The organism is Streptomyces sp. NPDC044106 (assembly GCF_056433985.1).
Genome location: NZ_JBWKFZ010000025.1, coordinates 57,173 through 108,565, shown reverse-complemented (window position 1 = coordinate 108,565; position 51,393 = coordinate 57,173). Strand labels below are relative to the sequence as shown.

General features: G+C 71.2%; 43 protein-coding genes and 1 pseudogene (1 of these 44 running past the window's edge). 29 read left to right on the top strand and 15 right to left on the bottom strand.

Annotated elements, in window-relative coordinates:
- Positions 1-210 precede the first annotated feature (210 nt).
- The 5 genes from AC07DI_RS33685 (at position 211) to AC07DI_RS33665 (ending at position 8,176) form a co-directional block, all read left to right on the top strand.
- On the top strand, positions 211-1,071 hold the full coding sequence (locus tag AC07DI_RS33685; RefSeq protein ID WP_478908388.1) for a bifunctional DNA primase/polymerase: 861 nt from the start codon (positions 211-213) through the stop codon (positions 1,069-1,071).
- A 1-nt stretch (position 1,072) separates the two neighbouring features.
- Positions 1,073-2,545 carry an ATP-binding protein gene (locus AC07DI_RS33680; protein WP_478908386.1) on the top strand — a complete coding sequence of 491 codons (1,473 nt, stop codon included), beginning with the start codon at positions 1,073-1,075 and terminating at the stop codon, positions 2,543-2,545.
- A 451-nt stretch (positions 2,546-2,996) separates the two neighbouring features.
- A complete protein-coding gene (locus AC07DI_RS33675; RefSeq protein ID WP_478908384.1) occupies positions 2,997-3,242 on the top strand; it encodes a helix-turn-helix transcriptional regulator in 246 nt (81 codons plus the stop codon).
- Between the two features lie 84 nt (positions 3,243-3,326).
- Positions 3,327-4,592 carry a tyrosine-type recombinase/integrase gene (locus AC07DI_RS33670; protein ID WP_478908383.1) on the top strand — a complete coding sequence of 422 codons (1,266 nt, stop codon included), beginning with the start codon at positions 3,327-3,329 and terminating at the stop codon, positions 4,590-4,592.
- 218 nt (positions 4,593-4,810) lie between these two features.
- Positions 4,811-8,176, top strand: coding sequence for an AfsR/SARP family transcriptional regulator (locus tag AC07DI_RS33665; RefSeq protein ID WP_478908381.1), 3,366 nt, complete (start codon positions 4,811-4,813; stop codon positions 8,174-8,176).
- A gap of 65 nt (positions 8,177-8,241) precedes the next feature.
- Here AC07DI_RS33665 and AC07DI_RS33660 read toward each other — a convergent pair whose 3' ends face one another.
- The gene (locus AC07DI_RS33660; protein WP_478908379.1) at positions 8,242-9,939 is read right to left on the bottom strand and encodes a bifunctional 3'-5' exonuclease/DNA polymerase; all 1,698 of its coding nucleotides are present in this window, start codon (positions 9,937-9,939) and stop codon (positions 8,242-8,244) included.
- Between the two features lie 396 nt (positions 9,940-10,335).
- On the opposite strand from AC07DI_RS33660, the gene AC07DI_RS33655 reads away from it, so the two are divergent.
- The 3 genes from AC07DI_RS33655 (at position 10,336) to AC07DI_RS33645 (ending at position 15,903) form a co-directional block, all read left to right on the top strand.
- A complete protein-coding gene (locus AC07DI_RS33655) occupies positions 10,336-11,178 on the top strand; it encodes a nitrilase-related carbon-nitrogen hydrolase (protein WP_384258311.1) in 843 nt (280 codons plus the stop codon).
- Between the two features lie 835 nt (positions 11,179-12,013).
- Positions 12,014-13,183: a DUF2786 domain-containing protein gene (locus AC07DI_RS33650; RefSeq protein WP_478908378.1), complete on the top strand. Its 1,170-nt coding sequence runs from the start codon at positions 12,014-12,016 to the stop codon at positions 13,181-13,183.
- A gap of 308 nt (positions 13,184-13,491) precedes the next feature.
- Positions 13,492-15,903, top strand: a complete 2,412-nt coding sequence (locus AC07DI_RS33645; protein WP_478908376.1) for an FUSC family protein — start codon at positions 13,492-13,494, stop codon at positions 15,901-15,903.
- Between the two features lie 188 nt (positions 15,904-16,091).
- Here the strand turns inward: AC07DI_RS33645 and AC07DI_RS33640 are convergent, their stop codons facing one another.
- A complete protein-coding gene (locus AC07DI_RS33640; RefSeq protein WP_478908374.1) occupies positions 16,092-16,613 on the bottom strand; it encodes a hypothetical protein in 522 nt (173 codons plus the stop codon).
- A gap of 377 nt (positions 16,614-16,990) precedes the next feature.
- Between AC07DI_RS33640 and AC07DI_RS33635 the strand changes: the two genes are divergently transcribed.
- On the top strand, positions 16,991-17,230 hold the full coding sequence (locus AC07DI_RS33635) for a DUF397 domain-containing protein (protein WP_198503329.1): 240 nt from the start codon (positions 16,991-16,993) through the stop codon (positions 17,228-17,230).
- A gap of 30 nt (positions 17,231-17,260) precedes the next feature.
- Here AC07DI_RS33635 and AC07DI_RS33630 read toward each other — a convergent pair whose 3' ends face one another.
- Entirely contained in the window at positions 17,261-17,749 is a 489-nt protein-coding gene (locus AC07DI_RS33630; RefSeq protein ID WP_478908372.1) for an ATP-binding protein, read from the bottom strand.
- Positions 17,750-18,051: 302 nt separating this feature from the next.
- Here AC07DI_RS33630 and AC07DI_RS33625 point away from each other — a divergent pair, with 302 nt between their 5' ends.
- The 8 genes and pseudogenes from AC07DI_RS33625 to AC07DI_RS33590 all read left to right on the top strand — a co-directional run.
- On the top strand, positions 18,052-18,915 hold the full coding sequence (locus AC07DI_RS33625; RefSeq protein ID WP_384258296.1) for a helix-turn-helix domain-containing protein: 864 nt from the start codon (positions 18,052-18,054) through the stop codon (positions 18,913-18,915).
- Positions 18,916-18,995: 80 nt separating this feature from the next.
- Positions 18,996-20,453 (top strand): aldehyde dehydrogenase family protein, encoded by a 1,458-nt coding sequence (locus AC07DI_RS33620; protein ID WP_478908370.1) that lies wholly within the window; start codon positions 18,996-18,998, stop codon positions 20,451-20,453.
- A gap of 154 nt (positions 20,454-20,607) precedes the next feature.
- Complete coding sequence (locus AC07DI_RS33615; RefSeq protein WP_384258292.1) at positions 20,608-21,150, top strand: DinB family protein; 543 nt, start codon at positions 20,608-20,610, stop codon at positions 21,148-21,150.
- Between the two features lie 97 nt (positions 21,151-21,247).
- Positions 21,248-21,889: a PadR family transcriptional regulator gene (locus tag AC07DI_RS33610; RefSeq protein ID WP_478908368.1), complete on the top strand. Its 642-nt coding sequence runs from the start codon at positions 21,248-21,250 to the stop codon at positions 21,887-21,889.
- An 87-nt stretch (positions 21,890-21,976) separates the two neighbouring features.
- Complete coding sequence (locus tag AC07DI_RS33605) at positions 21,977-22,957, top strand: ATP-binding cassette domain-containing protein (RefSeq protein ID WP_478908366.1); 981 nt, start codon at positions 21,977-21,979, stop codon at positions 22,955-22,957.
- 11 nt (positions 22,958-22,968) lie between these two features.
- Positions 22,969-23,787, top strand: coding sequence for an ABC transporter permease (locus tag AC07DI_RS33600; protein ID WP_478908396.1), 819 nt, complete (start codon positions 22,969-22,971; stop codon positions 23,785-23,787).
- A 101-nt stretch (positions 23,788-23,888) separates the two neighbouring features.
- Positions 23,889-24,647 (top strand): MerR family transcriptional regulator, encoded by a 759-nt coding sequence (locus tag AC07DI_RS33595; RefSeq protein ID WP_478908364.1) that lies wholly within the window; start codon positions 23,889-23,891, stop codon positions 24,645-24,647.
- Between the two features lie 226 nt (positions 24,648-24,873).
- Positions 24,874-25,497: pseudogene (locus AC07DI_RS33590) on the top strand (DedA family protein); the annotation flags it as partial.
- 106 nt (positions 25,498-25,603) lie between these two features.
- Here AC07DI_RS33590 and AC07DI_RS33585 read toward each other — a convergent pair.
- Both AC07DI_RS33585 and AC07DI_RS33580 read right to left on the bottom strand, forming a co-directional pair.
- The gene (locus tag AC07DI_RS33585; protein WP_478908362.1) at positions 25,604-27,277 is read right to left on the bottom strand and encodes a threonine/serine exporter family protein; all 1,674 of its coding nucleotides are present in this window, start codon (positions 27,275-27,277) and stop codon (positions 25,604-25,606) included.
- A gap of 117 nt (positions 27,278-27,394) precedes the next feature.
- Positions 27,395-27,886 (bottom strand): inorganic diphosphatase, encoded by a 492-nt coding sequence (locus AC07DI_RS33580; protein ID WP_055568469.1) that lies wholly within the window; start codon positions 27,884-27,886, stop codon positions 27,395-27,397.
- 124 nt (positions 27,887-28,010) lie between these two features.
- Between AC07DI_RS33580 and dacB the strand changes: the two genes are divergently transcribed.
- From dacB to folE, 6 genes are all read left to right on the top strand, one after another.
- Positions 28,011-29,516 (top strand): D-alanyl-D-alanine carboxypeptidase/D-alanyl-D-alanine endopeptidase, encoded by a 1,506-nt coding sequence (gene dacB / locus AC07DI_RS33575; protein ID WP_478908360.1) that lies wholly within the window; start codon positions 28,011-28,013, stop codon positions 29,514-29,516.
- Positions 29,517-30,153: 637 nt separating this feature from the next.
- Positions 30,154-31,284 carry a zinc-dependent metalloprotease gene (locus AC07DI_RS33570; RefSeq protein ID WP_384259214.1) on the top strand — a complete coding sequence of 377 codons (1,131 nt, stop codon included), beginning with the start codon at positions 30,154-30,156 and terminating at the stop codon, positions 31,282-31,284.
- A gap of 232 nt (positions 31,285-31,516) precedes the next feature.
- Positions 31,517-32,554: a tRNA lysidine(34) synthetase TilS gene (tilS, locus tag AC07DI_RS33565; protein WP_384259211.1), complete on the top strand. Its 1,038-nt coding sequence runs from the start codon at positions 31,517-31,519 to the stop codon at positions 32,552-32,554.
- Positions 32,555-32,608: 54 nt separating this feature from the next.
- Positions 32,609-33,169 carry a hypoxanthine phosphoribosyltransferase gene (gene hpt, locus AC07DI_RS33560; RefSeq protein WP_055565725.1) on the top strand — a complete coding sequence of 187 codons (561 nt, stop codon included), beginning with the start codon at positions 32,609-32,611 and terminating at the stop codon, positions 33,167-33,169.
- A 184-nt stretch (positions 33,170-33,353) separates the two neighbouring features.
- Complete coding sequence (gene ftsH, locus AC07DI_RS33555) at positions 33,354-35,366, top strand: ATP-dependent zinc metalloprotease FtsH (protein WP_384259209.1); 2,013 nt, start codon at positions 33,354-33,356, stop codon at positions 35,364-35,366.
- 141 nt (positions 35,367-35,507) lie between these two features.
- Positions 35,508-36,113 carry a GTP cyclohydrolase I FolE gene (gene folE / locus AC07DI_RS33550; RefSeq protein ID WP_478908357.1) on the top strand — a complete coding sequence of 202 codons (606 nt, stop codon included), beginning with the start codon at positions 35,508-35,510 and terminating at the stop codon, positions 36,111-36,113.
- Positions 36,114-36,183: 70 nt separating this feature from the next.
- Here the strand turns inward: folE and AC07DI_RS33545 are convergent, their stop codons facing one another.
- From AC07DI_RS33545 to AC07DI_RS33520, 6 genes are all read right to left on the bottom strand, one after another.
- Positions 36,184-36,672, bottom strand: coding sequence for a DUF3180 domain-containing protein (locus AC07DI_RS33545; RefSeq protein WP_478908355.1), 489 nt, complete (start codon positions 36,670-36,672; stop codon positions 36,184-36,186).
- A gap of 47 nt (positions 36,673-36,719) precedes the next feature.
- Positions 36,720-37,331, bottom strand: a complete 612-nt coding sequence (gene folK, locus AC07DI_RS33540; RefSeq protein ID WP_384259201.1) for a 2-amino-4-hydroxy-6-hydroxymethyldihydropteridine diphosphokinase — start codon at positions 37,329-37,331, stop codon at positions 36,720-36,722.
- A complete protein-coding gene (gene folB, locus AC07DI_RS33535) occupies positions 37,328-37,687 on the bottom strand; it encodes a dihydroneopterin aldolase (protein WP_384259199.1) in 360 nt (119 codons plus the stop codon). The genes folK and folB overlap by 4 nt, the downstream gene beginning before the upstream one ends.
- Positions 37,688-37,853: 166 nt before the next feature.
- Positions 37,854-38,360, bottom strand: coding sequence for a nuclear transport factor 2 family protein (locus AC07DI_RS33530; protein ID WP_478908353.1), 507 nt, complete (start codon positions 38,358-38,360; stop codon positions 37,854-37,856).
- Positions 38,357-39,232 (bottom strand): dihydropteroate synthase, encoded by an 876-nt coding sequence (folP, locus tag AC07DI_RS33525; RefSeq protein ID WP_478908351.1) that lies wholly within the window; start codon positions 39,230-39,232, stop codon positions 38,357-38,359. Before folP ends, AC07DI_RS33530 begins: the two co-directional genes overlap by 4 nt.
- 20 nt (positions 39,233-39,252) lie before the next feature.
- Positions 39,253-41,070 carry a phosphatidylglycerol lysyltransferase domain-containing protein gene (locus AC07DI_RS33520; protein WP_478908349.1) on the bottom strand — a complete coding sequence of 606 codons (1,818 nt, stop codon included), beginning with the start codon at positions 41,068-41,070 and terminating at the stop codon, positions 39,253-39,255.
- A 251-nt stretch (positions 41,071-41,321) separates the two neighbouring features.
- Here AC07DI_RS33520 and AC07DI_RS33515 point away from each other — a divergent pair, with 251 nt between their 5' ends.
- Positions 41,322-42,440, top strand: a complete 1,119-nt coding sequence (locus AC07DI_RS33515) for an alpha/beta hydrolase (RefSeq protein WP_478908347.1) — start codon at positions 41,322-41,324, stop codon at positions 42,438-42,440.
- Positions 42,441-42,509: 69 nt separating this feature from the next.
- Here the strand turns inward: AC07DI_RS33515 and AC07DI_RS33510 are convergent, their stop codons facing one another.
- Positions 42,510-43,667: an ABC transporter ATP-binding protein gene (locus AC07DI_RS33510; protein WP_478908345.1), complete on the bottom strand. Its 1,158-nt coding sequence runs from the start codon at positions 43,665-43,667 to the stop codon at positions 42,510-42,512.
- 158 nt (positions 43,668-43,825) lie between these two features.
- Between AC07DI_RS33510 and AC07DI_RS33505 the strand changes: the two genes are divergently transcribed.
- The 4 genes from AC07DI_RS33505 (at position 43,826) to AC07DI_RS33490 (ending at position 47,578) form a co-directional block, all read left to right on the top strand.
- On the top strand, positions 43,826-44,560 hold the full coding sequence (locus tag AC07DI_RS33505; protein ID WP_384259186.1) for an ABC transporter permease: 735 nt from the start codon (positions 43,826-43,828) through the stop codon (positions 44,558-44,560).
- Positions 44,557-45,219, top strand: a complete 663-nt coding sequence (locus tag AC07DI_RS33500; protein WP_384259184.1) for an ABC transporter permease — start codon at positions 44,557-44,559, stop codon at positions 45,217-45,219. Before AC07DI_RS33505 ends, AC07DI_RS33500 begins: the two co-directional genes overlap by 4 nt.
- Before the next feature lie 40 nt (positions 45,220-45,259).
- Positions 45,260-46,231, top strand: a complete 972-nt coding sequence (locus AC07DI_RS33495) for an ABC transporter substrate-binding protein (protein WP_478908342.1) — start codon at positions 45,260-45,262, stop codon at positions 46,229-46,231.
- Between the two features lie 243 nt (positions 46,232-46,474).
- A complete protein-coding gene (locus tag AC07DI_RS33490; RefSeq protein ID WP_478908341.1) occupies positions 46,475-47,578 on the top strand; it encodes a coiled-coil domain-containing protein in 1,104 nt (367 codons plus the stop codon).
- A gap of 251 nt (positions 47,579-47,829) precedes the next feature.
- On the opposite strand, the gene AC07DI_RS33485 is transcribed toward AC07DI_RS33490, so the two are convergent.
- Both AC07DI_RS33485 and AC07DI_RS33480 read right to left on the bottom strand, forming a co-directional pair.
- Entirely contained in the window at positions 47,830-49,185 is a 1,356-nt protein-coding gene (locus tag AC07DI_RS33485; protein WP_478908340.1) for a PH domain-containing protein, read from the bottom strand.
- Positions 49,182-49,730, bottom strand: a complete 549-nt coding sequence (locus AC07DI_RS33480; RefSeq protein WP_478908338.1) for a PH domain-containing protein — start codon at positions 49,728-49,730, stop codon at positions 49,182-49,184. The genes AC07DI_RS33485 and AC07DI_RS33480 overlap by 4 nt, the downstream gene beginning before the upstream one ends.
- Positions 49,731-49,793: 63 nt before the next feature.
- On the opposite strand from AC07DI_RS33480, the gene AC07DI_RS33475 reads away from it, so the two are divergent.
- Positions 49,794-50,957: an NADH-quinone oxidoreductase subunit D gene (locus tag AC07DI_RS33475; protein ID WP_384259174.1), complete on the top strand. Its 1,164-nt coding sequence runs from the start codon at positions 49,794-49,796 to the stop codon at positions 50,955-50,957.
- Here AC07DI_RS33475 and AC07DI_RS33470 read toward each other — a convergent pair.
- A protein-coding gene (locus tag AC07DI_RS33470) for an SAM-dependent methyltransferase (protein ID WP_478908336.1) crosses the window boundary here: on the bottom strand, positions 50,922-51,393 show its end. Its footprint extends 581 nt past the window's final position; 472 of the gene's 1,053 nt are visible here — the last part of the coding sequence; its start codon lies beyond the right edge, outside the window; the stop codon is at positions 50,922-50,924. The genes AC07DI_RS33475 and AC07DI_RS33470 overlap by 36 nt on opposite strands.

The window sequence follows — 51,393 nt, the reverse complement described above, 5'->3', positions numbered from 1 at the left end:
CCGACACCATCGCGCAGGCAGGAGACGACGCGGCCGCCGTGCGCTGGACCCCGCTCGACAACGCCCGCGGCCTCGCGTTCGACCACAGCGACATCATCACCAACGCCCGCCACCGCCACCTCTAGCTACGCCAAGGGCGGCCCCCTCGTCTCGCCAAAGTCGCGGGGCCGCCCTTGTCACCAGCACTCATCAGAACTGGAGACACCCAGCATGACGCAACCGACCGACAACCGGCGAGAGCACCTGTCGACCGCTCTCGTCCTGGCCACCTCCGGCATGCCCGCACTCCCCTTGCGGGGTGGGAAGGTCCCGTTCGGCAACTGCCGCCGCTGCACGGACAACGCGTGCGGTGGTCGGCCGAACATGAAGGCCCCCGGCCCCTGCGCCTGCCCCGGCCCCTGCCACGGGTGGGCCGCCGCGACCACCGACACGAACGTGATCAGCTCCGGCGTCTGGCGTAAGGCCTGGGTGTCCGCGAGCGCGGTCGCCTACCACCCGGGCGGGGCGGGACTGACCGTCGTGGACCTGGACGACGCCGACGCCATCACCTGGGCCCGCACGAATCTGCCCGCCACACAGACCGTGCCCACCACACGCGGCGAGCACTGGATCTACCTCGGTGCGATGCAGTCCGCCAACGCGGTCCGCCCCGGCGTGGACATCAAATCCACCATGGCCTACGCCCGTTGGCTCGGGCCCGGCACCGGCACCATGACCGCACTGCCGGACACGGTGCGCGCGCTGGCCGTGAAGGAGCCCGCCCCGGCCCGTACCGTGCCGCAGACTCCCACCGTGCCCGCGCCTGCCGGGGGCGGGGCGTGCCCGCACCGCACGCCCACCTACCTGGAACGCGGTATCGCGATGGCCGAGCAGCGCATCACCCAGGCCACCAGCGGCGTGCACGCCACCGTCTACCGCACGTTCCTGGCCGTGCTATCCACGCACGGCCGCTGCGGCTGCCTCACCGACTCCCACGTCGGACGGCTGTTCACCGCCGCGCAGACCAAGGGGGAAACGGCCCGGCACTGCACGGATGCGTGGGCCAACGCCCGTACCGCATTGGGGCTGTGACATGGCCGAGGACGACAAGAACCCCGCCCGCGAGGTCATCACCGACTACGCGCAATCCCACTTCCGCTACTTCCGCACCGCCGACGGCACCGTCTACGCGCAGAAGAACGGCCACCCCGTGGCCCGCCCGATCCGCTCCCAGGGCACCACCGGCAGCCACCGCCAGGAACTCATGGTCGGCCTCTACCGGGACGGATGCGGCGTGTTCAACGGGACCGCGCTGAAGGAGGCGTTGGACTTGATCGAAGCACTCGCGCTCACCGAGGACGTACAGCCCGTCCACATCCGCGTCGCCCCCGGATATGACGGGGCAACCTGGCTGGACCTGGGCCGCGATGACGGGCAGTCCGTGCGCATCCACCCCACCGGCTGGGACATCACCGTCCCCGACCCGCGGGAAGTGTGCTGGCGGCGCACCCAGCTCACCGGGGAACTGCCCCTGCCGGCCAAAGACACCAACGGCAAGGGCATCGACCTGTTGATGCGGCTGTGCAACTTCGCCACCGCCGAAACCGAATGCCTGGCCATCGCCTGGTTGATCGGCTGCCTTGGACCGTCTGTGCCCGTGCCCGCGCCGTTCCTCACCGGCCCGCAGGGCGCGGGCAAATCCACCGCGGGCCGCATGCTCCTGCGGATCGTGGAGGGCATGAGCGGCGACCTGCGCCGTGCCCCGAAGGATGAAGAGAACCTGCTTGCGGCCGTGGCTGCCGGATGGGTCACCGCCCTGGACAACCTCTCCTACATGACCCCGGACCTGTCGGACGCCATGTGCTGCATCGTCACCGGGGCCGAGAACGTCAAGCGCGCTCTGTTCACCGACGGGGACGTCTTCCGCGTCGGCTACCGCCGCCCCCTGCTCATGACGGGCATCGACGTCGGCGTCATCCGCCCCGACCTCGCCGAACGCCTCCTGCCGCTGCGCCTGGTACGGCCCCGCGTCCGGCGCACCGAAGCGGAGCTCTGGACGGAGTACGCGGAAGTCCTGCCCGTCGTCCTCGGCTCGCTCCTCGACCTCACCGTCAAGGTCCGCGCGGCCGAAGCCGAGACGCCCACCGATCTGCGGATGGCGGACTTCGCGCACCTGTGCGCGCAACTCGACGCCGCAACCGGCCTGGCAGCACTGCCCGCCTATCGGGCAGCACTGGACGACCTCAATGACGACGTGATCGAAGGCGATCTCCTCGCGCAAACCGTCCTCAAGCACGCCGAGGGAATCGAGCCCGGCACAGGCCAGCGGATGACATCCACGGAGTGGCTGCACTGCCTCAGCGGCCTCTACAGCGGCGAGGACTTCCGCCCCCTGCCTAAAGGGTGGCCGACCACCGGCAAGGTCCTTTCCGACCGCCTCAAGCGCCTCCAACCCACCCTGGCCGCCCGGGGCGTCGTCATCGACTCCGGGCGCACCCGAGAAGGCCGCTACCTCGAAATGACCCGTTCGCCCACCACGACCGCTCACGAGCAGCAGGCGTTCTAACCGCGCACACGCACACAAGCAAGAGGAGCACCCCGCCAAGGCGTGCTCCTCTTGCTGTTCGGCGGCAGCGCCGCCCTGCGGTGGACGTGACGCGAAGCGGCTCCTTCTTCACGCTCTGAGCCGCGCACACCACCACAGACACGCCCCCTCTTTTCCTAAGTAGGAAACGCTGCGTCACCTGCGTCACGGGCCCCCTGAAAGTGCCCGCTGACCTGCGGGGACGGGCGTGACGCAGACAGCTGTTCTCTGCGTCACGCCGCGTCACCCGCGTCACGCGTGACGGACCGCCTGCGTCACGCGTGACGCACCCCTGCGCCTTGCGTCACGTGAAAGCCGCAGGTCAGACGCACGGGTGACGCAAGTGACGCTGTGACGCAGAAATCCGCACCTCGGACACACACGGGCACCCTGACGCCGCGAACGCCAACACGACTCACTGCCGAGGACCCCCATGAGCCGAACCCGCTCCGCTCAATCCGACCCCCGCGCCACCCTCCGGGGCGGCCTCCCGGACCGGTACCTCACCCCCGACGACATCGCCGAAATCTTCGAGGTGCCCAAAGAGACCGTCTACCAGTGGCGCAAGAAGCACACCGGCCCACCCGGCTTCCGCATCGGCAAGTACGTCCGCTACGACCCCGCCGACGTACGGGCCTACGTCGCCGAGTGCCGCCGCGCCGACGCCGACGCCGCCTGACATCGACCACTGAGCACACCTCACCTACAGGGAGGGCCACGGCCGTGGCCCTCCCTGTTCGTTCCCGAGAAGGGGCTACGCCTCATGGCAGGCCACATCCAAGACCGCTGGTTCAAGACCGAGACCAATGCCACCGGCAAGGCCGTCCGCGTCAAGACGGACCGTCACGGCACGGGCATGCGTTACCGAGCCCGCTACGTCGGACCCGACGGAAGTGAGAAGTCCAAGAGCTTCCCCGACGGAAAGAAGCGCCTCGCCGAGACGTGGCTGTCGAAGACCGAGACGGACATGAACAGCGGCGACTACGTCGACCCGCGCAAGGTCAGGACGACCTTCCGGCAGTTCGCCGAGAGGTGGGTCAAGAGCCTGACATCGGACGAGAACAGCGGCGCTGCGGTAGAGACGCGTCTCCGGTTGTACGCCTACCCGTACATCGGGTCACGCCCGCTCGGCTCGTTCAAGCCCGAGCACATCAGGGACTGGCTGGGGGAGCTAAAGCAGGCCGTTCCGAATCTGACCCACCGTCGCCTCATCTTCGAGAGCGTGTCGTCGGTGATGAACGCGGCCCGTGATGACGGCATTCTGCGGCTCAACCCGTGCCGGGCGGCATCGGTGAAAGCTCCTCAACCCGTGCCGATTCGTGTGAAGCCCTGGACCGCTGAGCGGGTCTTCGCTGTGCGGGGCGCGCTCGACGAGCAGTACCGCGCGATGGTCGACGTGGGAGCCGGGTGTGGACTGCGACAAGGCGAGATCTTCGGGCTGCCACTCGACGAGATCGACTTCCTGAAGGGTTGGTTGCACGTTCAGTTTCAGGTCAAGCAGGTGCGCGGGAAGATGGTGTTCGCGCCCCCGAAGCGTGGCAAGGTCCGTGACGTTCCTCTGCCCGCAGAGGTCGGAAAGGAGCTGGCCGCACACATCCGGCAGTTCCCGCCGGCCGATGTCACCTTGCCCTGGTTGACGCCGGACGGCGACCCGGTCACAAAGAAGCTCGTGTTCCTGGCGCCGGGGGGAAACGCCCTGTGGCGCGACGTGTTCAACACCTATGCCTGGAAGCCTGCTCTGGCCGTTGCTGGCGTCATCCCCGAGCCCGAGCCGGGTAAGCGGCACGCGGCAGCGAGAGAGCACGGGATGCATGCTCTCAGGCACTTCTACGCGTCCGTCCTCCTGGACGCCGGAGAGAGCGTCAAGGCGTTGAGCGCCTACCTGGGGCACAGTGACCCCGGTTTCACGCTGAGGGTCTACACGCACCTCATGCCGAGTAGCGAGGGGCGTACCCGGAGAGCCGTGGACAGCATCTTCCGGGCGGCCGGTTCCCATGATCACGGCCCAGGGACGGCCCATGCCGCATGAGAGCACCCCTTGCCTGCGGTTCCGCCGCAGGTCAGGGGTACTTCGCTGTCATGTGTGCGACAGATCGCTAACATGTGGCCAACGGTCCTCCGGCCCGGTGCGATTGGCCGGAACTCACCGGTGAGGGGCAGCGGGGCGACACGGCGATACGACACAGCGGCGCGACACAGCGACACGACACAGCGACACGAGACAGCGGGACGGCACGGGGGACAGGCGTGAGTGAGCGACGCGGGCTGCGCTTCGGCCTGCTCGGTGCTCCCGCGGTGTACGACGCCGGGGGCGAGCCGCAGCCTGTGCGCAGCGCCAAGGGGCGCGCCCTGTTGGCCGCGCTTCTCCTGGAACCCGACAGGGCCGTCTCCCTCGGTGCCCTCAAGGACGCGCTGTGGGACGGCTTTCCGCCCCCTTCCGCACACGCCTCCCTCCAGAACCATGTGACGCGATTGCGCCGCCTCCTCGACGATCCGGGGCGGCTGCGTGCGGTGCCGCCGGGGTACCGGTTGCGGGTGGACGACGGTGAGTTGGACGTCCGCGTCTTCGAACGCCTGGTGGCGGGCGCGCGGGCCGCGCACGCCGAGCGGGACTGGGCGCGGGCCGCGGCCGACGCGACGGAGGCGCTCGCGCTGTGGCGCGGCACGCCGTTGAGCGGCCTGCCGGACCCGCTGGCCGGCCACCCCCTCGTATCGCGCCTGGAAGAGGCACGCCTCTCTGCCCTCCAGTGGCGGTACGACGCCGAACTGGAACTCGGCACGGGGCTCGCCGCGCTCGCGCCCGAGCTCACCGCTCTCGTCGCGGAGCATCCCCTCCGTGAGGCCTTCCACCGTCAGCTGATGCTCGTACTCCACCGCACGGGTCGGCAGGCGGAGGCCCTCGCCGTCCACCGTGAACTGCGGCGCGGGCTCGTGGAGGAGCTCGGCGTGGAGCCGGGGGAGGGGGTTCAAAGGGCGCATCAGGAGGTGTTGCGGGGGGATGGGCAGGGGCGGGAGTGGGAGCGGGGGGAGGGGCAAGGGGCGGGTTCGGGTAGTCCGGATCCCGGAGATTCGGCTGGCCCCGAGGGAGGAGCGGTCGCCGGGGGCGTGACGGAAGCGGGTGGTGCCGGTCGTGGCGGTTCCGGTGAGGGCACCGGCCCTGTTGACGGCGCCGATCCCGGTGAGGGCACCGGCCCTGTTGACGGCGCCGATCCCGGTGAGGGCACCGATCCTGTTGGCGGCACCGACCCTGTTGTTGGCACCGGCCCTGCTGACGGCACCCATCCTGCTGACGGCACCCACCCTGCCGACGGCACCGGCCCTGGTGACGACGCCGACCCTGCTGACGACGCCGGTCGAGTCGGTCGTGTCGGGCGCACCGGTTCCGGCGCCCGCACCGAAGAGGTCCGCCCCGCCCAACTCCCGCCCGCCCCCGCCCACTTCACCGGCCGCGACGACACAGTCCGAGCCCTCCGACTCGCACTCGCCGAAGGCAGTCAACCTGCCGAAGGCACCCAACCTGCCGACGGCCCCCGTCCTGCCGAAGGCCTCCCCCCTGCCCACGGCTCCCGTCCCGCCGACAGCCCCCGCCTCGCCGTCGTCTCCGGTATGGCCGGGGTCGGCAAGAGCGCCCTCGCCGTACACGTGGCGCACGCGCTGCGGGAGGAGTTTCCTGACGGGCAGCTCTACGTCAATCTGCGCGGCGCGACCCCGGGCATGGCCCCCCTCACCCCCGGGCAGGCCCTCGCCGCGCTCCTGCGCGACCTCGGTGCCGAGCCGCCCCACACGCCGGAACGCCCCGAGAACTTCGACGTGGCGAGCGCGTTGCTCCGCTCGCTGCTCGCGCCCACCCGCACGCTCATGGTCCTGGACGACGCCGCGACCGCCGCGCAGGTGCGGCCGCTGCTGCCCGCGGGGCCCGGCTGCGCGGTCGTCGTCACCAGCCGTTCGCCGCTGACCGCTCTCGACGGCGCCGCCCGTTTCCCGCTCGATCCGCTCTCCGACGGGGACAGCGCCGCACTCCTGCGCGCCGTGTCCGGCCGCGCCGGGCTCGACGCCGGGCATCCCCTCGTCGAACTCGCGGGCCGCCTTCCGCTCGCCCTGCGCATCGTCGCGGCCCGGCTCGCTGCCCGCCGCGCGCTGACCCCGGACGCCCTCGCCGAGCTCCTCACCGTCAGTGGCGGGCGGCTGCACCACCTGGAGTACGACGACCTCAGCGTGCGCCGTTCGCTCGCCGTCGCCCTGGACGCCCTGCGCACCTCCGACCGCGAGGCCGACCGCGACGCCGCTCTCGCCCTCGGCCGGATCGGCGCGCTGGACCTGCCGGAGTACGGAGTGCCGCTCATCGCCCGCCTGTTGGGCACCGACGAGCTGCGGGCGGGCGCGGCGCTCGACCGGCTCGTCGACGTCGCCCTCCTCGACGAGAGGTGCTTCGGCCGCTACACCCCGCACGATCTCGTACGCGACTTCGCGAGGGAGACGGCCTGTTCCGATCCGACGGACTGCGCCGACGCCGTGGAAGAGGCCTTCCGCTGGTACACCGAGTCCGCCCGCCGCACCCTCCTCGCGATCCTGCCGCAGGGGCTGGACCGGAGCGACCGCCTGCGCGGCGTGGGACCCGGTGACCCCACGGGGCCCGACTTCCCGTCCGCCGAGGCCGCCTTCGCCTGGGGCGACACCGAGCTAGCCAACATCATCGCCCTGACCGAGCGGCACCGGGACCCCGTCGGCCTGCTCCCCGTCCTGGTCCGCTGCTTCTTCCCGTACCTGCAACGCCGCGGCCGCCTCCCCGAACTGGGCACGCTCAGCGCACTCGCCCTGTCCGCCGCCCGCCGCCAGGGCGACCTGGGCGCCGAGGCCCAGGCCCTCACCGACCTCGCGGGGCTGCACTTCATGTCCGGGCGGGCCGGGGAGGCCCTGGCGCTCAACGACGAGGCCCTCGCCATCTGGAGGGCGCTCGGCATCGTGTCCTGTGTGCGTCGCGGCCTCAACAACCGCGGCCTGCTCCTCGAAGGCCTCGGACGCCACGCCGAGTCCGCCGACGCCCTCCACCAGAGCCTCGACCTCGCCAAGGAACTCGCCGACCCGCTCAGCGAGGCGATCACCTACAGCCACCTCGGCAACCTCTACGAGCACACGGACGCCCGCGCCGCCATCGCCCACCACGAACGCAGCCTCGCCATCGGCGAGAGCATCGGGCACGCCGTCGTACGCCAGTCCGCCCACTGCAACATCGGCTACGCCCACCTCACCCTCGGCGAACCCTCCGACGCCCTCGCGCACTTCGAGGAGAGCCTGCGCCTGCACGGCGAGTACCAGGACTGGCACGGGGCGTCCCAGGCGCGCCTCGGGCTGGTCCGCGCCCTGCGCGAGCTCTTCCGCCTGGGGGACGCGACGCGCGAGTGCGTCGCCCTCCTCGACCACGCCGAACGGCGAGGCGACGCGCACATGACGGGTCTCGCCCGTCATCAGCGCGGCCTCCTGCTCCGGGCGGCGGGGCGCGCCGACGAGGCGTACGAGCAGTGGACGGCCGCGCTCAGTGCGCTGGACGGCACGGACAGCAGAGTGGTCGGGGAGCTCCGGGCGCTGATCGCGGAGCTGGATGCCACGGCTTAGCGGTACGGCTCAGCGATATGGGTCAGCGATGCGGCTTGGCCTTGTGTGTCGTGGGCTTACGACGCTCACTTCGCGTCGGCGTAGCACTCCACGACCGCCGTCGTGAACGGGAAGCGGACCGGTGTCTCCCCGAAGGCGATCCGTCCCGCGAGCTCGCCCGCCTCCCGTACGGCGAGCGCCACCGTCTCCGCCTCCTCGGCGGGGCAGTGCACGATGACCTCGTCGTGCTGGAAGAAGACGAGCTCGGCCCGCAGTCCGTCCTCCGCGATCGACCGGCGCAGCGCGGCCAGCATCAGCAGCGCCCAGTCGGCCGCGCTGCCCTGCACCACGAAGTTGCGCGTGAAACGGCCTCGCGCGCGGGCGTCGGTGGAGGCGTAACCCGGGGTGAACTCGGCGCCCACCGGGGTCAGTTCGGCCTCTTGGGGGATGCCCGCCTCGTCGTCGTCCCCGGCGCCCGCCGCCGGTGGGCTGGTCCGGCCCAGCCAGGTCCGTACGAGCCGGCCCTCCTCGCCGGCCTTCGCCGCGTCGTCGACGTAGGCGACGGCCAGCGGGAAGCGGCGGCGCAGCGCGGCCAGGTTCTTCAGGCCGTCGCCCGACGTCTGCCCGTACACGGCGCCGAGCAGCGCGATCTTCGCGTGCTCGCGGTCGCCGGAGAACGCGCGGTCGGACAGCCGGGTGTAGAGGTCCTCCTCGCTCCCCGCCACCTCCATCAGGCCCCGGTCGCGCGAGATCGCGGCGAGGACCCTCGGCTCCATCTGGTCGGCGTCGGCGACGACGAGCCGCCAGCCCGGGTCGGCGACGACGGCCCTGCGGATCACCTTCGGGATCTGGAGCGCCCCGCCGCCGTTGGTCGTCCAGCGGCCGCTGACCGAGCCGCCCGGTGTGTACTCGGGGCGGAAACGGCCGTCGTGCACCCAGTCCTGGAGCCAGCTCCAGCCGTGTGCCGTCCAGATCCGGTACAGCTTCTTGTACTCGATGAGGGGCTTCACCGCGGGATGGTCGATCCCCTCGATCTCCCACCGTCGCGTCGACCTCACCCTGATGCCGGCCTGCGCGAACGCCTTGACGACATCCGCGGCCAGATCCGGGCGGACCCGGCGCCCGAACGCGGCGGACACCTCGTCGGCCAGCTCCCCGAGGCGACGGGGCTCGCCGCCGCCCGCGTACCGCTCGCCGAGGAGTTCGTGCAGGAGTTCGCGGTGGACGTCGGCGCGCCAGGGCAGGCCCGCGGCGTTCATCTCGGCGGCCACCAGCATGCCCGCGGACTCGGACGCGGTGAGCAGGCGCATGCGGCCGGGGCGGTCGGTGGCGTCGTGTCTTCGCTGCTGCTCCGCGTGGACCTCGGCGAGATCCGCGAGGGATACGTCGACGCCGCCGGGCCGGGGCTCGAACAGGGAGTCCTGCGTTCCGGGCTCAGCGGCGCGGGGCCTGGGGTCGGGGGGTACGGGGGCGTTGCGGAGGCGGGCGAGCGCGGCGGCGGCGGAGCGGGGCTCGCCGAGGCGGCCCTCGTGGCCGAGGAGGAGCAGTTCGGCGGCCTCGATGTCGTAGCAGCGCTCCACGCGGACGCCTGCGGCGAGCAGGCGCGGGTAGAGGCCGGCGGTGTTCCGCCAGATCCAGCGGGTGACGCCTTGCCGCTTCCGGACGGCTTCGACCAGGTCGGGCTCGTGGACGGGGGCGGCGGTGGGGCGGCCGTCGGCGCCCACGGGGACGAGGTCCGCACCGCGCCCCTCACCTGCGGCGATGAGCCACCGTTCGCTGTCCATACGGGGAGTCTCGCACTCGGCACTGACATTTCCTGGCGGGGCGCCTTGGGCGGGGTTCGCCTGTTGTTCGTCTGTGGGGCGGGGCCGCGGGGGTATGTGCGTACTCGCTATCCCTGCGTCACGCTGCACGGACAATGGCGCTACAGGATGCTCGGTGCTCCGTTCGCACATACCCCCACGTCCCCTCCGGCCGGTTTCGCGGCTGCGGCCCGGTGGGGCGTGTCCCTAGTCCGGCCGTACGTCGCGGGGTGAACGGGTGGGTGGGATACATCCGCCGCGAAGCGGCGGGCCTGTCCGCACGCGCGGACGGAAGAGGGGGGGCACCGCCCACCCATCCATCCGCCGGTCGGCCGCCCCCGGCGTGCGGCTCCCGGCGAGAGCCGACAGGCTCGGCCCATGCGAGTGGCGCTGGCGCAGACCGACTGCGCCCTGGGCGAGGTCGGGCAGAACCTGGAGACCGCACGGGACCAGGTCGCCCAGGCGGCGACCCAGGGCGCCGACCTCGTCGTGTTCCCGGAGCTGAGCCTGCACGGGTACCACCTGGGCGGTCTGCGGGAGGACACCTCGGTCACCACCGACGACCCGCGCCTGCTCGCCCTGGCCGAGCCCGGAGGACCGGACGTCCTGGTCGGCCTTCACGAGCACACCAGTCTGCGCGCGTACAACACGGCGGCGTACTTCACGGGCGGCCGCCTGCTGCACGCGCACCGGAAGCTGTACCTGCCCAACTACCTGGCATGGGAGGAGCGCAAGCACGTCAGCCCCGGCCAGCACCTGCGCGCGTACGACCTGCCCGGTGGGCACGGCCGTGCCGCCACCCTCGTCTGCAATGACGCGTGGCAGCCCGTGCTGCCCTGGCTCGCCGTGCAGGACGGGGCCGAGGTCATCCTCGTACCGACCAACAGCGCGGCGAGCCTGGACCCCGAGGCCATGGACACCGGCCTGTACTGGGACACGCTGCTCTCGTACACCGCCCGCATGCTGCAGTGCTGGGTCGTCTTCGTGAACCGGGTCGGCAATGAGAACGGCGCGTCGTTCTGGGGCGGTTCACGCGTCGTCGACCCGCGCGGCACGGTCGTCGCGCAGGCGCCGAAGTGGGAGCCGGGCCTGGTGACGGTCGACATCGACGTGCACGAGGCGCGCCGGCAGCGCCGCGCCGTCCCGCTGGTCGCCGAGGCCCGCCTCGGCCTGGTCGACCGTGAGGTGCGGCGCCTCATCGACGAGGGCGGCGACAGCTGAGAGGGCGGCGACGCGCACCGGTCTCCCCCCCTGGGGCCTCACCCCCCGCCCCTCCGGCGTCGCCCCCGCCATCCGCGGCAGCCCGAACTCCCGCAGCCGCAGCGCCACGACGAAGCCGAACGTCGACGCGGTGACGAACACCGACACGAAGGCGGCCACCCCGCCCGCCGTGCCGAGGAAGGCGTGGACGGCCGCGAGCGCCTCGGCGTCCCGTGCGGTGCCGGGATCGGCGCGGCGGCGGTCGTCGCCGGTGAGGACGAGGGCCCGTTCGCCGACGACCTCGCGTACGGCCCGCACGGGGGCGTCGACCCCAACGGCATCGACCCCGACGGCGCCCCGCTCGTCACCGTCGGTCCGTACGGTTCCGAGCCGCCGGAGCTCGCGCAGAAGTTCGATATCCACAGGCTGTGCATGAAGGAGCGGCTTCGATACGTACGCGGTGCCGGGCCCTCTTTCGACCGGCAACGTCAGCCGGTCCTGGCCCATGACCACGACGGGCGATCCGGCGAACCGCACGGGCGCCCGGTCCGGCGCCGTGCGGCTCGCGTCGAGCCCGAGCTCCATGGTGGTGGTGAGCCCGACGCCGAGGGCGACGGCCAGGAAGGCGCCGAGAAGGCTGCTCCACCGGCGGCCAAGGGAGGCGATGAGAACACGTTTCACCGTCCCGCCACCTCCCGCTGCGGGCGACGGACACGGTCGCTGCGTACGACGCTTTCGCTCATGCCCCGAGCCAACCGCCGGGCGCCGCGCGGAACACGACCACTGGTGGGCGTACGAGGGTATGGCCTGCCCCACCCCTCCGGGGCCACCGCCCGTACCCCCCTACCCTTGTCCCATGGATTCGGTGATCGACAGGGCGTTCGCGGCGGCGCTGTACAGCGACGGCGACGACGGCCTGGACACCGGCGCGTCCCTGCTCGCCGCGGCCCCCGAGGTGGACGCCGAACTGCGCCGCCGCGGCGAGGAGTACCTGGGCCGCGCCTGGCGGCACGGGTGGCAGCCCGCCGATGTGATGCGCCTGGTCCGACGTGATCTGGACGACCCGCACGTGCGCCTGGCCGCAGGCTTGATCCGCGCCGAGACCGGCCGCTACGCCCATCTGCCGCCCCGCTGGGCGGCCCAGCTGACGGACATCGACCCCGCCGTCGACGCCGCCCGGGACCGGGGCCGGGACCGTTTCACCCGGGCCACCACCCACCTCCAGCTCTACCGTCTTCTCCTGCGCCTTCCCCCGATCGAACCGGCGGGTCCGCTCCCGGGCGAGTCCGTCCCCGGCCCGGTCGAGGGCGAGCCGCGCCATCTCACCCGTATCCGCGCGCTCCTCGCCAAGGCGGAGGCGACCGGCTACCCCGAGGAGGCCGAGGCGCTCACCGCCAAGGCCCAGGAGCTGATGGCCAGGCACTCCCTCGACGAGGCGCTGCTCGCCGCCCGCACGCACGTGAAGGACACCCCGGCGGCCTGCCGCATCGGCGTGGACGCCCCCTACGAGACGGCGAAGGCGATCCTCCTCGACGCCGTCGCCGCCGCGAACCACTGCCGCGCGGTGTGGAACGAGGCGTTCGGCTTCTCGACCGTCGTCGGTTACGCGTCCGACCTGGAGTCGGTCGAACTGCTCCACACCTCCCTCCTGGTGCAGGGCACGGCCGCGATGACGAGGGCGGAGGCCGGGCAGCGCGCCGCGGGCCGCAAGCGGACGAAGACCTTCCGGCAGGCCTTCCTGATGGCGTACGCGCACCGCGTCGGCGGACGCCTGGCCGCGGCGGGCGAGCACGCCGTGGCGGAGGCGGAGCAGGAGGCGCCGGGCACGACCGCCCTGCTCCCCGTCCTTGCCGCACGTGACGTCGCCGTCGACGACCACACCGAGCGGATGTTCCCCGAGACGACCACGACCCGGGTCAGGGGCGTGACGGACGGCGAGGGCTGGGCACACGGCACGGCGGCGGCGGACCGGGCAGAGGTGGGGCATGGGGGACGAGGCCGGGGCCGCGGGCCTGCGCTGCCTTGAGGGCGGGCGGGCCGAAGGCGCGTCGGACGGCGGCCTGGGCGGCTCGCCCTCGGCGCCACGAGGAACGCGGTCGGTTCCAGTTCCAGTTCCAGTTCCAGTTCCAGTTCCTGAGGGTCCCTGGTCCGGTACGCCCCTGACCCCTGACGAGCGGGGTTCGCCGCGACCCTCGGGATCGGGTGGCGGCGGGTCTCTGCCCCCGCTGTGCGTGCGTCCCGGCTCCGCCCGACAGTGGCGCTGAGCGCGATGTGACGGCCCCGTCGGCCTCCCCCCGCCCCTGCTCCGCCCGATATGCCCCGTATCATCACAGAGTGACCTGGCTCCGCGCGCTGAAAGAGACAGCTCGCTCGGGTCTGACCGTCGAGCGCAAACGTCTGGAACCTCTGGTCGCCCTGCGCGGCGCCGCCGGTCTGGCCGTCGTCATCGGCGTCAGCCTCACGCTCTTCGGCCCCGCGGTGGCCGCCAGCTCCGCCTTCGGCGCGTTCCAGGCGGCCATCGCCACGTTCCAGCGCAGCTGGCGCCCCCGCCCCGAGCTCGCCCTGGCCTCCGGCACCAGCCTCGCCGTCTCGACCTTCCTCGGCTACCTCACCGGCTCCCACCTGCTCCTCTTCCTCGCGCTCCTCTGCCTCTGGACGTTCCTGGCGGGGCTGAGCTGGGCGGTGGGCCCGACGGTCGGCATCATCGCGTCGTCCAACGTCGCGATCATGCTGGTGACGGTCACGATTCCGAGCTCGGTCGCCGCGGCCGCGGGCCACGCGGGGATGATGGTCGTCGGCGGCTGCGTGCAGGCGGCGCTGGTGATCCTCTTTCCGGTACGCCGATGGGGCGCCCACCGGGACGCGCTGGCCGACGCGTTGGCGGCCGAGGCGGACTACGCCCGAAGGCTCCGCCACGATCCGGTGGCCCCCTTCGACCCCGAGCCCCTGATGGCGGCGCGCGATGCGGCGAGGATCACGCCCCGTCAGGCGCGCTCCCGCCCCGCGGAACTGCACGGCGCGCGCGGCCTCGCCGAACGCATCCGCCCGGTCCTCGCCTCCCTGGCCGACCCGGCCGTCGGCGTTCCGCCGGAGGGCGAGGAGAGGGACCGGGTACGCGAACTCCTCGGCGCGGCGGGCGCGGTCCTGGACGCCGCGGCCCGCGCGATCCGCCACGGCGACGAGGTCAGGATCCCTCCGGCGGCCGTGGCCGCGCTCCGCACACCCGACACGGGGGCGATCCTCACGGGTCCGGCGTACCGGGCGGCGACGCGGCTCGGGGCGCTCCTGAGGGACGTACTGGAAACGGCGGGCAATACGCATACGCAGAACGCCCCCGCACATGACGCGGCGACATCCCCGGAACGTGGACCGGACGGCTCCCCGGAACGTGGACCGGACGGCTCCCCGGAACGTGGACCGGACGGCTCACCGGAACGTGGACCGGACGGCTCACCGGAACGTGGACCGGACGACTCACCGGAGCGCGAACCGGAAGCCTCCACCGCACCGTCCCGGCCCACCCCCGAGCCCGAGCCCGAAGCCACACCCGGGCCCGAGCCCGCACCCCGGCCCGCACCGCGTACGCAGTCCGACACCCAGCCCGTCCCCCTCCTCCGGCCCACCCTCTTCGCCCTGCTCCCGGCCGCCCTGCGCACCATCCGCGCCGAGTTCCGGCACGACTCCCCGGTGACCCGGCACGCGATCCGGGTCACCGCCGTGGCCGCCGCGGGGTATCTGCTCGGCACCTGGATCCCGTTCGGGCACGGGTACTGGGCCCCCATGGCGTCGGTCATGGTGATGCGGCCGGACTTCTCGCAGACGTACTCCCGGGCCGTGGCCCGCTTCGGCGGCACGCTCGTCGGGGTCGCGCTGGCCACCGGCCTGGTCCAGCTGGCCCACCCCGGCACGGGCCTGTCCGCCGCGCTCGCCGTGCTCTGCGCCGGGATGATGTACCTGCTGATGCGCACCGGCCAAGTGGCCGCGCAGGCCTGCGTGGCCGCGTACGTCGTGTTCCTGCTCGGGATGGGCGGCCAGCAGTGGACGCAGACCGTGCCCGAGCGGGTGATCCTCACCCTGCTCGGCGGCGTCCTCGCGATGATCGCGTACGCGGTCTACCCCGCCTGGGAGACCCCGCGCCTGCGCACCCGCCTCGCCGACTGGCTGATCGCCGACGGCCGTTACGCCGCCGCGGTCGTCGACCACTACGCCCACCCGGCGGGCAAGGCCTGCCCCGACGTACGGGAGGCCCTGCTAGCCGCCCGCGATGCCCGGATCGCCTGGCAGGAGGCGGGGAACCGCGCCAAGAACGAGCCGGTGCGCCACCGCGGCCTGTCCCGCGCGGCCGCCGCCGACGCGGAGGAGGCGCTCGCCCAGCTCGGCCGCGTGGCGATGCTGATGGAGGCGCACCTGCCGGAGCGCGGCGACACCCCCGTACCCGCCGCCGCCCGCCTGGCCGAAGCGCTGCGCAAGGCGACGGAGCAGGGCGCGAAGGCGGTGCGCGAACGCCGCGTACCCAGGTGGGACGCGGTCCGCACGGCGCTGGCGGAGTGGGACGGCGAGGGAGTCCCCGACCGCGTCGTCCGCAGGGGAGCGGGACTGCTCCTTGAGACCCTCGACGAGCTGTCCGATGCCCTGGACACGGCGGCCCCGCCGATGCTGGTGGACGGCTCGGCCACGAAGCGGCCGACGGCCCCTGGCGCGGACGCCGAAGGGTCGCGGAGGCCGGAAGGTCCGGCGCCCCGCTGAGCGGCGCGGGGTCAGAGCCTGTCTTTGAACCCCCGCCTGCGCCCCGGCGCCCGGTCCGTACGCTCGGCGCACGGAGCCCCAGGACAGGTGGCCCGCCACATGACTTGGGACTCCGCACACCGATCGAACGCACCGAACACCGCTGCGCCCGCGCTTCGCGCGGGCGACGGGGGTTCAAAGACAGGCTCTCAGGACTGCGGCATGCCCGCCGTCGGAAGCCCCCCGGGCAGCTTGCCGCCCTTAGTCTTCAGGAACTCGTCCGTGCCCGCCCCCTCCCAGGCGACCTTCATCGACTTGCCGTCGACGGACTCGACCCGCCCCTTCGTACGGCCCGTGTCCCCCTTCGGGCATGTCAGCTCGATCACCCGCGCGCCCGTTCCGCCGCCCACCGACCCGCTGCACAGCACGTTCTCGCCGAGCAGCGTCGCCGTCCCGCCGGCGAAGGCGAGGGCGAGCGGCTTCCCGTCGGCCGTGGCGATCCACGTGCCTTCCAGGCTGCCGCCCTTGCTGCCGGAGCCATCGGACCCGCCGGACCCGCCGGACCCGCCGGTCGAGTCTCCGCTCTCGGAACCGGAGCCCTCGGAGGGGCTGGACGCGGCCGAACCGCCGTCCTTCCCGCCGCCGTCACCGCCATCCCCGCCCCCGTCCCCGTCACTGCTGCAACCGGTCAGGACGAGCGCGGCGGCCAGACCGGCCACGGCGGCACCCATACGGACACTACGGACGTACCTACGCACTTCAAGTCCCCCTTGTGAAGACGGCGTTGCCGGGGGCGGGTCGGTCCCCGGCCAAATCGCGCGCCAAGCTACCAGGCGGACCTGCGAGAACCGCGAGGACTTGCGCGGCCTTGTGCGGACTTGTGCTCGGACCCGCGCTGTCCGTACGCGGAACTTCAGGGGTGGGCATCCGCGTTTGCATGGCAGACGGAAGGGGTGCGGGTGCAGTACTGAGATGCCTGTAACCAAGGGAACACCGCGCGTGCACGTGCATTTGCCCATGCATCGGCATGTGAACACAGCTATGATCCGGGACAGTTGACCATTGCATCTAGAGCCACTCATGGCACTGCACGACCGGGGAGCGACCTGTGCACCACGCGTTTAACGGCATGGCGGCCACGGAGCTTCACGGTGTGGTCTGGCAGAAGAGCAGGCACAGCAATTCGCAGGGTTCCTGCGTGGAGTTCGCGAAACTGCCGGGCGGCGATGTCGCCGTGCGCAACTCGCGGTTCCCGGACGGCCCGGCGCTCGTCTATACGCGAGCGGAGATCGAGGCGATGCTGCTCGGCATGAAGGACGGGGAGTTCGACCACTTGGTCGGCGGCTAACCGAGCCCGGTCAGGCCGGGCCGAGCACCCTCAACCCAGCCGGAACAGCGCCCAGACCACCTTGCCGCGCAGTGCGCCGGCGAGCGGGTGCCAGCCCCAGCTGTCGCTGAAGGAGTCGACGAGGAACAGGCCGCGGCCCGACTCCGCGGAGAAGTCGTCGTCGGCGTCGCGCGTGACCGGACTGTCGTCGCTGGGATCGCGTACCGCGCACACCAGCCGGGACGCCCAGCGCATCAGGTGCAGCCGCACCGGCGGCTCCTGGGGGTCGCGCGGCGTGTCCGAGGGCAGCGCGTGGCGCAGCGCGTTGGTGACGAGTTCGGAGACGACCAGCGCTATGTCGTCGAACCGCTCCTCGAGGTCCCAGGTGCCGAGCGTCTTGCGGGTGAACTGCCGTGCGCTGCCCACCGCTTCGTAACGGGCGGGGAGTGCGACGGACGCCGCGTCGGAGACGGCCGATGGGTCGATCGGAGGTAGCCCCTGCCTCAACGGCTCGAGCATGGTCGATCCATTCGTCCCCATGCGAGGCACTCCCCGGTTTCGCGGTCATAGCGATGGAGCAATGGCGCGGTCGGTCGCCGATGGTGCGGTCGGTACAGCGGTGGCGCGCGGACCATGGTTCCGAATGCGTACAGCAGATGCAAGGGCAGATGCACGTGCACGCGCCGGACTTGGTCGATACCGTGCTGGTTCTTGCCCATTTCTTCCTCCGAATTCTTGTGGAGGCCTTTCGTAGGCTTTCCGTTTCTGTAACCGGACGTGTACGGCCCGAAGCGTTTAATGGCAGACTGCTGGCTTCCAGTCGATGGGGAGGATTGAGCGAAGTGACCGCAGGGGAGTCGAGCGGCTCAGTGGTACGGCGCATCCTGCTGGGCTCACAGCTGAGGCGGCTCAGGGAGTCGCGCGGCATCACCCGAGAAGCGGCCGGATACTCGATCCGCGCCTCCGAGTCGAAGATCAGCCGCATGGAGTTGGGACGGGTGAGCTTCAAGTCCAGGGACGTAGAGGACCTTCTGACGCTCTACGGCGTCACGGACGAGGCCGAGCGCGGCGCGCTCCTCTCGCTCGCCAAGGAGGCCAACCTCACGGGCTGGTGGCACAGTTACTCGGACGTCCTGCCCGGCTGGTTCCAGACGTACATCGGCCTGGAGGGCGCCGCCTCGCTCATCCGCGTCTACGAAGTCCAGTTCGTCAACGGCCTGTTGCAGACCGAGGCGTACGCGCACGCGGTCGTCGCACGCGGCATGAAGGGTGCGAGCCGGGGCGAGATCGACCGGCGCGTGGCGCTGCGCCTGGAGCGGCAGAAGCTCCTCGCCTCCGAGCACGCCCCCCGCTTCCACTGCGTCCTCGACGAGGCGGCGCTCCGACGCCCCTACGGCGACCGGGAGGTGATGCGCGGTCAGATACAGCACCTCATCGAGATCTCCGAGCGCCCGAACGTCACGCTCCAGGTGATGCCCTTCAGCTTCGGCGGGCACGCGGGCGAGAGCGGCGCCTTCACCATGCTGAGCTTCCCCGAGTCCGACCTCTCCGACGTCGTGTACGTGGAGCAGCTCACCGGCGCCCTCTACCTCGACAAGGCGGAGGAAGTCGCCCAGTACGAACGGGTGGTGGCGCAACTGCAGAAGGACAGCCCCGATCCGGTCGGCAGCCGGGATCTCTTGCGTGGTCTACTCCAACTCACCTGAAACGTAAGTACTATGACGCCAGATCAGGTGTCTGCTTCCGTTTGCGTCCGTCTGCTGCCGCGGCAAGGGGTGTCCCTCTCATGTCCTTCTTCACCGACCTGGCTCATCAGTACATCGACGGGGAGTGGAAGGCCGGGTCGGGGTCCTGGGACATCATCGACTTCAATCCGTACGACGGGGAGAAGCTGGCGTCCATCACGGTGGCCACCGCCGACGAGGTCGACCAGGCCTACCGCGCGGCGGAGCGCGCGCAGCGGGAATGGGCCGCGACCAATCCGTACACGCGACGGGCGGTGTTCGAGCGCGCGCTGCGGATCGTCGAGGACCGCGAGGAAGAGATCACCGAGGCGATCATCGCCGAGCTGGGCGGCACCCGGCTCAAGGCGGCCTTCGAGATCCACCTCACCAAGGAGTTCCTGCGCGAGTCGGTGCACTTCGCGCTGCGCCCCGAGGGCCGGGTCCTGCCCTCGCCCGAGGACGGCAAGGAGAACCGCCTCTACCGCGAGCCGGTCGGCGTCGTGGGCGTCATCAGCCCCTTCAACTTCCCGCTGTTCCTGTCGCTCAAGACCGTCGCCCCCGCTCTCGCCCTCGGCAACGCGGTGGTGCTCAAGCCGCACCAGAACGCCCCGGTGATCGGCGGCAGCCTGCTCGCGAAGATCTTCGAGGACGCGGGCCTGCCCGCCGGCCTGCTCAACGTCGTGATCACGGACATAGCCGAGATAGGCGACGCCCTCATCGAGCACCCCGTGCCGAGCGTCATCTCCTTTACCGGCTCGGACCGCGTCGGCCGCCACGTGGCCACCGTCTGCGCCTCGCACTTCAAGCGCTCGGTCCTGGAGATGGGCGGCAACAGCGCGCTGATCGTCCTGGACGACGCCGACATCGACTACGCCGTGGACGCGGCGGTCTTCAGCCGCTTCGTGCACCAGGGCCAGGTCTGCATGGCCGCCAACCGCATCCTCGTGGACCGCTCCGTGGAGGCGGAGTTCACCGGGAAGTTCGTCGAGAAGGTCGCGAGCCTGAAGGTCGGCGACCCGGCGGACCCCGCGACCCACATCGGTCCGCTCATCAACTCCTCGCAGGCGGACGCCGTTTCGGCCGTCGTCGACCAGGCCGTCGCGGCGGGCGCGAAGGCCCTTCTGCACGGGCGCACGGACGGCAATCTGGTCGCCCCCTCGATCCTCACGGACCTGCCGGACGACTCGCCGGTCCGGCACCAGGAGATCTTCGGCCCGGTCGCCCTGCTCATGCCCTTCGACGGCGAGGACGAGGCGGTACGCATCGCCAACGACACCCCGTACGGCCTGAGCGGCGCGGTGCACACCGCCGACACCGAGCGTGGCGTACGCGTCGCCCGGCGGATCAGGACCGGCATGGTCCACGTGAACGACGGCACCGTGCACGACGAGGCGATCGTGCCGTTCGGCGGCGAGAAGAACTCCGGCGTCGGACGGCTGAACGGCGAGGCGACGGTGGACGCCTTCACCACCCAGAAGTGGATCTCGGTGCAGCACGGCAGGTCGCGCTTCCCGTTCTGAGCACTCATCTGAGCACTCGAAGACGGGCCCTCACGTACGGAGTCACCCGGAGCCTTGCGGACAGAACCTGACCGCAAGGCTCCGTAGCGTCTGCGGTGTCGGAAAAGCCCCGGCGGAACAGCCCGTGCAAGCGGGCCGGAGAGAGGCGGACACCATGGTCACCCACGTCAGCGCGGAAGCTCACGGCGACGAGCGCGGCGCCCTGCTCGCCTTCGTGGAGGCCCAGCGCGGCGGCCTGCGCCGCTCGGTCATCGGCCTGACCGCCGAGCAGGCGAACGCCCGCCCCAGCGCGAGCGAGCTGTCCCTCGGCGGACTCGTGAAGCACGTCGCAGAGACCGAGCTGAACTGGCTGCGCATGGCCCAGCAGAAGCCGAACGACCGCGCCCGCACGCAGGAGACCTGGGGCGAGAGCTTCCGCCTCGTGGAGGGCGAGACGGTCGCGGAGGCCCTGGGCTTCTGGGACGAGGTCGCCCGCCAGACCGAGGAGTTCATCCGCGGGGTGCCGAGCCTCGACGACACCTTCCCGCTGCCCGAGGCGCCGTGGTTCCCGAAGGACGGCGTGGTGTCCATGCGCTGGATGATGCTGCACCTCGTCGAGGAGATCGCCCGGCACGCGGGCCACGCCGACATCGTCCGCGAGTCCCTGGACGGCAGGACGGCCTTCGAGCTGGTCGCCCTGGAGCGGGACGGCTCCTGACCCCGCAGGGTCCAGCCCCCGTGCCCCTTACCTCGTATCCCGCACCCCGTACCCTAGTCAAAGTTGATGACTGAGGTGTTCAGGGAAGGCGCGGTGCATGTCAGCGATCCGGCTGCTGGTTCTCGGGGCCGTGCGCCAGCACGGCCGCGCCCACGGCTACCAGGTCCGCAACGACCTGGAGTACTGGGGCGCCCATGAGTGGTCCAACGCCAAGCCGGGCTCGATCTACCACGCGCTGAAGCAGCTGGCGAAGCAGGGCTTCCTGTACGCGCACGAGATCGCGCCGTCCACCGTGGGCGGCCCGCCGCGCACCGAGTACGAGGTCACGGAGAAGGGCACCGAGGAGTACTTCAGGCTGCTCCGCGGTGCCCTGTCCACGTACGACCAGCGGCCGGACGTGCTCACGGCGGCCCTGGGCGTCATCGTGGACCTGCCGCGGGACGAGGCGGTCGCGCTGCTCCGCGAACGGGTGCGTGCCATGGAGGAGTGGCGCAAGACCGTCACCGAGTACTACACGCCCGAGGAGGGGCCCGGCCAGCTCGGCCACATCGGCGAGATCATGAACTACTGGGTGCACACGGCCGACGGTGGCATGGAGTGGGCGCGGGGCCTGATCGAGCGGATCGAGGGCGGCGCCTACACCTTCGCCGGCGAGGGCGAGCCGTTCGTCGGCGTGCTCGCCGATGGCGAGGAGAACCCTTACGGGAAGGGCGAGCCGCATCCGGGGGATCGCGACTAATCAAGTTTGACGAATCGCTTGGGTGGGGATACCTTTCTTCATCTAGTCAAGTTTGACTAGGTGGCGTGTGGGCGTGAAGGGAGTCGGATGGCGGACGCGATCGTCGTCGAAGGGGTACGGAAGCGGTTCGGGGAGAAGGTCGCACTCGACGGCCTCGACCTGGTGGCGGGGCGCGGCACGGTCCACGGCGTCCTCGGGCCGAACGGCGCGGGCAAGACCACGGCGGTGCGGGTGCTCGCCACCCTGCTCCGGGCGGACGAGGGGCGCGTGGAGGTCGCGGGGTGTGACGTGCGGCGCAGGCCCGACGAGGTGCGCAGGCGCATCGGCCTGCTCGGGCAGCACGCCGCGGTGGACGAGGAGCTGAGCGGCCGGCAGAACCTGGACATGTTCGGGCGGCTGCACCACCTGGGCGCCCGCCACGCGCGCGTGCGGGCCGATGAGCTCCTGGAGCGGTTCGGCCTCGCGGACACCGGCCGGAAGGCCGTCAAGCAGTACAGCGGCGGCATGCGGCGCCGCCTGGACCTCGCGGCCTCCCTGGTCACGGACCCCGAGGTGCTCTTCCTGGACGAGCCCACCACGGGCCTGGACCCGCGTGGCCGCGCGGAGGTGTGGGACTCGGTGCGCTCGCTGGTCGGCGGCGGCACCACCGTGCTCCTGACGACGCAGTACCTGGAGGAGGCGGATCAGCTGGCCGACCGGATGTCGGTGATCGACGGGGGCCGGGTCGTCGCGGAGGGCACGGCGGACGACCTCAAGGGGAAGCTGGGCGGCGACCGGATCGACGTGGTGGTGCGGGACGCGGCGCACCTGCCGCGCACGGCCGAGCTGCTGCCGCACGGCGCCACGGTGGACGCGGACCGCCGCATGGTGTCCGCGCCCGTCACGGACCGCATGGAGGCCCTCACGGGCGTCGTACGGGCGCTGCTGGACGCGGGCATCGACGCCGAGGACGTGGCGCTGCGCAGGCCCACGCTGGACGAGGTGTTCCTGAGCCTTACAGGGCCCACGGGGTCTGCGGGGCGCGAGGGACGTACGCAAGACGGGGAACGCATGAAGGGGGCTGTGTGAGCAGTACGTATATGGCGCGCGGTACATCGGCCGTGGCGAGGGGTACGTCGGCGGGGTGGGCCCTGGCCGACTCCTGGACCATGACGCGGCGCGAACTCGCCCACTGGGCGCGGCAGCCCGTGCAGGTCCTGGTGGGCCTGGTCTTCCCGGTGATGCTACTGCTGATGTTCACCTATCTGATCGGCGGCGGAAAGGGCATCGCGGGGGAGTACGCCGAGTTCCTGGTGCCCGGCATGTTCGCGCTGACGATGGTCTTCGGGCTCGACGCGACGATGCTCGCGGTCACCCAGGACCTGAACAAGGGCGTGATCGACCGGTTCCGCTCCATGCCGATGGCCAACGGCGCGGTGCTCGTGGGGCGTTCGGTCGCCGACATGCTCCAGTCGTTCGTCTCGCTGATGGTGCTCATGGGCGTCGGGCTCGCGATCGGCTGGCGCTGGCACGGCTCGTTCTGGGCGGTGCTCGCGGGCGTCGGGCTGCTCCTGATGCTGCGCTTCGCGATGCTGTGGCTCGGTATCCACCTGGCGATGATCGCGGGAAAGCCGGAGCTGGTGACGGCCGTGCAGATCCTGGTCTGGCCGGTCGGCTTCCTCTCCAACGCCTTCACGGTGCCGGAGAACATGCCGGGCTGGCTGGGGACCGTGGTCGAGTGGAACCCGCTGTCCGCGACGGCCACCGCGGTCCGTGACCTCTTCGGCAACGACCCGGGGGTGGCGGAGACCTCCTGGGCGGCAGAACACGCGGGGCTCCTGGCGGTGTTGTGGCCGGTGGTGCTCGTGGGGGTATTCCTGCCGTTGGCGGTCCGCAGGTTCGCGGCGCTGGGCCGGTAGCGGGTGACCGGTGGCCGGGCGGGCCGGCGGCGCGGACTTGCACCTCACGTGGCGTGAGGACGCAGGCTGATCGGCGTACCGAAAGAAGAAGGGCGGAAGCCATGGGCTACTCCGTGGGACAGGTCGCCGGTTTCGCCGGAGTGACGGTGCGCACGCTGCACCACTACGACGAGATCGGCCTGCTCGTGCCCGGCGGGCGCAGCCACGCGGGTCACCGGCGCTACGACGACGCGGACCTCGACCGGCTGCAGCAGATCCTGTTCTACCGGGAGCTCGGCTTCCCCCTCGACGAGGTGGCGTCCCTCCTGGACGACCCGGACGTGAACCCCCGGGAGCACCTGCGCCGCCAGCACCAGCTGCTGACCGCGCGCATCCACCGGCTCCAGGAGATGGCCGCCGCCGTCGAGACCGCCATGGAGGCGAAGAAGATGGGCATCAACCTCACGCCCGAGGAGAAGTTCGAGGTCTTCGGGGACCACGACCCCGACCAGTACGCGCAGGAGGTGGAGGAGCGCTGGGGCGACACGGAGGCCTACCGGGAGTCGCAGCGCAAGTCCGCCTCGTACACCAAGGAGGACTGGAAGCGCATCAACGACGAGTTCAACGCGGTGCACGCGCGCGTGGGCGACCTGCTGGCCCGGGGCGTCCCCGCCGACTCCACCGAGGCCATGGACGTCGCGGAGGAGCACCGCCTCTTCATCTCGGCGAACCACTACACGTGCTCGCGGGAGATGCACACCTGCCTCGGTGAGATGTACGTGTCGGACGAGCGCTTCACGGCCTTCTACGAGGCCATCAGGCCCGGGCTCGCGGTCTACCTGAGGGATGCGATCCTGGCGAACGCGGCGCGCGGCGAGTGACACGCACGGGCACTCCGTAAGGGTACGTACGCGGTAAGGGGCACCCGACCATGGCGGGTGGTCCTTACCGCGGCGGGCGGTCCCCGCACCACGCGGGTTTGTCCCAGTTGTCGCCCAGTGCATCCTGAGAAGGACGGTGGAACGCGGCCGGGCCGCCCCACGTTGATAACTTTGGGCGGCTGCACCCGCCGCCGCACCGCCCCCTCACCCTCAGGAGCCCGGAACCGTGACGACGCTTGCGCTCGGACCAAGCTGGCTGGATCCGGATCATCTGCTGAACCAGTTCGGCATCTGGGGTCTGCTCCTGATCGTCTTCGCGGAGTCGGGGCTGCTCATCGGCTTCTTCCTGCCGGGCGACTCGCTGCTGTTCACCACGGGCCTGCTGATCACCACGCACAAGCTCGACTTCCCGCTCTGGCTCGCGGTGCTGCTGATCTGCGTCGCGGCGATCCTCGGCGACCAGGCGGGCTACCTCTTCGGCAAGAAGGTCGGCCCCTCGCTCTTCAACCGCCCGGACTCCAAGCTCTTCAAGCAGGAGAATGTGGTCAAGGCCCACGACTTCTTCGAGAAGTACGGCCCGAAGTCCCTGGTCCTGGCCCGCTTCGTGCCGATCGTGCGGACGTTCACGCCGATCATCGCCGGCGTCTCCGGGATGCGGTACCGCTCGTTCATCACCTTCAACATCATCGGCGGTGTCCTGTGGGGCGCCGGCGTCACGCTGCTCGGCTCCTGGCTCGGCAACATCGAGTTCGTCCACAAGAACATCGAGGCGATCCTGATCCTGATCGTCCTCGTCTCGGTGGTGCCGATCGCCATCGAGTTCCTGCGGGCGCGCAGCAAGTCCAAGAAGGCGGCGACGGCCGAGGGCGGCCCGGCCCTGCGCGGCCGTCACGCGAAGCGTTAGACCACAGGGCACAGGCCACGGGCGCCTGGCCCGCAGGCGCCCGGCCCGCAGGTCAGAAGCCCCTGGTCCGCTTCGCCGCACGGCGATTGGCCGCGGAGGCGGCCCCCGGCACCTTCAGGATGAGCCGGGAGACCTCGCTCCCCAGGTTCACGCCGATCGCGATGGCCAGGGCCGTCGCGACGGCCCTGGTGAGCGAGTTCATCCCGGTGTTCAGGTCGTTCTGCGCCAGGGCGAGCAGCCCGAAGTACGTCGCGCTACCGGGCAGCAGCGGGCCGATCGCGGCCGTCACATAGGGGAGTGACGATGCGAACCGGTAGCGCGAGAAGAGCTGCCCGAACAGCCCCACGAGCCCGGCCGCCACGGCCGTCGCGGCGACGGGCGAGAGCTCCAGCGGGGTCTGCGCGAGGGCGCCGAACATCACCCAGGCGATGCCGCCGTTGAGGGTCACGATCAGCACGGTGTTACGTTCCTGCTGAAGCAGGATGGCGAAGGCGAGACTCAGCGCCATCGACGCCAGGATCTGGATGATCGGCCGCGACGACGTCACGCCGAACTTCGTCTCCGGAGTCAGATTCGTCGCGTCGAACATCACGCCGAGCGACAGCACGAGCAGCACACCGCAGACGATGCCCACGATGAGGTACATGACCTCGAGCAGGCGGGCGGCCGCGGTGATGTAGTAGCCGGTCAGACCGTCCTGCACACCCGCCACCAGGGCCCGCCCGGGGATCAGCGCGAAGAGTCCACCGGTGATGACCGCCGACGCCATCGACGCCTCGGTGTGCACGAAGCTGAGCGCCACGCCCATGCCGGCCGGCGGCATCGCGGCGCCCACGAACTGGTAGAACTCCGGCAGCCCGCGCCCCGCGCACAGCCACGCGAGCCGGTCGCCGAGCATCGCGCCCACAGCGGCCACGAGGAACACGAGCGCGCCACCGCCCACAAGCACCGACGCGGAGCCCGCCAGCAGCCCACTGGCGGCCGTGAGCGCCCAGCCGGGGTAGGGGTGGCGGTTGCGCCGGATGCCCGCGAGACGGCGGTAGGCCTCCTCCAGGGAGACCTCGATGTCCGGGTCGCTGATGTCGTCCACCAGGTGGAAGACGGCCGCGAGCCGGGTGTAGTCGGTGCCCCGGCGGCGCACCGTCCTCGATGCCGTGACGGGGTCGTCCACGAGGGAGGGCTGGTGCGAGATCGACAGGAGCGTGAACGTCACGTTCGGCTCGCAGCGGTCCAGACCGTACGAGCGGCAGACGGCGAACATCGCCGCCTCCACGTCCTCCGCGCCCTCGCCGCCCGCGAGCAGCAGCTCGCCGATACGCAGCGTCAGGTCGAGCACGCGCGGCACGGCCGGGCCGGTCTCGTCCTCCTGCTTCTGCGCGGCCTCCGGAGCGGGCCGCTCGGTGACCGGCATGCGCAGCATCGTGCGCATCTGGTCCTGCCAGGGCACCTCCTTGGTGAGCTTCACCAGGGGGATGCCCTGCGCGGGCGTGAAGGCCTGCGGGGCGTTGCGCGCGCTGTAGGTGTGCGGCGGGGTGAACGCCGACTTCTCGGTCTCCTGAGTCGTGGTGGACGGGGTGGCGAGACCGGTCGGCAGAGCGAACTCGGACGTGGTCTGGGACTCGTCCTCAGCGGCCGGCGCCTGCGCCGCCACACCACTGGGCTGCACGAAGGCACTGCGGGCTTCGTCCGACTGAGGCTTGCGGTCCTCGGCCTCCTGCTCGGCCACTGATGCCCTCACTTCTCATAAGACTCGTACGCACCCTCCGTATGGCCAGTATGGGCACAGATACACGAACGGGCCGCGTGACCCCCCAGGTCGCGCGGCCCGTCAGGAGCAAGTGGCTCAGTGGCCGCCCTCGTCCTTGAAGCGCTTGTAGGAACGCTCGATCTCGGCCTCGGCGTCCGTGCGGCCGACCCAGTCGGCGCCCTCGACGGACTTGCCGGGCTCCAGGTCCTTGTAGACCTCGAAGAAGTGCTGGATCTCCAGGCGGTCGAACTCGGAGACGTGGTGGATGTCCCGCAGGTGCTCCACACGGGGGTCGGAGGCCGGGACGCAGAGCAGCTTGTCGTCGCCGCCCGCCTCGTCGGTCATCCGGAACATGCCGATCGCGCGGCACTTGATGAGGCAGCCCGGGAAGGTCGGCTCGTCCAGGATGACGAGTGCGTCCAGCGGGTCACCGTCCTCGCCGAGGGTGTTCTCGACGAAGCCGTAGTCCGCGGGGTAGCTGGTCGACGTGAAGAGGCGACGGTCCAGACGGATCCGGCCGGTCTCGTGGTCCACCTCGTACTTGTTCCGCGAACCCTTCGGAATCTCGATGGTGACGTCGAACTCCACGGGTGGCTCCTCCATGATCAGCACATACTTCGGGTGATTAAGTGTCCCTCACGCAGATGTGTGATCGCGAAAGGGGCTGGTCGTCGTGCCGGAGCTCAAGCCTTGGCAACGGCCTCGACAGCTTTTGAGACAGCTGCCAAAGCCCTTCGCCACCCAGCTCGCCGGGTTCTCCGGAAAGCTCACGACATGGCGGCTCACGGCGGTTTCCGCCGCGTTCGGCCTGGTCATCGCGGTCGGGGCGGTAGCCGCTTCCGGCCCTTGGGACTCCTCCGGTCAGCGTACGGCGGAGCGGGACCGGGCCGCTTCCCAGGAGGCCCTGGGTGGCGCAGATCACGCGGGTCGCGGGCCCGAAGGGTCGCCCGAAGCCGCCCCGAGCGCCCCTTCCGTGCTCGCCGGTCTCGGCGCGCCCGCCGGGGCGGCGCCCGCGCCGACACACAGCTCGCTCGCCGACGTACTCGATCCGCTCCTGAAGGACCCGGCGCTCGGACCCGAGCGGTCCGCCGTCGTGCTGGACGCGGCCTCGGGGAAACGGGTCTACGGCAAGGGCGCGGGCGACGGCCTCACCCCCGCCTCGACGATCAAGATCGCCACGGCGGTCGCGGCGCTCTCCGCGGCCGGTCCCGACCACCGCATCACCACGAAGACGGTGCTCGGACCCGACACCTCCGGCGCGCCCGACGTGGTCCTCGTCGGCGGCGGCGACCCCACGCTGACCGCCCGCAAGGACGGCCGCTACACCGACACCGCGGCGAGCCTGCGGACCCTCGCCGAGGACACGGCGCGCTCCCTGAAGAGCCGCCGTATCGACAAGGCGAAGCTCTCGTACGACACGTCGCTGTACTCCGGACCCGCGCTGCACCCCATCGGCCCCAACGAGAACATCACGCCGGTCAGCGCCCTGATGACCGACGAGGGACGGCTCGACGACTCCTCCAGCGGGCCTGCCCCGCGCGCGGAGGACCCGGCGGGTGACGCGGCGAAGAAGTTCGCGGGCTTCCTCAAGGACCACGGTGTCACCGTCACGTCGGACCCCGGCCCCGCCAAGGCCCCGCCCCGCGCCACCGCCCTCGCCAAGGTCGAGTCGCCTCCCCTGTCGGCCCTGGTCGAGCGGATGCTGACGCACAGCGACAACGACATCGCCGAGGCGCTGGCCCGCCAGGCGGCCGTCGCCGCGAAGGAGCCGGCGAGCTTCGAGGGGGCGGGCCGGGCGGTCCGCGCCCGGCTGTCCGAGCTGAGGCTCCCCCTCTCGGGGGCCAAGTTCACCGACGGCAGCGGCCTGGACCGCGCGGACCGCGTCTCCGCCGAACTCCTGGCGACCCTCCTGGACCGCGCCGCCGACCCGTCCCGCCCCGGCCTGCGCTCCGTGGTGACGGGCCTGCCGGTGGCGGGCTTCACCGGCACGCTCGTCGACCGCTACCCCAAGGACTCCCCGGGCACGGGCGTCGTCCGCGCCAAGACCGGCACGCTCACGGGGGTGAACAGTCTCGCGGGCACGGTGGTGGACGCGGACGGCCGTCTCCTGGTCTTCGCCTTCATGACCACGGGCACGACCGATCCCCAGGCGGCGCAGTCCACGCTGGACCACATGGCGTCCACCGTCGCCAACTGCGGCTGCCGCGCGGACCGCTGACCTCGTCTGCGCGTCCCGCACGGTGGCCCTGCGCCTGCGCGCCCACTTGCTGTTTGTCGCGCGGCTGACCGCGGTGTGTGGTTGCTCGCGCAGTTCCCCGCGCCCCTGAGGACCCGGAGCCCGGCCACACCAGCGGGTTCCGCCCCGGCGCGGCCAGGGGCGCGGGGAACGGCGCGCTCAGCCACGCACGGCGGGCAGCTGAGGAACAGAGGCGAGCCCCCCCCAGGGGCGCGGGGAACGGCGCGCTCGGCCACGCACGGCGGGCAGCTGAGGAACAGAGGCGAGCCCTCCAGGGGCGCGGGGAACGGCGCGCTCAGCCACGCACGGCGGGCAGCCGAGGAACAGAGGCGAGCCCTTCAGGGGCGCGGGGAACGGCGCGCTCAGCCACGCACGGCGGGCAGCCGAGGAACAGAGGCGAGCCCTCCAGGGGCGCGGGGAACGGCGCGCCCAGCCACGCACGGCGGACAGTCGAAGAAGCGACCCCCACACCCCACCAGCCACTCCGCCCCACCCCACCCCTCCCCATCCCATCTCCTCCCATCCCACCCGAACTCCGGTCCCCTAGGGGCCACGCTCCCGGGCAACGTCAGGGGTGCAAGCCCCTCCACCAGAGGGAGCGAACACGTACCGTTGACGCATGACGAGCATCGGTGGTGCGGAGATGGTCGACTGGAATCTCGCGGTGGCGACCGCGACCCGGCTCGTGCGGCCGGGCCCAGAAGTGAGCCGGGACGAGGCACGCGCCGTCGTCGCCGAGCTCCGTCGGCACGCCAAGGCCTCGGAGGAGCACGTCCGTGCCTTCACGAGGATGGGCTCACAGGACACTCACGACACCCCGGTCCTCGTGGTGGACAGGGCCGGCTGGATCAAGGCGAACGTCGCCGGTTTCCGGGAGCTCCTCAAGCCCCTCCTCGACAAGATGCAGGACAAGCGCGGCAGCGGCCCGGGCGGCGCCGTCCTCGGCGCGGTCGGCGGCAAGGTGACCGGCGTGGAGCTGGGCATGCTCCTGTCCTTCCTCGCCTCGCGCGTCCTCGGCCAGTACGAGACCTTCGCCCCGGCCACCCGCGACCTGCCCGCGAGCGCGAGCGGCGGCGGCAGACTGCTCCTCGTCGCGCCGAACATCGTGCACGTCGAGCGGGAGCTGGACGTGGACCCGCACGACTTCCGGCTCTGGGTCTGCCTCCACGAGGAGACGCACCGCACCCAGTTCACCGCCGTGCCCTGGCTGCGGGACCACCTCGAAGGCGAGATCCAGTCGTTCCTCGGCGAGACCGAGGTCGACCCGATGACGTTCCTCGAGCGGATGAGGGAGGCCGCCCAGTCGCTCGCGGGCGGCCGGGGCGAGACGGAGGGCGAGGAGTCCACCGAAGGGGGCCGCTCCCTCGTCGAGCTGGTGCAGACCCCCGCCCAGCGCGAGATCTTGGCCCGCCTGACCGCCGTGATGTCCCTCCTGGAGGGCCACGCGGACTTCGTGATGGACGGCGTGGGACCGGACGTGGTGCCCTCCGTCGGCGAGATCCGCGAGAAGTTCAAGGAGCGGCGGGCGCGCGGCGCGAGCCGCCTCGACCAGGCCCTGCGCAAACTCCTCGGCCTCGACGCGAAGCTGCGGCAGTACAGGGACGGCGAGCGCTTCGTGCGCGCGGTCGTCGACGAGGTCGGTATGGACGGCTTCAACCGCGTATGGACCTCGCCGAACACACTTCCCACCAAGGCCGAGATCGCCAAACCGGCGGACTGGGTCGCGAGGGTGCACCGTAAGGGAGACTGAGAAGCCGGATGCGGCCGACGGCAGGAGAACGCCCCCGTAATCACCCGTCCGAGGGACCGTAGGCGATGGGTAGGCGTGCAATGCTCGGGGAACGGCTCGGCTCTGTCACCATCGACGCACTCTGAGTGACCGGACTTGAGGGAAGAAGGACCCCGAGGGGTCCGGGTGCCCCGGGTGGTCCTCAGGTGACTGATCCGAGGCTCACCCCCGAACTTCACGAAGGGAACCGGACATGGGTCCCCATCCTGCGGTCGCGGCGATACGCCTGGCGGTCCGCCGCGTACTCCACGACGTACTGACCGACGTACAGCGCAGCTCCGAAACCGATACCCCACGCCCCCCGCACGAGCCGGCCCCCACACCGCTCGTGCTCGTCGCCTGCTCAGGCGGCGCCGACTCCATGGCGCTCGCCTCCGCGCTCGCCTTCGAAGCCCCCAAGCTGGGCATCCGCGCCGGCGGCATCACCGTCGACCACGGCCTGCAGCCCGGCTCCGACCTGCGCGCCGCCGAGGTCGTGGTGCGCCTCACCGCGCTCGGCCTGGCCCCGGTGGAGTCCCGCACGGTGCACGTCGGCCGGGACGGAGGCCCCGAGGCCGCCGCCCGCGACGCCCGGTACGCGGCCCTTGACGCCGCCGCCGAACACCATGCGGCGGCCGCCGTGCTGCTCGGCCACACCCGCGACGACCAGGCCGAGACCGTGCTGCTCGGCCTCGCCCGCGGCTCCGGGATCCGCTCCCTGTCCGGAATGGCCGAGACCTCGGGGGTCGCCGGCCGTTACCGCCGCCCCTTCCTCGGGATCGACCGGCAGACGGCCCGCAAGGCCTGCATGGTCCAGTCGCTGCCCGTCTGGGACGACCCGCACAACGCCGACCCGGCGTACACCCGCTCCCGGCTGCGCCACGAGGGGCTGCCCGCGCTTGAGAAGGCCCTCGGCAAGGGCGTCGTCGAGGCGCTCGCCCGCACGGCCCAGCTGTCCCGGGACGACGCCGACGCCCTCGACGCGTGGGCGGCCCAGGCCGAGGCGACCGTGCGCGACCCCGCGGGCCTCCTGGAGTGCGCCAAGCTCTACGCGCTGCCGCCCGCCGTGCGCCGCCGCGTCGTGCGCCGGGCCGCCATCGAGGCGGGCGCTCCCGCCGGCTCGCTGTTCGCCCGGCACATCGAAGAGGTGGACCGTCTGATCACCGGCTGGCGCGGCCAGGGAGCCATCAATCTCCCGGGCAAAGTCATGGCTCAGCGCCAGGGTGGCAGACTGGTGATCCGGCAAGGCTGACGAGTGCCCCGTGTTCGTTGCGGGCCCTGTCGGCTGGTGGGACGACCGAAAGTGATGCGGGTGGACGCGAAAGACATGGGCACCGACCTCAAGTCGGTGCTCATCACCAAGGAAGAGATCGACGCGAAGCTGGCCGAGCTGGCCGCGAAGGTCGACGCGGAATACGCGGGCAAGGACCTGCTGATCGTCGGCGTCCTCAAGGGCGCGGTGATGGTCATGGCGGACCTGGCGCGCGCGCTGTCCACCCCCGTCACGATGGACTGGATGGCCGTGTCGTCGTACGGCGCGGGCACCCAGTCGTCCGGCGTCGTGCGGATCCTCAAGGACCTGGACACGGACATCAAGGGCAAGCACGTCCTGATCGTCGAGGACATCATCGACTCCGGTCTGACGCTGTCCTGGCTGCTGTCCAACCTCGGCTCGCGCGAGCCCGCCTCCCTTGAGGTGTGCACGCTGCTGCGCAAGCCCGAGGCGGCGAAGGTCGCGATCGACGTGAAGTGGATCGGCTTCGACATCCCGAACGAGTTCGTCGTGGGCTACGGCCTCGACTTCGCCGAGAAGTACCGCAACCTCCCGTTCGTCGGAACGCTCGCCCCGCACGTCTACGGCGGCTGACGTCCCGTAGCGCCGCGTACGGCGTCGGGGAACCCTCACCCGTTTCCCGACGTTGAAGTAGGCGAAGGCGGGTTTGCCAGCAGTCCCAGGCGACTTCGGGTCACAATGCTGGGGTACCGTCCGAAGAACAGTCTTTATCAAACTCACTATGGCAGGAGGGACGGGGCGTCATCGCTCCGTATGGATGGACGTGAAGCGATACTTCCGTGGGCCAGTCATGTGGATCGTGCTGGCCGTCCTTGCCGTGGTCGTGTTGATGCAGGTCGTCGGCTCGTCCGGCGGCTACAAGACGGTGGACACCGGCCAGGTCGTCCAGGCGATCAACGACAACAAGGTCGAGTCGGCCAAGATCACCACCGGTGATGACCAGATCATCAAGGCCGAGCTCAAGGACGGCAAGAAGGTCGAGGGCAGCAGCAAGATCCAGGCGAGCTACATCGGCGACCAGGGCGTCGACCTCGCCAAGAATCTGCAGTCCAAGTACCAGACCAAGGACATCCCGGACGGTTATACCGTCTCGCCGTCGAAGCAGAACCCCTTCGTCGGCATCCTGCTCTCCCTGCTCCCCTTCGTCCTCATCGTCGTCGTCTTCCTGTTCCTGATGAACCAGATGCAGGGCGGCGGCTCCCGGGTCATGAACTTCGGGAAGTCCAAGGCGAAGCTCATCACCAAGGACACCCCGAAGACGACCTTCTCCGACGTGGCGGGGTCCGACGAGGCCGTCGAGGAGCTCCACGAGATCAAGGAGTTCCTGCAGGAGCCGGCGAAGTTCCAGGCCGTCGGCGCCAAGATCCCCAAGGGCGTGCTCCTCTACGGCCCGCCCGGTACCGGTAAGACGCTGCTCGCGCGCGCCGTCGCCGGTGAGGCCGGGGTCCCGTTCTACTCGATCTCCGGTTCCGACTTCGTCGAGATGTTCGTCGGTGTCGGTGCCTCCCGTGTCCGTGACCTCTTCGAGCAGGCCAAGGCGAACGCCCCGGCGATCGTCTTCGTCGACGAGATCGACGCCGTCGGACGCCACCGCGGCGCCGGCATGGGCGGCGGCCACGACGAGCGCGAGCAGACGCTGAACCAGCTGCTCGTCGAGATGGACGGCTTCGACGTGAAGGGCGGCGTCATCCTGATCGCCGCCACGAACCGCCCCGACATCCTCGACCCGGCGCTCCTTCGCCCCGGCCGCTTCGACCGGCAGATCGCCGTCGACCGCCCGGACATGCAGGGCCGTCTGGAGATCCTCAAGGTCCACCAGAAGGGCAAGCCGGTCGCCCCGGACGTCGACCTGGGCGCGGTGGCGCGTCGTACGCCCGGTTTCACCGGCGCCGACCTGTCGAACGTGCTGAACGAAGCGGCCCTCCTGACGGCGCGCGGCGACAAGAAGCTGATCGACAACCACGCGCTGGACGAGGCGATCGACCGCGTCGTGGCGGGCCCGCAGAAGCGGACCCGGATCATGTCCGACAAGGAGAAGAAGATCACCGCGTACCACGAGGGCGGACACGCCCTGGTCGCGGCGGCGTCTCCGAACTCGGACCCGGTCCACAAGATCACGATCCTCTCGCGCGGCCGGGCCCTCGGATACACGATGGTCCTGCCCGAGGAGGACAAGTACTCCACCACGCGCAACGAGATGCTCGACCAGCTCGCGTACATGCTGGGCGGGCGCGCCGCCGAGGAGCTCGTCTTCCACGACCCGACGACGGGCGCGGCGAACGACATCGAGAAGGCCACCGCGACCGCCCGTGCCATGGTCACGCAGTACGGCATGACCGAGCGGCTCGGCGCGATCAAGTTCGGCGGTGACAACACCGAGCCGTTCCTCGGCCGCGAGATGGGTCACCCGCGCGACTACTCGGAAGAGGTCGCGGCGCTGGTCGACGAAGAGGTCAAGAAGCTCATCGAGACCGCGCACAACGAAGCGTGGGAGATCCTCGTCGAGAACCGGGACGTCCTGGACAACCTGGTCCTGCAGCTCCTCGAGAAGGAGACCCTGAACAAGGAGCAGATCGCCGAGGTCTTCGCGGGCATCGTCAAGCGCCCGGCACGCCCGGCGTGGACCGGCTCCTCCAGGCGTACGCCCTCGACCCGTCCGCCGGTGCTCTCCCCCCGGGAGCTGTCCCTGACGAACGGCGCCACCCCCGCGGCGGCCCCGGGCACGGAGCAGCCCATCGAGGTGGCCCCGGAGGACCGTCCCGAGAGCTGATCCCGCGCGTCTCAGCAGGCCCGGAATGTAAGCCGCGCCCCCCTGGTTCTAGCCTGGGGGGCGCGGCTTGTTTTGTACGCCCGCAGAAGGCACGCTCACCCCGCGCAGGCAGTCGCGGGAACGCACAGGAACGAGGCACAGATGACCGACCCCGTGACACTCGACGGCGAGGGCTCGATCGGCGAGTTCGACGAGAAGCGGGCCGAGAACGCCGTGCGTGAGCTGCTGATCGCCGTGGGAGAGGACCCCGACCGCGAGGGCCTGCGCGAGACGCCGGGCCGGGTGGCGCGCGCGTACAGGGAGATATTCGCCGGACTGTGGCAGCAGCCGGAGGACGTCCTGACGACGACGTTCGATCTCGGACACGACGAGATGGTCCTGGTGAAGGACATCGAGGTGATGAGTTCCTGCGAACATCATCTGGTGCCCTTCGTCGGCGTCGCCCACGTCGGGTACATCCCGTCGACCGACGGCAAGATCACCGGCCTCTCGAAGCTGGCCAGGCTCGTGGACGTGTTCGCGCGCAGGCCGCAGGTGCAGGAGCGGCTGACCACGCAGATCGCGGACTCCCTGATGTCGATACTGGAGCCGCGCGGGGTGATCGTGGTCGTCGAGTGCGAGCACATGTGCATGACGATGCGCGGAGTGCGCAAGCCGGGCGCGAAGACCATCACTTCCGCGGTGCGCGGGCAGCTGCGGGACCCCGCGACGCGCAATGAGGCGATGAGCCTGATCATGGCCCGCTAGCCCGGCCGTCAGCACGGGCCGGTATGGCCCGCCCCGGTCACCCGGCCCCGGCCTGAGCAGTGGTGACTGCCTACGCCGGAGCCGCCCCGCCGCCGCCGTTCTCGTCGTCGTCCTCGGGGAGCCGGCAGACGCGTTCCATGAAGAAGGCGGCCAGTATCACCGCGATGCCCATCAGGACCGAGAGGCCGGCGTACACCGCCTGGTCGCGGCGGGCCGGGATGTCGAGGAATTCGAGCAGGAACGCGCCCGTGCCGCCGTACATCCCGGTGACGAGTGCCGCGACCAGCGCGCTGGCCTGACCGAACACGACGGCCCTGGCGGCCATCAGGGGCTCCACGCCCTTCGCGCCGGGGCGGCGCTCGCGCTGGGCGCGCAGCCGGGAGCGGAGCGAGAGCGCCGTCGCGAACAGGACGACGGCGATGACCGCGAGCACGATCGGCGCGGCCAGCGGGACGCGCGGCAGCGTGCCGAAGGAGTCCCACAGCCGGGCGCCCGACCAGGACAGCACACCGGCCGCGAGGAAAAGGCCGGCCAGCGTCCTGATGCGCAGTTGCTTCACGGGTGACCCTTCATCGGCTTGCTTACCTCGACCGCCTCTTCCAACGACTACTCGGGCAGCCGGAGTTCCAGGTCGGCGCGGGGCGCGACCCCTTCGAGGGTGATCGATTCGAGGATCCGCGCCACTGGCCCGCGGCCGGCCAGCTGCGCCTCGGGTTCGACATCGTGCCAGGGGGCGAGGACGAAGGCACGCTCATGCGCGCGCGGGTGCGGCAGCGTGAGGACCGGGTCGTCGGAGACGACGTCCGCATACGCCACGATGTCCACGTCGATCGTGCGCGGGCCCCAGCGCTCGTCGCGTACGCGGTGGAAGGCCTCCTCGACCGCGTGCGCGCGCTCCAGGAGCGAGGCGGGCGGCAGGGTCGTCTTCACCACGACGACCGCGTTGAAGTACGAGGGCTGGCTGCCGGGGTCGACGCCCCACGGCTCCGTCTCGTACACCGGGGAGACCGCCTTGACCCGCAGGCCCGGGGTGTCCTCCAGGGCGTCGATGGCGCCCTGGAGGGTCTCCAGGCGGTTGCCGAGGTTGCTGCCCAGCGAGATCACGGCACGGTGCGGGTTGGACAGGGTGTGGTCCGCCGCGTCCACCTGCTCGACCACGGAGGTGGGCACCGGCTGGACGGTGGGGTCGCTCTGACCCGCTGTGAAGGGCGCAGTCATACTCGGCTCCGGGTGATGGTGACGGTCACGTCGTCGAACGGCACGGTGATCGGGGCGTCCGGCTTGTGCACGCACACCTCGACCTCCAGGACTCCGTCGTGCTTGAGACACGCCTGTGCGATGCGCTCGGAGAGCGTCTCGATGAGGTCGACGGGTTCGCCCTCGACCACGGCGACGACCTCTTCGGCCACGATCCCGTAGTGCACGGTCTTCGCCAGGTCGTCGTCGGCCGCGGCCGCTCGCGTGTCCAGGCCGAGAACCAGGTCCACGATGAAGGTCTGGCCCTCTTCGCGCTCCCGCGGATAGACACCGTGGTGCCCGCGGGCCTTGAGGCCGCGCAGCGCGACACGATCCACGCGAATCACTCCTGAAATCGTCGGTATCGGCAGGCCTGCACCGAGTGCGGTCGGCACACCAGCCTCGATCGAATCTACCTGCGAGCACTGACAGTCCTTGCCCGCGGGGCCCCGCGACGGGGATTCGGGCCCCCATGATCCCGGGCTGTTTCCTGGCCCCTACCCACTACGAGGGGGCCTCGTCGCCTTCTTCGTCGTCAGTTTCGGCCAGTACGGGCGACGCGTGGTGCGACCACAGTTTCCAGCCGTCGGGTGTGCGGCGGAACACATTGGTGGCGACGACGAGCTGGCCCACGAGCGGGCCGAGTTCGCCGCCGGCCTCCGGGGGCGGGCCGCCGCTGAGGATGTTCTCGGTGCACGTCACCAGGGCGGTGTCGCCCGCCACGCCGACCTTCAGGTCGGTGAGGAAGAACTGGATGTACTCGGTGTTCGCCATGATCAGCGCGTACGACCTGAGGACCTCGCCGCGGCCCCTGAGGACGGGCCAGCCGGGGTGGACACAGGAGACGGTGCCGCCGGCATCCGTGTCGGTGTCGGCGGCCGTCCCCTCGGTGTCCGTGTCGGCGTCCAGCCACAGGCCGGCCACCTCGTCGAAGTCGCCGCGTTCCAGCGCTTCGTAGAAGGCGGTGTTGGCGCGTTCGACCTGCTCGATGTCGGTCCTCGCGGCGGTCACCGGTGGCCGCCAGCCGCCGCGCCCGTCACGGCCCGGGCGACCCGGACCGCGTCGGCCGTCGCCCGCACCTCGTGCACGCGGACCGCCCAGGCGCCCTGGTGGGCGGCGATGGCGGAGACCGCGGCGGTGGCGGCGTCGCGCTCGCGGGCGGGCGGTGGCGCGCCCTCGGGACCCGCGAGGACGCGGCCGAGGAACCGCTTGCGGGAGGCGGCGACCAGAACCGGGTGGCCGAGCCCGCACAGCCGGTCCAGGTGGGCGAGGAGCGCCAGGTCGTGCTCGGCCTCCTTGGAGAAGCCGAGGCCCGGGTCGATGACGATGCGCTCGGGGGCGATGCCGCCCTCGATGGCGGCCCGCACGCGCGCGTGCAGTTCGGTGACGACTTCGCCGACCACGTCCTCGTAGTGCGGCCTGGCGTTGATGTCGGTGAGGAAGCCGCGCCAGTGCATGACCACGAAGGGGGCGTGCGCGGCGGCGACGGCCGGGACCATGCGGGGGTCGGCGAGGCCGCCGCTGACGTCGTTCACGAGGACGGCGCCCGCGGCCAGTGCCTGTTCGGCGACAGCGGCGCGCATGGTGTCCACGGAGACGGTGACGCCCTCGGCGGCCAGTTCGCGGACGACGGGGACGACGCGCTTGAGCTCCTCGTCCTCATCCACTCGGGTGGCGCCCGGACGGGTGGACTCGCCGCCGACGTCGACGAGGTCGGCGCCCCGCGCGACCAGGTCGATGCCGTGCTTGACGGCGGCCGTCGTGTCGAACCAGCGTCCGCCGTCGGAGAACGAGTCCGGCGTCACGTTCACCACGCCCATGACCGCACAGCGGTCCCACTCCGGCAGCCCCTGGACCGTTCCCCGCCCGCGCAACGTACTCATGTCTCCAGCCTAGGCGGCCGCTACGCCGCCTGGACCTCGCGTTCGTGGGCCTGGTGCGGGCAGGGGCGGGACTGCGCGGTGCCCCTGCGCAGGAACCGGGGGAGCGCGAGGGTCACGAAGCCCTCGGCCTGCATGGCGGCGAAGCCGATGCGGGGCAGGTCCTTGCTGGAGCGGTAGACGACGAAGCGGGGCTCCCAGCGGGGGCGGAACTTCGCGTTGAACTTGTACAGGGACTCGATCTGGAACCAGCGGGAGAGGAAGACCAGCAGGCCGCGCCAGGCGCGCAGGACCGGGCCCGCGCCGATCTTCTCACCGCGGGCGAGGGCGGCGCGGAACATCGCGAAGTTGAGGGACACGCGCGCGATGCCGAGCTTCGGGGCGGCCTGCAGTGCGGCGACGATGAGCAACTCGTTCATGCCGGGATCGGCCGAGCGGTCGCGGCGCATGAGGTCCAGGGAGACGCCGTCCTTGCCCCAGGGGACGAAGTGGAGGACGGCCTTCAGGTCGCCGTAGGCGCCGGGCTCCTCGTCGGCCTTGTGTGCGGTCGCGATCAGGCAGTCGCCGTCGTTCGGGTCACCGATGCGGCCGAGCGCCATGGAGAAGCCGCGCTCGGTGTCGGTGCCGCGCCAGTCGTCGGCGGCGCGCTGGATCTTGGCGAGCTCCTGTTCGCCGAGGTCACGGATGCGCCGTACGCGCGTCTCGTAGCCATTGCGCTCGATCCGCTTGACCATCTGGCGTACGTTGCGCATCGCACGCCCGGAGAGGGAGAAATCCGCGACGTCCACCACCGCCTCGTCGCCCAGTTCCAGGGCGTCGAGGCCGGTCTCACGGGTCCAGACCTCGCCGCCCGTCTCGGAGCAGCCCATGACGGCGGGCGTCCAGGAGTGGGCCTTCGCCTCGTCCATGAAGCGCTCGATCGCGCCGGGCCAGGCCTCGACGTCACCGATGGGGTCGCCGCTGGCGAGCATCACGCCGGAGACGACGCGGTAGGTGACGGCGGCCTTGCCGCTGGGGGAGAAGACGACGCCCTTGTCGCGGCGGAGCGCGAAGTGGCCGAGCGAGTCGCGGCCGCCGTGCTTGTCGAGCAGGACGCGCAGCTTCGCCTCGTCGCTGTCGGTGAGGCGCGCCGCCGGGTGTTCGGGGCGGAAGGCCAGGTAGATGGTGGTCAGGGCGGTCAGCATGCCGAGGGCGCCGAGGGAGAAGCCGACCGTCCAGGACGTGCGTCCGTAGTAGTCGACGGGGCCCTCGAAGCCGAAGAGGCCGTAGAGGACGTGCTCCAGGCGCTCGGTGATGCTCGGGTCGCCGATGACCTTCCCCGGGTGGACGCTGACGATGACGAGGCCGAGGACGATGGAACCCGCTCCGAGGAGGACGAAGTTGGCCAGGGCACGCCAGCGGCTGCGCGGGTCGGGCAGCGCCGTGAACTCACTCCGGTGGCGCAGTACGAGCGCGAGGAGCGCGAGCGAGATCACCACGCCGATGATCGAGTGCCGGTACCCGAACTGCGCCATGGCGCCCACGGGGAGCAGCACCACGGCGGCCCGCCACGCCCGCCGCTTGTGGCGGCGCAGGCCGTGTGCGAGCAGGAGCAGCAGGATGCCGGAGCTGAGCGCCATGGCGGCGGCGAAGGGGCCGAGCGCACCCGGCAGGACTTCGGCGATGGCGTGCATGCGGCTGTGCCGGAAGCGGGGGAAGACACCTGCCGCGACGTTCAGTAGGCCGACGAGTGTGCAGGCTCTCGCGACGAGGATCGGCACCGCCTCGGGCCGTGGGCCGCGCAGTATCCGGCGCAGCCGACCGTCGTGGCGGTCCTCACTCCCCGGAACCCCGCCCGACATTTCCCCATCTATCCTGACAGACATCGCATCCCGTAGTTCTGCGAGAGACCTTGATTCCGGCGCCAAAACGGCATCCGGCAACATTGCGTTCTCTAGGACGGTCCTTCTGGGACACGGGTTCATTCCCGACCGGAAACCGCTGGAAAAGCTCTGGCAAGGTCCCCGGCGAGCGCCGGCAGGATCCGGGCCCGGGTCCGGTCCCGCCGGGGCACGCGCCCGGCACAGGTAGAAAGCGCAGGCAGGAACACCCCATGGGTCTCACGAGCAACACGGTCCTCGCCCTTGCGGTCTTGCTGGCCGTACTGCTCTTCGTCGGCACGATCTGGCTCTGGCCACGCCTTGCCCGTCGCAGCTGGAAGGCGGTCACGGGCCGCGTCGGGCTGCTCCTCGCCGCCCAGGTCGCGATCTTCGCCTCGGTGGGTCTGGCCGCCAACCAGGCCTTCGGCTTCTACGCCACCTGGGCGGACCTCTTCGGACAGGAGACGGCACCCGGCCTCGTGGTCGACCACGACACGGCCAAGGGGACGGGTCCCGTCAAGGTCGTCGACACCCAGACCGTGAACGTGCCGGGCGGCAGCCGACGCGTCACGGGAGGCGAGATCCAGAAGGTCGAGATCAGCGGCAGGGGGTCGGAGATCGCCAGCCCCGCCTACGTGTACCTGCCGCCCGAGTACTTCCAGCCGCAGTACAAGAACCGCAAGTTCCCCGCGGCCGTGGTCCTCACCGGCTACCCGGGCACCGCGGAGGCGCTCATCAAAGGGCTCCACTACCCCGAGACCGCCCACAGGCAGGCCGCCGGCGGCAAGATGCAGCCGATGATCCTGATCATGATGCGGCCGACCGTGGCGCCGCCGCGCGACACGGAGTGCGTGGACATCCCCGGCGGCCCGCAGACCGAGACGTTCTTCGCCCAGGACCTGCCCGGAGCCGTGTCCGACCACTACAGGGTGGGCGTCAAGCCCGAGAACTGGGGCATCATCGGCGACTCCACGGGCGGCTACTGCGCCCTGAAGCTCGCCATGCACCACCCCGAGGTGTACGCCGCGGGGGCGGGCCTGTCCGCGTACTACAAGGCGCCCATCGACGTCACCACCGGTGATCTCTTCCACGGTGACAAGGAGCTGCAGAACCGCGCCGACCTCATGTGGTACCTCGACCACATGCCGCCGCCCAAGACGTCCCTGCTGGTGACCACCAGCAAGAAGGGCGAGGGCAACTACCGCGACACGCAGAAGTTCATCGACAAGGTGAAGGCGCCCACGCGCGTCTCGTCGATCACGCTGGAGAGCGGCGGGCACAACTTCAACACCTGGCGCAGGGAGATCCCCGCGAGTCTGGCGTGGATGAGCGGGCGCTTGAGCGACGACTGAGCGACGGCTGAGCCGCGCTTGAGCCGCGTCTGGGCCGCGCGTGAGTCGCGCCTGGGCGGCGGCTGACGGTCAGTCCGTGCCGATGGCCGTCACCGTCTCCAGTTCGACCTCCGCGCGCGCGATGTCGCGCGCCTCCGCCGCCGTCGAGCGGCGCAGCGCCTCGTGCAGCCGGGCCGGGGTGAGCACGCCGAGGAAGCGGCCCTCGCTGTCCTTGTCGATGACCGCGATCCACCCCGCGTCGTGCTGCAGCATCGTCGCGAACGCCTGCTTCAGGCTCGCGCCCACCGGAAGCCATGCCTCCATGCGACGGGCGTGCTCGCGCACCGTGCCGCCGCCCACGCGCGCGTGCTCCGCGGAAACCCAGCCGTGCAGGTTGTTCCCGCCGTCCAGGACGACGGCCCAGGGAGCGTCGAGCTTCTTGGGCAGCGGGTCGTCGAGGTGCACCACGGGAGGCTGCTCCAGGTCGCCCTCCTCGATCGGCGTCACGGAGAGCCGCTTCAGGCCCCGGTCCGCGCCCACGAAGTCGGCCACGTAGTCGTTGGCGGGGGAACCGAGCACCGTGGAGGGCGTGTCGAACTGCTCGATGCGCCCCTCGCCGTAGACGGCGATGCGGTCGCCGAGGCGGACCGCCTCCTCGATGTCGTGCGTGACGAAGAGCACCGTCTTGCGGACGGCCTGCTGCAGGCGCAGGAACTCGTTCTGCAGGTGTTCGCGCACGACCGGGTCGACCGCGCCGAAGGGCTCGTCCATCAGGAGCACCGGCGGATCGGCCGCCAGCGCGCGGGCGACGCCGACGCGTTGGCGCTGGCCCCCGGAGAGCTGCTCGGGGTAGCGGTCACCGAAGACGGCGGGGTCGAGACCGACCAGGTCGAGGAGTTCGGCGGCACGCTCGCGGGCCTTGCCGCGCTTGACGCCGAGCAGATGTGGGACGGTCGCCGTGTTGTCGAGGACCGTCTTGTGCGGGAAGAGGCCGACCTGCTGGATCACGTAGCCGATGCGGCGGCGGAGTTGGACGGGATCGGTGGCGGATATGTCGTCGCCGTCGACGTATATCCGGCCCGCGCTCGGCTCGATGAGCCGGTTCACCATCTTCATCGTGGTCGTCTTGCCGCAGCCCGAGGGGCCGACGAGCGTGACCAGTTCACCCTCGGCCACCTCGAAGGACAGGTCGTCGACGGCCGTGGTGCCGTCCGCGTAGCGCTTGGTGACGTGCTCGAACCGGATCATGGTTCCCCATTGTGGAGGGCGGTGGCGGGCTTTGCGTGAAGGCCGTGTTGCGGCCGTACAACGAGTCTCTGCGATTGTCAGTGCCGCGCGTTAGGGTCGCCAGACACGGGGGGACGTGTGTGCGGCATACGTCCGGGGATTCGGGGGAGGTGGGGCGCGTGGCCGAGCAGAACTGTCTGGTGACGAACGACTGGATCTGCGGGGAGTACCTCCGCACCCGCGACCAGGAGTTGATCGACGCGACCCTCCAGCACGTGGGGATCACGGTCGTCTCCGTGGCGATCGGAGTCGCGGTGGCCCTGCCGCTCGCGCTCCTCGCGCGGCGCTGGCGCTTCCTCGCGGGACCGATCCTCGGCGTGACGACCGTGCTCTACTCGATCCCCTCGCTGGCCATGTTCTCGCTGCTCCTGCCCCTCTTCGGGCTCTCGGCCTCACTGGTCGTCACGGGCCTCGTGCTGTACTCCCTCACGGTCCTCGTGCGGAACATCCTGGCCGGCCTCCAGGCCGTCCCGGAGGAGGCGCGGGACGCCGCCCGCGGGATGGGGTACGGGCCGTTGCGGCTGCTGTGGGAGGTGGAGCTGCCGCTCGCGCTGCCCGCGCTGCTCGCCGGCGTCCGCATCACCACGGTCTCCACGGTCGCCCTGACCACCGTCGGCGCCATCGTGGACTACGGCGGCCTCGGCACCCTCATCCTCGACGGCCTCGACACGACCTTCAAGGCCCAGGTGCTCACGGCGTCGGTGCTCTGCGTGCTCCTCGCCGTCACCGCCGACCTGCTGCTGCTCGGACTCCAGCGGTGGCTGACGCCCTGGACGAGGACCCGTCGGACCCGAATACGGACGGACCGTGCCGCGCGGAAGGCGGACGTCGCCAAGGTGGCCGATCCTGTATGAACGCGATATCCGGTGCGTACGACTGGCTGACCACGGGCGCCAACTGGCAGGGCGAGAAGGGGGTGTGGCACCGCCTCGCCGAGCACCTGTACTTCAGCGGGGTCTGCCTCGCGGTCGCCTGCGCCATCGCGCTGCCCCTCGCGCTCTACCTCGGCCACATCGGCAAGGGCGGCGCCCTCGCGGTCAACATCTCCAACGTCGGCCGTGCGGTGCCCACCCTGGCCCTGCTGATCCTGCTCACGCTCACCCCGCTCGGGGAGCACGGTGACGCGCCGACGCTGATCGCGCTGGTGCTCTTCGCCGTTCCGCCGCTGCTGACCAACGCCTACCTGGGGATGCGCGAGGTGGACAGGGCGGTGGTGGAGGCCGCGCGCGGGATGGGGATGAGCGGTGGCCAGCTGTTCGCGCGGGTCGAGCTGCCGCTCGCGTACCCGCTGATCATGACGGGCATCCGGTCCGCCGGCGTGCAGGTCGTCGCGACGGCCACGCTCGCCGCGATGGCGGGCGAGGGGGGCCTCGGCCGGATCATCACGGCCGGGTTCAACCTGCAGAACACGCCGCAGGTGGTGGCGGGCGCCGTCCTCGTGGCGCTGCTCGCACTGCTCGTGGAGGGGGTCCTGGTGGTCGCGGGGCGTCTCTTCGACCCGATGCGGCGATAGCGAGTTTGTGATTCTTTCCTTTCGAAATGGTGGTTCACCGATGAACAGCACAACGCGTCGTGCGCGACGGATGGCAGGGGCGGCCGCGGCCGTCGTGGCGCTGACCGCGGGGCTCGCCGCGTGCGGCGGGGACGATCTGGAGGACAAGGGCAGCGGATCGGACAAGGCGGGCGACGGCAAGAAGGGCTCGATCATCGTGGGCTCCGCGCGGTTCACCGAGCAGAAGGTGCTCGCCGAGCTCTATGCGGGTGTCCTGGCGGACGCCGGTTATGACGCGCAGGTCAAGACCGTGCAGAACCGCGAGATCTACAAGCCCGAACTGAAGAAGGGCTCGATCGACGTCGCGCCCGAATACGCGGCGACGCTCGCGGAATTCCTCAACTTCGAGAAGAACGGCCCGAAGGCGAAGCCGGTGGCCTCCAGTGACTTGGTCGCCACGGTGAGCGCGCTGGAGAAGCTCGCGGAGCCGCAGGGCCTGAAGGTGCTCCCGGCCGGCCGGGCGGTCGACCAGAACGCGTTCGCGGTCTCCAGGGAATACGCCGAGAAGCACAAGCTCAAGACGCTCTCGGACCTCGGCAGGTCGGGTGAGAAGGTCAAGATCGCGGCGGGCGACGAATGCGAGACCCGGCCGTTCTGCGCGCCGGGTCTGAAGTCGAAGTACGGCATCGACATCGCCGGAATCGACCCCAAGGGCGTCGGCAACACGCAGTCCAAGCAGGCCGTCAAGAACGGCACGGACCAGATGCTGCTGACCACGACGACCGACGCGACGCTGAAGAACTACGACCTCGTGATCCTCAAGGACGACAAGAAGCTGCAGAACGCGGACAACATCGTTCCCGTGGTGAACGAGAAGGAGGCCGGCGACAAGGAGATTGCCGCCGCGCTCGGGAAGCTGACCAAGACGCTCACGACGGAAGACCTCATGGAACTCAACCGGAAGGTCGACGAGGAGCGGCAGAAGGAAGCGGATGTCGCCCAGGAGTATCTGAAGTCGAAGGGCCTGATCTAGGTTCCGGCTGGGCTTCTTCTGGGTTCCGGCCGGGTTCCGGCTGTGAGTCGGGGCTGCGATTCGGCTGGGTTCCCAGTAGAAGTTGATCAAGAAATCCGGCGAGAAGTCGCGCGGTCGCGGCGGAAGTTGACCGGTGGAACAAAGTGGATGAGGGGTGGGGAGTTGTGGCCGGTTATGGACGCGGCGCCTGCTTTTTGCCGGGCGGGGCACCAGACTTCGCCTACGCGCGGTAAGTTTCTGGCCATGCCACGTGGACGTCACCGCCATTCCCCACCCCTGCACAGGCTGCTTCCTCCCTCGACGGTCGCAGGCGTCTCGGTTCTCAGCGCCGGCAGCGCCTGGATGTTCGCGGAACCGATCGTGCTCCGCGGGCTCGTCGCGGCCGCGGCCGCCGCTGCCGTCGTCGGCTCGGTCGTCATGCGCCGTTGGGACCAGGCGGCGGGCAAGCGCGTCGCCGAGCTGGGCCGGGCGCGCGCGAGCGACGAGTGGCGCTACGAGGAACGGATAGCCGAGGCCGAGAGCGACCTCGAGGAGTCCCGCGAACTGCGGGGCAAGCTGGAGACGAAGCTGCGGGCCAAGCGCGCCGAACTGGCGGCGCTGCGCAACGAGCACGCGGCGCTCCTGCGGCGGTACGCGACCGCGGAGACGGAGCGGGCCAGCGCCCTCGAGGGGCGGCGGCTGCTCGCCATCGAGGCGTCATCGCCGACGCCTGCGTTGCCGTCGGGGGCGGAGGCTCGGCCCGGGTCCGGTTCGGGCCCGCGTCCGGGGTCAGGTGCCGAGGACTTGGTGCCTGCGGTTCGGGGCGGGGCTCCGGTGCCGGGGGCGCGTACGGAGGGTGCCGGTGCCGGTGCCGGTGCCGGTGCCGGTGTCAGTGCCGAGGCGCAGGGTGGGGCTTCCGTGAGCTCCGCTCGGTCGGGTGCCAGTCCCACACCTTCGTTGTTCCTGCGAGCCAATGCCGCGCTCGACCGCATGGCGCCGGGGTCGGCGTCCCGGCCGGAAGCGGAGGACGAGTCGCGGGGGAAGCCCGGGGCGGCCGACGGATACGGCGGGCACGAGCGCGCGGTCGCCGTCGCGCCGCCCGTTCAGGCGCGCCGCCCGGTGCCTCAGGGAGGCTTCGACTTCTTCGGCACGAAGAACGTGGCGCCCGCGGCGCTGGAGTCCGTGCAGAACTCGGACCTCGCCGATGTGGTGGGCGAGGAGGCGCTCGCGGTCCACAAGGCCGAGTCCGAGAGCGAGTTCAAGGATGCGGCTGAGGGCGATGCGGTGCGGGGGGCCGGGCAGGTCATCGATCTGACGGCTCATGACGAGACGGAGCAGATCGATGTGGCGGGGTTGAGGACGGCGTGAGCGCTCTGCTGGGCTGAGCGGGTGCTGGCGGGGGCGCCTTGCGGGTGGCCTCGGCGGCTGTTCTGCCGGGGGCTGTGGGGCGTCTGCGGGTCCGGCCGTGGCTGATCGCGCAGTTCCCCGCGCCCCTTTGCGTAGTTCCCCGCGCTCCTGGGTGGGCCTTGTTGGGGCGTGTCGTTGTGTGCGGGTCGTCCGTGGGTTTGCGCAGTTCCCCGCGCCCCTATGCGCAGTTCCCCGCGCCCCTGATGGGGGCCTCACGTCATCCAGCGGTCCGGGCGGGCTGCCTTGCGGCTTGTGCGGGAGTGGGTCGCCTGGGTTTGGAGGAGGGATTTCGCCTCGGCGGTCGGTCGTAGGCGGGCCGTCACCGTTTTGTCGGCGCCGGTGTCCAGGCATACGTCGGCCACGTCCTTGTACCGCTCCCAGGGGCCCTGGGAGAGCCGCACGCTCTGCACCTTGGCGTGCGGTACGAGCGAGAGGCGGCGTCTGAGCAGGCCGTGGCGGGCCGCGAAGACCTCGGGGGTGACCGCGAGGCCGTACCCCTTCCACCAGAGCGGTACGCACCACGCCGCGCGCGCGGGTGGCCGTTCGAGGTCGGCCGGGTCCGGCACGCGCACGCCAGGCAGGACCCGGCCGATCACCGCCGCGGCGTGCTCCCGCGGCGCGACCGGCACCAGGACGCCGTTGGCCGAACCCGCCACGTCCAGCTCGACCCGCACCCAGCCGCGTCGGCGCCACAGCAGCGGCTGCACGATGTGCACGGTCTGTACGCGGCCCGGCGGCACCGTCTCGTGGGCCTTGTCGAGCAGCCCGTAGTCGATGCGCAGGCCGTCGGGGGACTCGCCCACCGTCCAGTCGTACTCCTTGATGAAGCGGCCGACGCTGCTCGCGAACGAGCCGCCCAGCATGGGCAGTGCGGTCGCGAGGACGGTCCACGCGTTGTGCGTGGCGAACCAGAGGAACGTGGGGACCACGGTCGCGGCGAGAAGCAGTGCCCAGGGCCCGCCGGTCAGCAGCAGGGAGACGGCGAGCATGCGCGGCTGGACGTGCAGCAGGTCCCGCACGGGCGCCTCGCCGACCTCGCGTGCCTCCTCGGGTGCGAAACCGGCCGCCCGCGCGAGGAGTTCGGCCCGCAGTTCGGCGGCCTCCCGCTCGCCGAGGTAGGCCAGCTCGTCCTTCTCCTCCGCGCCGACGACGTCCAGTTTGAGCTTGGCGACGCCTGCGACGCGGGCGAGCAGCGGCCGGGTCACGTCGACGGCCTGGAGGCGGTCGAGCCGGATGTGGGCGGTGCGCCGGAAGAGCAGCCCGGTGCGGATGCGCAGCTCGGTCCCGGTGACGGAGAAGTGGGTGAACCACCAGCTCAGGAAGCCGTACAGGACGCCGCCGACGACGACGGCGGCGCCGGCCAGGAGCAGGGTGGTGGCGGTCAGCTCGGAGAGGCGCTCCTGTGTGCCGTTCGGGTCGTGGACCGCCCAGCCGGCCAGGAGCGCGAAGGGCGCCCACGCGCGGCGCAGCGGCGTGACGGGGTGCAGCCGGCGCTCGGGCGGGTGCCCGGGCGGCGCACCGTCCGGTGCCGGGCCGCCTTCGTCGCGGGCTTCCCGTACGGCGTTCACAGGCCCGCCGATCGTGCCTCGCCGAGCTCCGTCAGGCGGTCGCGCAGCCGCTCGGCCTCCTCCGGGAGCAAGCCGGGGATGCGGGCGTCGGTGGCCGCCGCGGCGGTGTGCAGCTGGACGCTGGCGAGGCCGAAGCGCCGCTCCACGGGGCCCGACGTCACCTCGACGAGCTGCATCCGGCCGTACGGCACGACGGTCTCCTCGTACCAGAGCACGCCCCGGCTGATGAGCAGGTCGTCGGCGCGCTCGGCGTACCGCCACGAGCGCCAGTTGCGCCCGAGGACCGGCCAGCCCCAGGCCGCGAGGGCCAATGGCAGCAGCGCGAAGGCGGCCCAGGCCGGGCCCGCGAACAGGCCGAGAAGCACGCCGACGAGCGCCGCGAGCGGCACCAGCCAGACCACCAGGAGGAGCCGCCGCATCTTCAGCAGCCCTCGCGGCAGCCCGGTCCACACCGGTTCGCCCGCACCCGGTTCGCCCGCACCCGCCGCGCCCGCCGGTCCTGCGGTCCCCGCCTTCCCCGCCGTCCCCGCCGTCCCCGTGTCCATGGCTCAAGCCTACGTACGCGGTGTGACAGTCGCGTAGCCCGGCGCGTGCGAGAGACTGTGGCCATGAGTCCCACGACGGAGACCACCACGGAGACCACGCTCGGCATCGGCGGCGCGGCCGAGAGCACTGACATGGTGCTCAACATCGGCCCCCAGCACCCGTCCACGCACGGTGTGCTCCGCCTCCGCCTGGTCCTTGACGGCGAGCGCATCCAGCACGCGGAGCCGGTCATCGGCTACATGCACCGCGGCGCGGAGAAGCTCTTCGAGGCCCGGGACTACCGGCAGATCGTGATGCTGGCCAACCGCCACGACTGGCTGTCGGCGTTCTCGAACGAGCTGGGCGTCGTCCTCGGTGTGGAGCGGATGCTCGGCATGGAGGTCCCGGAGCGGGCCGTCTGGATGCGCACGCTGCTCGCCGAGCTGAACCGCGTCCTGAACCACCTGATGTTCCTCGGCTCGTACCCGCTGGAACTCGGCGGCATCACCCCGGTGTTCCACGCGTTCCGCGAGCGCGAGGAGCTCCAGAACGTGATGGAGGAGATCTCCGGCGGCCGCATGCACTACATGTTCAACCGCGTCGGCGGCCTCAAGGAGGACCTGCCCGCCGGATGGGCCACCCGCGCGCGTGCGGCGGTCGCGTCGGTGCGTTCGCGCATGGACGTGTACGACCGGCTGGTGCTCGGCAACGAGATCTTCCGTGGCCGCACGCGTGGCGTCGGCGTCCTCTCGCCCGAGGCGGTGCACGCCTACGGAGTGAGCGGTCCCATCGCCCGCGCCTCCGGGGTCGACTTCGACCTGCGCCGCGACGAGCCGTACCTGGCGTACGGCGAACTCCAGGACACCCTGAAGGTCGTCACGCGCCAGGAGGGCGACTGCCTGGCGCGCTTCGAGTGCCTCCTGGAGCAGACCCACAACGCCCTCGCCCTCGCGGACGCCTGCCTGGACCGGCTCGCCGAGCTCCCGCAGGGCCCCATCAACCAGCGCCTGCCGAAGGTCCTCAAGGCCCCCGAGGGCCACACGTACGCGTGGACCGAGAACCCCCTCGGCATCAACGGCTACTACCTCGTCAGCAAGGGCGAGAAGACCCCCTACCGCCTGAAGCTGCGCTCGGCCTCGTACAACAACATCCAGGCCCTGGCCGAGCTGCTGCCCGGCCAGCTGGTCGCGGACATGGTGGCGATCCTGGGATCACTCTTCTTCGTCGTCGGCGACATCGACAAGTAGGGCCTCCCCGACCGGCAGCACCGCCTCCAGGGGTACGCCGACGGGCTGGAGCAGCCACCCGAAGTCACCGAGGCCGCCGGGCGCGGTGAGTTCCGCGGCGTCCGTCGCGCGCGCGAGGGCGCGTACGTAGGCCGCCGGGTCGCTGGAGGCGAGCGTGAGCGGGGGACGGGCGCCGCTCACCTCCAGGCCGCCGAGCGCCGCCCGCTGGCTGAGCAGCGCGGCCCCCTCCAAAGCGCAGGCGTCCAGCGCCACATGGGCCGTGATGTCGCAGCCGCCGTCCGGCACCGGCGCCGTCTCGCGGCCCGCCCTGAAGCCCGTCAGCGTCCCGAACGGCGGGCGCGCGTCCCGGTCGTGGGCGTAGTCGACGGCGACCGCGAGACCGCGCGTCAGGGACGCCACGGCCGCCCTCCACGCCTCGTCCCGCGGGCGCCCGATC

Bases quoted from the DNA above. Each gene is read 5' to 3' on its own strand.
- AC07DI_RS33685 (WP_478908388.1), top strand. From the start codon at position 211: ATGACGCAACCGACCGACAACCGGCGAGAGCACCTGTCGACCGCTCTC.
- AC07DI_RS33680 (WP_478908386.1), top strand. From the start codon at position 1,073: ATGGCCGAGGACGACAAGAACCCCGCCCGCGAGGTCATCACCGACTAC.
- AC07DI_RS33675 (WP_478908384.1), top strand. From the start codon at position 2,997: ATGAGCCGAACCCGCTCCGCTCAATCCGACCCCCGCGCCACCCTCCGG.
- AC07DI_RS33670 (WP_478908383.1), top strand. From the start codon at position 3,327: ATGGCAGGCCACATCCAAGACCGCTGGTTCAAGACCGAGACCAATGCC.
- AC07DI_RS33660 (WP_478908379.1), bottom strand. From the start codon at position 9,939: ATGGACAGCGAACGGTGGCTCATCGCCGCAGGTGAGGGGCGCGGTGCG.
- AC07DI_RS33655 (WP_384258311.1), top strand. From the start codon at position 10,336: ATGCGAGTGGCGCTGGCGCAGACCGACTGCGCCCTGGGCGAGGTCGGG.
- AC07DI_RS33650 (WP_478908378.1), top strand. From the start codon at position 12,014: ATGGATTCGGTGATCGACAGGGCGTTCGCGGCGGCGCTGTACAGCGAC.
- AC07DI_RS33640 (WP_478908374.1), bottom strand. From the start codon at position 16,613: ATGGGTGCCGCCGTGGCCGGTCTGGCCGCCGCGCTCGTCCTGACCGGT.
- AC07DI_RS33630 (WP_478908372.1), bottom strand. From the start codon at position 17,749: ATGGGGACGAATGGATCGACCATGCTCGAGCCGTTGAGGCAGGGGCTA.
- AC07DI_RS33620 (WP_478908370.1), top strand. From the start codon at position 18,996: ATGTCCTTCTTCACCGACCTGGCTCATCAGTACATCGACGGGGAGTGG.
- AC07DI_RS33615 (WP_384258292.1), top strand. From the start codon at position 20,608: ATGGTCACCCACGTCAGCGCGGAAGCTCACGGCGACGAGCGCGGCGCC.
- AC07DI_RS33610 (WP_478908368.1), top strand. From the start codon at position 21,248: ATGTCAGCGATCCGGCTGCTGGTTCTCGGGGCCGTGCGCCAGCACGGC.
- AC07DI_RS33605 (WP_478908366.1), top strand. From the start codon at position 21,977: ATGGCGGACGCGATCGTCGTCGAAGGGGTACGGAAGCGGTTCGGGGAG.
- AC07DI_RS33600 (WP_478908396.1), top strand. From the start codon at position 22,969: ATGGCGCGCGGTACATCGGCCGTGGCGAGGGGTACGTCGGCGGGGTGG.
- AC07DI_RS33595 (WP_478908364.1), top strand. From the start codon at position 23,889: ATGGGCTACTCCGTGGGACAGGTCGCCGGTTTCGCCGGAGTGACGGTG.
- AC07DI_RS33570 (WP_384259214.1), top strand. From the start codon at position 30,154: ATGACGAGCATCGGTGGTGCGGAGATGGTCGACTGGAATCTCGCGGTG.
- tilS (WP_384259211.1), top strand. From the start codon at position 31,517: ATGGGTCCCCATCCTGCGGTCGCGGCGATACGCCTGGCGGTCCGCCGC.
- hpt (WP_055565725.1), top strand. From the start codon at position 32,609: ATGCGGGTGGACGCGAAAGACATGGGCACCGACCTCAAGTCGGTGCTC.
- ftsH (WP_384259209.1), top strand. From the start codon at position 33,354: ATGGACGTGAAGCGATACTTCCGTGGGCCAGTCATGTGGATCGTGCTG.
- folE (WP_478908357.1), top strand. From the start codon at position 35,508: ATGACCGACCCCGTGACACTCGACGGCGAGGGCTCGATCGGCGAGTTC.
- folK (WP_384259201.1), bottom strand. From the start codon at position 37,331: ATGACTGCGCCCTTCACAGCGGGTCAGAGCGACCCCACCGTCCAGCCG.
- folP (WP_478908351.1), bottom strand. From the start codon at position 39,232: ATGAGTACGTTGCGCGGGCGGGGAACGGTCCAGGGGCTGCCGGAGTGG.
- AC07DI_RS33520 (WP_478908349.1), bottom strand. From the start codon at position 41,070: ATGTCGGGCGGGGTTCCGGGGAGTGAGGACCGCCACGACGGTCGGCTG.
- AC07DI_RS33515 (WP_478908347.1), top strand. From the start codon at position 41,322: ATGGGTCTCACGAGCAACACGGTCCTCGCCCTTGCGGTCTTGCTGGCC.
- AC07DI_RS33510 (WP_478908345.1), bottom strand. From the start codon at position 43,667: ATGATCCGGTTCGAGCACGTCACCAAGCGCTACGCGGACGGCACCACG.
- AC07DI_RS33500 (WP_384259184.1), top strand. From the start codon at position 44,557: ATGAACGCGATATCCGGTGCGTACGACTGGCTGACCACGGGCGCCAAC.
- AC07DI_RS33495 (WP_478908342.1), top strand. From the start codon at position 45,260: ATGAACAGCACAACGCGTCGTGCGCGACGGATGGCAGGGGCGGCCGCG.
- AC07DI_RS33490 (WP_478908341.1), top strand. From the start codon at position 46,475: ATGCCACGTGGACGTCACCGCCATTCCCCACCCCTGCACAGGCTGCTT.
- AC07DI_RS33480 (WP_478908338.1), bottom strand. From the start codon at position 49,730: ATGGACACGGGGACGGCGGGGACGGCGGGGAAGGCGGGGACCGCAGGA.
- AC07DI_RS33475 (WP_384259174.1), top strand. From the start codon at position 49,794: ATGAGTCCCACGACGGAGACCACCACGGAGACCACGCTCGGCATCGGC.